Annotated in this window: 40 protein-coding genes and 5 pseudogenes (2 of these 45 running past the window's edge); 28 read left to right on the top strand and 17 right to left on the bottom strand. The window is 69.5% G+C overall.

The genetic code is table 11. From position 1 onward, the window contains the following. The 11 genes from fxlM (BS75_RS32095) to BS75_RS49575 all read left to right on the top strand — a co-directional run. A protein-coding gene (gene fxlM / locus BS75_RS32095; RefSeq protein WP_034090744.1) for a methyltransferase, FxLD system crosses the window boundary here: on the top strand, nt 1-637 show its 3' portion. It extends 614 nt beyond the left edge of the window; 637 of the gene's 1,251 nt are visible here — the last part of the coding sequence; the start codon falls outside the window, past its left edge; the stop codon is at nt 635-637. Nucleotides 638-799: 162 nt separating this feature from the next. Then, nucleotides 800-976 (top strand): FxLD family lanthipeptide, encoded by a 177-nt coding sequence (locus BS75_RS47115; protein WP_081982787.1) that lies wholly within the window; start codon nt 800-802, stop codon nt 974-976. Nucleotides 977-1,053: 77 nt separating this feature from the next. Next, the gene (locus tag BS75_RS32100) at nt 1,054-4,155 is read left to right on the top strand and encodes a lantibiotic dehydratase (RefSeq protein ID WP_331281451.1); all 3,102 of its coding nucleotides are present in this window, start codon (nt 1,054-1,056) and stop codon (nt 4,153-4,155) included. After that, nucleotides 4,152-5,378 carry a lanthionine synthetase C family protein gene (locus BS75_RS32105; RefSeq protein ID WP_034090745.1) on the top strand — a complete coding sequence of 409 codons (1,227 nt, stop codon included), beginning with the start codon at nt 4,152-4,154 and terminating at the stop codon, nt 5,376-5,378. The genes BS75_RS32100 and BS75_RS32105 overlap by 4 nt, the downstream gene beginning before the upstream one ends. A gap of 32 nt (nt 5,379-5,410) precedes the next feature. After that, nucleotides 5,411-7,507: a methyltransferase, FxLD system gene (gene fxlM / locus BS75_RS32110; protein ID WP_034090746.1), complete on the top strand. Its 2,097-nt coding sequence runs from the start codon at nt 5,411-5,413 to the stop codon at nt 7,505-7,507. 4 nt (nt 7,508-7,511) lie between these two features. Beyond that, the gene (locus BS75_RS32115) at nt 7,512-8,591 is read left to right on the top strand and encodes a hypothetical protein (RefSeq protein WP_034090747.1); all 1,080 of its coding nucleotides are present in this window, start codon (nt 7,512-7,514) and stop codon (nt 8,589-8,591) included. 305 nt (nt 8,592-8,896) lie between these two features. Further along, nucleotides 8,897-9,772 carry a site-specific integrase gene (locus BS75_RS49565; RefSeq protein ID WP_197091974.1) on the top strand — a complete coding sequence of 292 codons (876 nt, stop codon included), beginning with the start codon at nt 8,897-8,899 and terminating at the stop codon, nt 9,770-9,772. After that, entirely contained in the window at nt 9,769-10,353 is a 585-nt protein-coding gene (locus BS75_RS49570; protein WP_197091975.1) for a site-specific integrase, read from the top strand. The genes BS75_RS49565 and BS75_RS49570 overlap by 4 nt, the downstream gene beginning before the upstream one ends. Next, nucleotides 10,353-12,299 carry a hypothetical protein gene (locus tag BS75_RS32125; protein WP_152646213.1) on the top strand — a complete coding sequence of 649 codons (1,947 nt, stop codon included), beginning with the start codon at nt 10,353-10,355 and terminating at the stop codon, nt 12,297-12,299. Before BS75_RS49570 ends, BS75_RS32125 begins: the two co-directional genes overlap by 1 nt. Further along, a complete protein-coding gene (locus tag BS75_RS45070; protein ID WP_052069900.1) occupies nt 12,296-14,611 on the top strand; it encodes a hypothetical protein in 2,316 nt (771 codons plus the stop codon). Before BS75_RS32125 ends, BS75_RS45070 begins: the two co-directional genes overlap by 4 nt. Further along, on the top strand, nt 14,611-15,030 hold the full coding sequence (locus BS75_RS49575; RefSeq protein ID WP_063771587.1) for a hypothetical protein: 420 nt from the start codon (nt 14,611-14,613) through the stop codon (nt 15,028-15,030). Before BS75_RS45070 ends, BS75_RS49575 begins: the two co-directional genes overlap by 1 nt. Nucleotides 15,031-15,134: 104 nt before the next feature. Here BS75_RS49575 and BS75_RS32135 read toward each other — a convergent pair whose 3' ends face one another. From BS75_RS32135 to BS75_RS32155, 5 genes are all read right to left on the bottom strand, one after another. Next, nucleotides 15,135-15,650, bottom strand: a complete 516-nt coding sequence (locus BS75_RS32135) for an NUDIX hydrolase (RefSeq protein WP_160312309.1) — start codon at nt 15,648-15,650, stop codon at nt 15,135-15,137. Between the two features lie 403 nt (nt 15,651-16,053). Further along, complete coding sequence (locus tag BS75_RS32140) at nt 16,054-16,710, bottom strand: TetR/AcrR family transcriptional regulator (protein ID WP_034090750.1); 657 nt, start codon at nt 16,708-16,710, stop codon at nt 16,054-16,056. Between the two features lie 40 nt (nt 16,711-16,750). Then, on the bottom strand, nt 16,751-17,266 hold the full coding sequence (locus BS75_RS32145) for a MarR family winged helix-turn-helix transcriptional regulator (protein WP_042440161.1): 516 nt from the start codon (nt 17,264-17,266) through the stop codon (nt 16,751-16,753). A gap of 10 nt (nt 17,267-17,276) precedes the next feature. Then, complete coding sequence (locus BS75_RS32150) at nt 17,277-18,197, bottom strand: SDR family NAD(P)-dependent oxidoreductase (RefSeq protein ID WP_034090751.1); 921 nt, start codon at nt 18,195-18,197, stop codon at nt 17,277-17,279. 459 nt (nt 18,198-18,656) lie between these two features. Next, nucleotides 18,657-19,409 carry an SDR family NAD(P)-dependent oxidoreductase gene (locus tag BS75_RS32155; protein WP_034090752.1) on the bottom strand — a complete coding sequence of 251 codons (753 nt, stop codon included), beginning with the start codon at nt 19,407-19,409 and terminating at the stop codon, nt 18,657-18,659. Nucleotides 19,410-19,497: 88 nt separating this feature from the next. Between BS75_RS32155 and BS75_RS32160 the strand changes: the two genes are divergently transcribed. Continuing rightward, nucleotides 19,498-20,103: a TetR/AcrR family transcriptional regulator gene (locus tag BS75_RS32160; protein WP_034090753.1), complete on the top strand. Its 606-nt coding sequence runs from the start codon at nt 19,498-19,500 to the stop codon at nt 20,101-20,103. A 249-nt stretch (nt 20,104-20,352) separates the two neighbouring features. Here the strand turns inward: BS75_RS32160 and BS75_RS32165 are convergent, their stop codons facing one another. Then, nucleotides 20,353-20,604, bottom strand: coding sequence for a hypothetical protein (locus BS75_RS32165; protein WP_034090754.1), 252 nt, complete (start codon nt 20,602-20,604; stop codon nt 20,353-20,355). A 496-nt stretch (nt 20,605-21,100) separates the two neighbouring features. Then, nucleotides 21,101-23,182 carry an IPT/TIG domain-containing protein gene (locus tag BS75_RS51680; protein ID WP_052069902.1) on the bottom strand — a complete coding sequence of 694 codons (2,082 nt, stop codon included), beginning with the start codon at nt 23,180-23,182 and terminating at the stop codon, nt 21,101-21,103. Between the two features lie 769 nt (nt 23,183-23,951). Here BS75_RS51680 and BS75_RS49580 point away from each other — a divergent pair. Together BS75_RS49580 and BS75_RS32180 are read left to right on the top strand one after the other, a co-directional pair. Beyond that, the gene (locus tag BS75_RS49580) at nt 23,952-26,090 is read left to right on the top strand and encodes a beta-propeller fold lactonase family protein (RefSeq protein WP_063776578.1); all 2,139 of its coding nucleotides are present in this window, start codon (nt 23,952-23,954) and stop codon (nt 26,088-26,090) included. Nucleotides 26,091-26,270: 180 nt separating this feature from the next. Beyond that, a complete protein-coding gene (locus BS75_RS32180) occupies nt 26,271-26,765 on the top strand; it encodes a hypothetical protein (RefSeq protein ID WP_152646212.1) in 495 nt (164 codons plus the stop codon). A gap of 14 nt (nt 26,766-26,779) precedes the next feature. On the opposite strand, the gene BS75_RS32185 is transcribed toward BS75_RS32180, so the two are convergent. After that, a complete protein-coding gene (locus tag BS75_RS32185; RefSeq protein ID WP_152646211.1) occupies nt 26,780-27,580 on the bottom strand; it encodes an IS5 family transposase in 801 nt (266 codons plus the stop codon). Between the two features lie 1,366 nt (nt 27,581-28,946). Between BS75_RS32185 and BS75_RS51685 the strand changes: the two genes are divergently transcribed. From BS75_RS51685 to BS75_RS32200, 3 genes and pseudogenes are all read left to right on the top strand, one after another. Beyond that, nucleotides 28,947-35,963 (top strand): LamG domain-containing protein, encoded by a 7,017-nt coding sequence (locus tag BS75_RS51685; RefSeq protein ID WP_052069910.1) that lies wholly within the window; start codon nt 28,947-28,949, stop codon nt 35,961-35,963. Then, the gene (locus tag BS75_RS32195; protein ID WP_034090756.1) at nt 35,960-36,247 is read left to right on the top strand and encodes a hypothetical protein; all 288 of its coding nucleotides are present in this window, start codon (nt 35,960-35,962) and stop codon (nt 36,245-36,247) included. Before BS75_RS51685 ends, BS75_RS32195 begins: the two co-directional genes overlap by 4 nt. Nucleotides 36,248-36,486: 239 nt before the next feature. Beyond that, nucleotides 36,487-37,212: pseudogene (locus BS75_RS32200) on the top strand (IS5 family transposase); the annotation flags it as partial. Between the two features lie 616 nt (nt 37,213-37,828). Here BS75_RS32200 and BS75_RS32205 read toward each other — a convergent pair. Continuing rightward, nucleotides 37,829-38,245 (bottom strand): nuclear transport factor 2 family protein, encoded by a 417-nt coding sequence (locus BS75_RS32205; RefSeq protein ID WP_034090757.1) that lies wholly within the window; start codon nt 38,243-38,245, stop codon nt 37,829-37,831. A gap of 548 nt (nt 38,246-38,793) precedes the next feature. After that, a complete protein-coding gene (locus tag BS75_RS32210) occupies nt 38,794-39,891 on the bottom strand; it encodes an integrase core domain-containing protein (protein WP_034090758.1) in 1,098 nt (365 codons plus the stop codon). 68 nt (nt 39,892-39,959) lie between these two features. On the opposite strand from BS75_RS32210, the pseudogene BS75_RS50860 reads away from it, so the two are divergent. Next, nucleotides 39,960-40,316, top strand: a pseudogene (locus tag BS75_RS50860) (IS3 family transposase); the annotation flags it as partial. 5 nt (nt 40,317-40,321) lie between these two features. After that, complete coding sequence (locus BS75_RS32215; protein ID WP_408022603.1) at nt 40,322-40,756, top strand: transposase; 435 nt, start codon at nt 40,322-40,324, stop codon at nt 40,754-40,756. Between the two features lie 67 nt (nt 40,757-40,823). Here the strand turns inward: BS75_RS32215 and BS75_RS43590 are convergent. Together BS75_RS43590 and BS75_RS32225 are read right to left on the bottom strand one after the other, a co-directional pair. After that, nucleotides 40,824-41,024, bottom strand: a pseudogene (locus BS75_RS43590) (transposase); the annotation flags it as partial. Between the two features lie 76 nt (nt 41,025-41,100). Continuing rightward, nucleotides 41,101-41,577, bottom strand: coding sequence for a MarR family winged helix-turn-helix transcriptional regulator (locus BS75_RS32225; protein WP_034090726.1), 477 nt, complete (start codon nt 41,575-41,577; stop codon nt 41,101-41,103). Between the two features lie 87 nt (nt 41,578-41,664). Between BS75_RS32225 and BS75_RS32230 the strand changes: the two genes are divergently transcribed. Then, on the top strand, nt 41,665-42,555 hold the full coding sequence (locus BS75_RS32230) for an alpha/beta fold hydrolase (protein ID WP_034090759.1): 891 nt from the start codon (nt 41,665-41,667) through the stop codon (nt 42,553-42,555). Between the two features lie 381 nt (nt 42,556-42,936). After that, nucleotides 42,937-43,779 carry an IS5 family transposase gene (locus tag BS75_RS32240; RefSeq protein WP_034090761.1) on the top strand — a complete coding sequence of 281 codons (843 nt, stop codon included), beginning with the start codon at nt 42,937-42,939 and terminating at the stop codon, nt 43,777-43,779. 66 nt (nt 43,780-43,845) lie between these two features. Here the strand turns inward: BS75_RS32240 and BS75_RS32245 are convergent, their stop codons facing one another. Then, nucleotides 43,846-44,289, bottom strand: coding sequence for a winged helix-turn-helix transcriptional regulator (locus tag BS75_RS32245; protein WP_034090762.1), 444 nt, complete (start codon nt 44,287-44,289; stop codon nt 43,846-43,848). Nucleotides 44,290-44,419: 130 nt separating this feature from the next. Between BS75_RS32245 and BS75_RS32250 the strand changes: the two genes are divergently transcribed. Then, nucleotides 44,420-45,292: an aldo/keto reductase family oxidoreductase gene (locus tag BS75_RS32250; protein WP_034090763.1), complete on the top strand. Its 873-nt coding sequence runs from the start codon at nt 44,420-44,422 to the stop codon at nt 45,290-45,292. Here BS75_RS32250 and BS75_RS52325 read toward each other — a convergent pair. Both BS75_RS52325 and BS75_RS32255 read right to left on the bottom strand, forming a co-directional pair. Continuing rightward, nucleotides 45,266-45,364, bottom strand: a pseudogene (locus BS75_RS52325) (IS5/IS1182 family transposase); the annotation flags it as partial. The gene BS75_RS32250 and the pseudogene BS75_RS52325 overlap by 27 nt on opposite strands. Nucleotides 45,365-45,780: 416 nt before the next feature. After that, nucleotides 45,781-46,632 (bottom strand): helix-turn-helix transcriptional regulator, encoded by an 852-nt coding sequence (locus tag BS75_RS32255; RefSeq protein WP_081983420.1) that lies wholly within the window; start codon nt 46,630-46,632, stop codon nt 45,781-45,783. An 87-nt stretch (nt 46,633-46,719) separates the two neighbouring features. On the opposite strand from BS75_RS32255, the gene BS75_RS32260 reads away from it, so the two are divergent. Then, the gene (locus tag BS75_RS32260) at nt 46,720-47,664 is read left to right on the top strand and encodes an SDR family NAD(P)-dependent oxidoreductase (RefSeq protein ID WP_331281452.1); all 945 of its coding nucleotides are present in this window, start codon (nt 46,720-46,722) and stop codon (nt 47,662-47,664) included. A gap of 43 nt (nt 47,665-47,707) precedes the next feature. On the opposite strand, the gene BS75_RS32265 is transcribed toward BS75_RS32260, so the two are convergent. Further along, nucleotides 47,708-48,487: a hypothetical protein gene (locus tag BS75_RS32265; RefSeq protein ID WP_034090766.1), complete on the bottom strand. Its 780-nt coding sequence runs from the start codon at nt 48,485-48,487 to the stop codon at nt 47,708-47,710. Between BS75_RS32265 and BS75_RS32270 the strand changes: the two genes are divergently transcribed. The 4 genes and pseudogenes from BS75_RS32270 to BS75_RS52330 all read left to right on the top strand — a co-directional run. Continuing rightward, a complete protein-coding gene (locus BS75_RS32270; RefSeq protein ID WP_152646345.1) occupies nt 48,476-49,432 on the top strand; it encodes a hypothetical protein in 957 nt (318 codons plus the stop codon). The genes BS75_RS32265 and BS75_RS32270 overlap by 12 nt on opposite strands. Nucleotides 49,433-50,206: 774 nt before the next feature. Next, a complete protein-coding gene (locus BS75_RS32275; RefSeq protein ID WP_052069911.1) occupies nt 50,207-52,987 on the top strand; it encodes a beta-galactosidase in 2,781 nt (926 codons plus the stop codon). A 258-nt stretch (nt 52,988-53,245) separates the two neighbouring features. Further along, a complete protein-coding gene (locus BS75_RS32280; protein ID WP_160312336.1) occupies nt 53,246-55,615 on the top strand; it encodes a discoidin domain-containing protein in 2,370 nt (789 codons plus the stop codon). Between the two features lie 289 nt (nt 55,616-55,904). Next, nucleotides 55,905-56,038: pseudogene (locus tag BS75_RS52330) on the top strand (L-rhamnose isomerase); the annotation flags it as partial. Nucleotides 56,039-56,069: 31 nt separating this feature from the next. On the opposite strand, the gene BS75_RS32285 reads toward BS75_RS52330, so the two are convergent. Continuing rightward, complete coding sequence (locus tag BS75_RS32285; RefSeq protein WP_034090769.1) at nt 56,070-56,957, bottom strand: helix-turn-helix transcriptional regulator; 888 nt, start codon at nt 56,955-56,957, stop codon at nt 56,070-56,072. 162 nt (nt 56,958-57,119) lie between these two features. Here BS75_RS32285 and BS75_RS32290 point away from each other — a divergent pair, with 162 nt between their 5' ends. After that, nucleotides 57,120-57,671: the 5' end (the start) of an alpha-L-rhamnosidase gene (locus BS75_RS32290; RefSeq protein ID WP_081982798.1), read on the top strand. The gene runs 1,749 nt beyond the window's last position; only the first 552 of its 2,301 coding nucleotides appear in the window; it begins with the start codon at nt 57,120-57,122; its stop codon lies beyond the right edge, outside the window.

The raw sequence follows: 57,671 nt of genomic DNA on the forward strand, positions 1-57,671 counted from the left end.
CCTGTCCCGATCATTCACGTTCGAGCCGCAGGGCGACCACTGGATCACCACCGAACGGCTCCAGTGCGGCTTCGTGAACATGCAGGGCGAGGGCGCGAACCCGCCGCGTCGGATCGAGCTCGGCCAGGACGCCCAACTGGTCATCGACGACGGGCAACCCGCCGACGCCCACACGCTGACCGCCGCTCTGTCCACGGAGGCGCACCAGCTGCCCACCGCAGTACTCCTGGGAGCCGGTGAGGACGCCCTGCCGCACATGGACATGTGGCTCGCCGTCGCACTGGACACCTTCGGCCACTTCGTCCACGTCGGCGACTACGCCAAGCCCAGCACGATGGGATGGACGGTCGGCCTAGGCGACGCCGCCACCTGGGACCAGGACTCCATCGCCTATGTCGCCCTGCACCCGCGGCCCGACCTGGAACGAACGTACGAACTGGTCGCGTGGGGGCACGGACCGAACGGCCGGACCCTGGCCGAGGCGCTGGCCGACGAGGTACGGCTGTGGGACCGTGACCTCCGCACGGGACCGGAGCCGGTGATCCGGGCCTACCGTGCCGGCACCCCGGACGGGAACCTCGCCGCTGGCCGGGTCGTCAACCGCCGGAACACCCGCATGGTCCTGAGCCGGCAGTGAGCGGAGCAACCGCTTGGGGGCTGCCGTCGTGATGATGCTGTGCTTTTTGACCCGCCCCTCCGGCCCTCTGGTCGCCGGACCACGATCCCCCGGCAGCGACGAGTCCGTGGTCGTCGTCGGGCCATGCACAACTCGAGTCCCAACTCTCAGGAGGTACCCGCCATGGCACCCAGCACCGCGACCCTCGAACCGGCCATCCGGACCGGCGCCGCGAGCGACGACTTCGACGACCTGGACGTCAGCGTCGTCGAGGTCCTCGACCCGGCCCACCTGGTCTCGATGACCGACGACAACTGCGGCTCGACCTGCGAGAAGTCGACCTGCATCAGCGCCGTCTGACCTCGGCAGCAGCCGGGCGTCTCCTCCTCACAGAGGGGGCGCCCGGCGGCCCTCGCTCACCAACCCAGGAGGCATCGGTGCGTTCGGCAGGTTCCAGCGCGGCAGGGTTCCGGGCCGCACCCACGGCGCTCATCCGCGTCGCCCAGCACGCCCAGCTCGATGTGCCGCCGCTGCCTGATCTGACGGCGGGCCCGACGTCCGTCGGCGCCCTGGTGGAGTGGCTGCGGCAGGCATGGGCCGAGCGGCAAGTCGCCGACGCCCTCGGCTACGCGAGCCCTTCACTGGAGGCACAGGTCCGATCCTTGTGCGCCAGCCCGGCTCCGGACTGGCGCCGGACCCGTCGCGCGGTCCTGTCCACCGGCCGGTACCTGCTGCGCATGACGGGCCGGGCGACCCCCACCGGCCTCCTCGCCGGGATCGCCCCCGCCCGCTTCGCCGACCGGACGGCGGTGCGCTGGGGCCAGCACCACCGGACTGTCGCCCGAGCGGACGGGGCCTGGCTGTCCGGCGTTATCGACGCTCTGGACCGCGACCACGGGATCCTGGAAGGTCTTGAGGTCGTGGCGAACTCGGTGATCACCATTCGCGACGATCGCGTGATCGTGCCCTACCAGCCGCACGCCACCGATCGAGGAACGGGCGCGGTCGAGGTCTCACTGCGCTACAGCCCTCCCGTACGCACTGCTCTCCAGGCCGCCCAGCACCCGATCCGACTCACGGACCTGAGCACCACGGTCCGTGCCCAGTTCCCCCAGGCAGCCGCCGAGAAGGTCACCGCACTGCTCGCCGAGCTCGTCGCCTGCCGCGTGCTGATCACCAGCCTTCACGCGCCCAGCACCGAGACCGACGCGCTGGGCCACCTCGTGCGAGCCCTGGAAGCGGCGGAGCCGTCACCGGCAGTACCGCTGGAAGAACTACGCGAGATCCATGCCCTGCTGGAACGGCACCACGCTGCCGGGGCCGACAAAGCCCGAGCCCTTCGCGAGGACGCCGCCGGTCGGATGACCCGCCTGGCCCCGTCGCGGCGCAACCCGGTGGCGCTGGACCTGCGGGTCGACGCCGACGTGGCACTGCCGCGCGAGATCGCCCGCGAGAGCGAGCGGGCCGCGCTTCTCCTGGCCAGGCTGACCGCGAACCCCTTCGGGCTGCCGGCATGGTCGGACTACCACCATCGCTTCTATCAGCGCTACGGCGGCGGCCTGGTCCCGCTGCTGGACGTCGTGGCCGACAGCGGCATCGGCTGGCCCGCCGGATACCCCGGCACCGAACCGCTGGAGCGCCGGGGCCACTCCCGCCGCGACGCGAAGCTCCTGGCCCTGGCCCAGGCAGCCGCCCTGGACGGCCGCACCGAAATCGTCCTCGACGGAGCCCTGATCGGAGAACTGGAGCGATACGACCCGACGCAGGCCCGGCTGCCCGCGCACCTGGAGCTGTGCGTCCGCGTGGACGCGAGCACCCCCCTCGCCGTCGACCGGGGGGACTTCCTCCTGACGGTGCTGTCGGTGAGCAGGTCGGCGGGCGTGCTGAGCGGCCGATTCCTCCACCTCCTCGATCGCGAGAACCGCACAGCGATCGTCGAGGACCTCGCCGACCTGCCGGGAAGCGACGAGGACACGCTGAACGCTCAACTGTCCTTCCCACCCCTGGATCCCGCCTCGGCCCACGTGACCCGGTCCGGGCAGCTCCTGCCGACGATCATCAGCATGGCCGAGCACCGCGAGACCTCCGTACCCGGCATCCTGACAGCACGCGACCTTGCGGTGGGATGCGACGGCAACCGGCTCTACCTGGCCGTCCCAGCCCTGGGCCGAAGGGTGGAGGCGTGGGGCCTGCACGCCCTCAACCTGCGCAGGCACACCCCGCCGCTGGCCCGACTGATCACCGAGCTGTCCCACGCCCAGGGCACCCAGATCGCGGACTTCGACTGGGGCGAAGCCAGCGACCTGCCGTTCCTGCCCCGGCTCCGCCACCGCCGCATCGTGCTCTCACCCGCCCGCTGGCGGCTGACCACGGCCGAACTCCCCAGCGCCGACTCACCCTTCGCCCACTGGGACGAGAAGCTGTCGGACTGGCGCGAGCGCCGCCGCTTGCCGGACCGAGTCCACCTCACGGACGGGGACTGGCGGCTTCCGCTGAACCTGGACCTGGCGGGCCACCGCGTCCTGTTACGCGAGCACCTGACCACCCACGGGCAAGCAGCGCTGATCGAAGCACCCGCCGCCGACGCCGCCGGATGGTGCCAGGGGCGGCCCCACGAGGTCGTCGTCCCGCTGGCCATTACCGCCGCCACCGGCTGGCCCCCGCTGCCCTGCCCGACGCCGGCCAGAGTCCTCGACCGCGGACACGGCCACACCCCGGGCGCCTCGCCGGTCCTGCTGGCGAAGCTCGGCGGCGATGTCCAGCGCCAGGACCAGGTGCTGTCCTGGCACCTGCCGACGCTCCTGGCCCACTGGGGGGAGCCGCCGCGCTGGTGGTTCCTGCGCTTCCGCGAGGAACGTGAGCACCAGCTACGGCTCTACGTCGCCCTGCCGACGCCCGCAGCGGAGGACTTCGCCCAGGCCGCGGCCCGGATCAGCGCCTGGGCCGACGACCTGCGCTGCCACGGTCTGCTGCGCGAGGTGTCCTACGGCACCTACTACCCGCAGACCGGCCGCTGGGGCAGCGGCCCCGCGCTCACCGCCGCCGAGCAGGTGCTGGCCGCCGACTCAGCCGTCGTCCTCACCCAGCTCGCCCAACCAGCCCTCGCCGACCGGAAGGCCCTGGTCGCGGTCCACTTCGCCGCGATGGCGCTCGCGTTCACCGGTGACGCCGACAGCGCGATGACGTGGCTGATCGACCACGTCCCCGCAACCGCCCCGTCCGGGGTGCGACGGCAGGCACTCCAGCAGGCCGTGCGCCTAGCAGACCCGAGGGCGGACTTCCGCGCCCTGCGCGAGACAGCGCACGGCGCGGCGATGGTGGACGCCTGGACACCGCGGTCCCAGGCCCTGGCCGACTACCGCTCCCACCTGCCGGGACCGGACACCCAGGGCATCGACCCCGATGCTGCACTCGACTCCCTGCTCCACACCCACTACCTGCGCGCCTACAGCATCGACCCGGCAGACAAGGCCGTGTGCCTCTACCTGGCCCGCGCCGCTGCACTGGCTCACAACGCCCGCACAGGGGGAAGCCGGTGACCCCCGACCAGATTCTCACGGTCGCCGACGGCCTCGCCTCGCCGACCGCCGCCCACCTACCCACCGGCCAGCCGGTGTGGCGCCAGTCCCTGGCGCACGGCGTCCCCGGAATCGCCCTGCTCCACACCGAACTGGCCGCCGCTGGCATCCGCCCCTGGAACCGGGTCCGCAACTGGCTCGCCTATGCGGTCTCCGCCCCGCTCACCTCGGGCACCAGCTCGGGCCTGTTCTACGGCGCGCCTGCCGTGGCCTACGCCCTGGCCGGGACCGCCGCCGTACGGCCGGGCGCCTACCGCAGCGCCCTGGCAGCTCTGGAACCCCTGATCGCCGCCGATGCCCAACGGCGCGCCGCACACGCAAACCACCGCATCGACACCGGGCAGCCCCCGGTGCTGGCGGAGTTCGACACCCTGCGCGGCCTCGCCGGGATCGGCGCCTACCTGCTGCGCCGCGACCCCGGGGGCGAACCACTGCGGGACGTGCTGGGCTACTTCGTCCGCCTGTGCCGTCCCTTGACCGATAGCGGGCAGCTGCTGCCGGGCTGGTGGACGCAGACCGGGCCGTCCGGCCGCCCGGACGACGAGGAGTTCCCCGGCGGCCACGCGAACCTGGGCGTGGCGCACGGGATCGCGGGGCAACTCGCCCTCGCCGGACTCGCGGCGACGCGGGGGATCACGGTGCCCGGACAGGTCGAGGCCATCTCAGCCCTGTGCGAATGGCTGGACTCCTGGCGCCTGGACACCCACGCCGGACCGCGCTGGCCCTACATGATCACCCGAGCGGAGCTGGCGGAACGGCCCGCTGAGGTCGCCAACTCCGGCGCGACCCGGCGGCCCTCGTGGTGCTACGGCACCGCCGGCCTGGCCCGCGCGCAGCAGATCGCGGCCGTGGCCACGGGCGACACCGGCCGCCGCCGCCAGGCCGAAGCGGCGCTCGTCAGCGCACTGGCCGACCCCGGGCAGCGCGCCGCGACCACGGACGCCTCGCTGTGCCACGGGCACGCCGGACTCGCCCGCATCGCCGCCGACGCCGCTGCAGACGCCGACCCGGCGCAGGCGCGACAACTGCGCGATCTCGCCCGCGAACTGCTCGGCGCCGCCGACCCCGAACCCGGCACGGGACCGGGCCTGCTGGAGGGCACCGCCGGGACCGCGCTGGCAGCCCTCGCCTCAACGGACGAACCGCCCCCCACGGGGTGGGACGCCTGCCTGCTGATCACCTGACCGTCCGTTCCACGAGGAGGAGAACCACGCTGATGACCCCCGATACCGACTGGTGCCAGTACATGGTCGAGTTCACCGACCCGGCGACCGCCGAAGGCATCGCCGCCCAGCACCTGGCGCCCGCCCTGGACCGGGCCCAGGCCAAGGGACTCCTCAACACCTGGTGGTACATCCGCAAACACCCCGAGTGGCGGCTGCGCTTCCGCTCCGCCCGGCCCGGCCCGGCCCCGTTCGAGGACCACCTCAACCAACTGGTCGGCCAAGGATTGATCACGGACTGGAAACGCGACGTCATCTACGAGCCCGAGGTCCTCGCGTTCGGCGGACCCGCCGCCATGGACATCGCGCACACCGCCTTCCACCACGACAGCCGCCACCTGCTCGCAAGCGTCGGCGATCGGCCCGCCCTGGGGCGGCGCGAGACCACCGTGTTGCTCTACAGCACACTGCTGCGCGGCGCGGGACTGGACTGGTTCGAGCAGGGCGACACCTGGGCCAAGGTCGCCGATGAACTCCGGCCCGCCGCGAGCGCCCACGCCCTGGACCCCGAGCGGCGCGAGCGTCTGGGCCGGGCGGTGCGCACGCTGATGAAGGCTGACGCCGCCAGCGCACCCGACCTCGTCCTTCCGCAGCCATGGATCGACGACTGGGCCACTGCCGGGCAGCGAGTGTCCTCCCTCGCCCGACAGGGTGAACTCCAGCGCGGGCTACGGGCGGTGCTGGCCCATCACTTCATCTTCCATGCCAACCGCGCCGGGCTCTCCGGGGCCGACCAGGCCACCCTGGTGGACCTGGCGATAGCTACCGTCTTCCACACGCCAGACCCGCCACGTCCAGTCCATACCAACCTAAACACGACTAAGGTCCGCGAAATGACTACTGCTCTCAGCGACACGACCTCCGACTCCGCGTCCGCCGAGGAACTGCGCAACCGGCTCACCGACAGCCTGGCCGAGGCCGGGACCGTGCGAACCGCCTCCGTGGAGGGGGCCCTGCGCATCGTGCCGCGGGAACTCTTCGTCCCCGGCGTGCCCCTGGCGCAGGCGTACGCCGACGACGCCGTCTACACCAAGCGCGACGGAGGCGGCGCCTACATCAGCGCAGCCTCCCAGCCGACCATCGTCGCCATGATGCTGGAGCAGCTCCAGATCCAGCCCGGCCAGCGCATCCTGGAGCTGGGCGCGGGCACCGGCTACAACGCGGCCCTGATGGGCCAGCTCACCGGCCCGGACGGCCACATCACGGCCATCGACGTGGACGAGGACCTCGTCGAGGACGCCCGCAAGCACCTGGCCGCGGCCGGCGTCGGCAACGTGGACGTCGTCCTGGCGGACGGCGCGCTCGGGTACCGCGACAACGCCCCCTACGACCGCACGATCGCCACGGTCGGCGCCCATGAGGTCCCCACCGCGTGGCTGAAGCAACTCGCCCCCTACGGACGCTTGGTGGTCCCGATCCGCCTGGCCGGTGCGGCCTCGCGCAGCGTCGCCTTCGAGTGCGAGGGAGACACCTGGGTCAGCCGCGACAGCCGCATGGCGGTCTTCATGCCGCTGCGCGGCCTGGGCGACGATGCCCGCCAGATCATCGACCTCACCGGCGACGGCGAAGTCACCCTGCAGGCCCACAAGGACAACCGGGCCGGCACCGACCCGGCCACCCTCGCCGGAGTCCTGGACACCGAGCGCAAAGAGGTGTGGACCGGCGTGGTCTTCGCGCCGATGGAGAGCTTCGAATGGCTGGACCTGTGGCTGTGCTGCCGCCTGGCCAACCCCCTCATGCGCATGTCCGTCGAGGCCAACGCGAAGGACAGCGGCCTGGTCGCGCCGATGTTCCCCACGGTGGCGATGGCCACCACCGCGGCGGACGGCAGCCTCGCCTACCTCACCATCCGGGCCGCCGACCCGGCAGCGGACGGCAGCCGTCGCTACGAGGTCGGCGTCATCGGCCACGGACCAGCGGGACAGCAACTCGCCGAGCGCGTCGGCCAGGAGATCAACCTGTGGGACCGCGGCTTCCGCACCCGCACCGTCCGCATCGCCCTGCCCTACAACGCTCCCGCGGCCGAACCCGACGCCGGACGCTTCGTCCTCACCCGCCCCCAGACCCACATCACCGTCACCTGGGAGTAGAACGATGGACCCTCTCGGGCAGATAGCCTCCCGCTTCCCACTCGTCGCCAGGACACGCCCCGCCTGCATCCCACTGGAACAGCGTGTAGCCCACCTATGCGACCTCGCCGAAGCCGCGAGGCGCGACAGCGATCCCGCTGCCGCATGCGCCGTCCACAACCTGGCGGCACTGCTCGCCTCGGACTGCGCCCTGCCCGACCTGGCCCGGCAGTGGTGCCACCGCCAGGCCGACGTGCTCCTGCGCGCCCATCCCCTGGGCGCGCAGGACGCCCGCCACGCCCTCGAACCCCTCGTGAACCTCGCCCGCCTCCACATCCGCGACGGCCAGGGCGAGCGCGCCGCAGACCTGATCGACACGCTGTACGAGGCCGTGTCCACTCGCACCGACACCACCATCGACGGCATCACCGTCCCGGCCTCCCACCTCACCGCCACGGAGGAGGACCACTGTGACGTCCGCGGCTGGCTGTGGGCGGTCATGCTCGCCACCGGAGCCCGCGCCCTCGCCCTGTGCGGACGCTGGGACCAGGCCCGTACCCGCCTGCTCGCCCACCGCGGTATCGGCAACCGCATGCTCGACGGCCGCCAGGTCGACGTCATCGCCCACGCGGTCGCGGGCGACACCCGCGGGGCCCTGACCCTCCTGGAGACCACCGCACCGGGCGAACCCTGGGAGCAGACCGTCACGGCATGCCTGACTCTCCTGTGCCGGAGCGAGGACATGAATCCCCGGCCACTGCTCGATCGCTATCTGGCCCTGGACACCTCGGCCCCGGGCCTCGCCGTGTTCCATGCCCGGTTGGCGCTGGCGATCTTCGACCTCGCCGAGACACGTGATCCGGCAGGCGCCCGCCGGATTGCCACGGCGCTGGCCTCTCTGGCAGCCACGACCCGCGACGGATACGCGGCCCGTGACCTGCTGCAGCATCGCCGCTGTTCCGCCCTGCTCGCCGAGAGCCAGCGCCAAGACCTGAGCGCCTTGGTTGACGCCTGCGCGCTCGGCAGCCGCTCCATTCCCGCGGGCCTGGGAACACAGATCGCCACCGCGCTGGATTCCAGTGAGCGCGTCATCGAGCAGCGCTGAGCCCTGGTGGCCATCCCGAGGCCGTCTCTGGCCGAGCGCACGGCCTCGACAACCGCATGAAGGAGACCCAGTGACCAGCCCAGCGACACCGCTCGCCATCGAACTCACCGCCAGCACCATCCTCTTACGACACAGCGACGGCCTGTGGCAGGCCGGCCTCATCCACCACGACCGACTCGGCGCCATCGTGCCCGCCGGAGGTTATGCCAAGGAACCGTCCATGTCTCAGCTCTACCCCACTGGCCTCGCGCACCATCGACATGATCGGTTAGGTTCACGGCTCCCCAGCTGTATCAAGGAGCCCGGTGGACTACTTCTTTACGTCCCGAGACAAGGTGCGGAGCTACCCCGATGTGGTGGCCCCTCTCGACATGGACGCCGTCGACTACGTCACGCGCGCCCGTGCGGTGAAGGAGGGAACTCCATTCTTCCTCGACGCGGACATGCGCCCCCTGGAACCGCACAGCTCGTTCTTCCAGGAGATGGCCAAGACCAACAAGGCCAAGTCGCTGCGGGACTACGCCTATGACTTCCTCGGCCTGGACGACTTCCTCACCTCCCTGGATCCGCCCGCCGACCTCCTGAGCGCCACCGAGGACGACCTCACGGCCTACCGCGACCACTGCACGAAGTACCGCGACGAACCGATGAGGCCAGCCTCCTGGAGGCGCCACCGAACGACGATCACCAACTTCTACAACTGGGCCGTGGAGACCGGGCTGCTGGAGCGGCGGCCATACCTGCGCAAGGCCAACGGCCGCGACGTGCTGCAGGGCGATGCCGTTCCTGAGCTTGCCGTTCGCTGCCTGACCTACGACCAGTGGTGGTTGCTCGATCGGGTGGGCCTGCGCGGGCTGCTACCGGATGGAAGTGTCGATCCGGCGTTCCGGTCACGCCAGTCGCTGCGCAACAGCTCGGGTTGCAACCTTTCGATCACCACGGGTCTGCGGCTGCGTGAGTTCCGGGCTCTGTTCGACGTGGAGGTCGGGGCACCGCGGCGTGACGCGTCGGCTGCTGAGGTGCAGCTCCAGGCCATCGCGAAGTTCGGCCTGCCTCGGAAGGTGGACGTTCAGCACCCGACGCTGCGCGAGATCGACTGGTATCGGAAGACGGAGCGTGTTGCCGCCGTGCGCGGGGCGGCTGGGAACCTGTGGCGCCGACGCGAGCAGCTTTCATCGTGACGGACATCGATACCCGGCAGATGAAGGTCAGCGGCATTCTGCACGGCCAGCGCAGGTCGTTCGCGATCTCTGCCATGGACGAGCCGACGCGCCGGATCACGGTCTTCGAGGGCGACCATGGCCTCGAAGCGATGGCCCTGTACATCGGCCGCACCGGACTGATGCTGAGCGGTCAGCGGTGGGAGCAGGTCTTCACCGATGCCCAGTTGCGTGCCGAACGCCTGGCGGTCGAGTTCGGGGTCAAGGTGGAGCTGCCCCGGGTCACGCGGATCCACGACCTTCGCCACACCTTCGCGGTCTACATGCTGGAGATGATGACGGAGATCCTGCGCGAGCAGGACGCCGCGGAGTTCGCCCGCAACGGCCGGGTGCCGACCTACGCCGCTGACCACCAGTCCCGCAACGCGTTCCTCACCCTGATGCAGCTGCTTGGACATCGTCGGCCAGAGTCTACGATGAGGTACCTGACGTACAAGAAGAGGACGAACCTGCTGGTCGCTCAGGCCATCGCGGCCTGGAACGACCAGGACCGGACGTTCGCGGACCTCGCCATGCAGCGCTCGTCCGAGTGGAGCGGCTGATGCCGCGCCGAGGAGAACGCCGCACCACCACCAGCCGGCCACCGCGCCCCGCGCCAGCACCGGCGGGGTCCGTCGGGATCCGCGAGGTCATCTACGCCCGCAGCGCCGAGGAGTGCCGCGCAGCCATCGACCCGTCCGCGTTCGCCAGTCCGCTGCTGGCCGCCCAATTGGCCGACACCTGGGTGGATTACCACCGCAAGAACAACCTGAAGACGGTCCACGGCTACGACAGGGCCATCCGCTCCTTCGTCCCTTTCGCCGTCAAGATCATGCGCCAGTGGGGCATCGACCCGGCGCAGGCCCGGCTGGAGGACGAACGGATCGACTTCCCGGAGATCATCTATCGCTGGGAGCAGGACCTTCTCACGAAGTACCCGGAGAATTCCCGGCGTCCCTGGGGCCTGGACCGGTGCTTGATAGCCCTGCTCAGCCACTGGGCGCAGCGCGCACCACGAGTCCCTGAGCGGCTGCGGCGGCGAGCCGAAGCCCCGGCCGGGCTGAGCCGCGTCACCTGCGAGGTGCTGGACGAGTTCACCAATGCCGAGCGACTGCAACTGAAGGGAGCGGCCCAAGCCGCCCTGAGGGGCTTGGAGAAGCGGCTGGCCCACGGCCGCGAGCTCCTCGCGACGGGAGACGACCCGCGCGAGTACGGCTGGCAGGAGCTGCCCAACCTGGTCTGGGCCGCGCGCCACGGCCTGCTGAGCATCGCCGGGCTCCAGGCCCAGTTTCCCTCGCACGTCCGCTACTGGCCGGAGCACCTTCGCGACTTCCTGGCCGACTTCGGCGCGGGCTACCGCGGCGTGGGCGGCCTGCTCCGCGCACTGCACTGGGCGCTGTATCCCCGAGAAGCCGATCTGCACGCGTTCCGGATCCTGCTGCTCTTGGCGATGACCGACTGCACCTCGGACGAGATCCACGCTCTGCGGGTGCCCGACCTGGAGTTCAACGCGGAAGGCGTGCGCGTCGTCCAGGCCAAGTACCGCGCCGACCGGGTCCGCGCGGACTTCCATCCGGCCGGCCAGGAGAAGGGCTTCAGCCCGGTAGTCGGTGAGCTGAACTACCACGGCCGCGGCGAATGGGATGTGCCCGGTCTGCTGCGCCGCCTCGTCGAAGCCGGCGCGATGACCCGAGAGGCGTATGCCACGCAGGAGTGGCTGTTCACAGCGGTCGAGATGCGGCACGGGGTTCGCATGGAGCCTGCGCGGGCCACTTTCATCGACCCCGGCCGCCGGTTGACGCACTGGATCGCTGCCCGCACCGGGCCGGGACGTCCGTTCCCGGACGGGGTGACTCAGCCGCATGACATCCGCCGGATCCGCAAGACCTCGAAGACGACCCGGGTGGTCGCTCTGGGAGGCACGCTCACCGACCTGGCTGGCGATGACCACACGGTCCAGGTCTTCCAGCGCCACTACGCCCACGGCACCACCGCCCACGTGCTGGCCGCAGCGGCGATGAACCGCGCGCAGTCCAAGGTGTTCGACAAGATCAGCGGGCGGCCCACTCTCGTGCTGCCCACCGAACAGGCCAGACTCGGCGAGCCCGAGGTCGCCTCGGCTCTCGGCGTGAGCGCCGAGCAGGGTATCGAACTGCGCGACGGCGTTCTCGACATGGGTGTGAGTAACTGCAAGGACCCGCTCGACTCTCCCCACAGCACCCCTGGCAAGCTCTGCCACGTCGCGCCGGCGATGTGCATGACCTGCCCCAACGCCGTGCTGTTCGTCTCCCAGCTCCCGCAGCAACTGCTGCTGGTCGACCACATCGAGCACATGCGCAACGTCCTCGCCCCGACCACCTGGACCGCGGTCTGGGGCAAGCAGTCCGCCGCCCTCGCGTCGGTCTTCGCAGAGTTGGCCGAGCACATCCCCGCCGCGCGGGCCGCCATCGCCGAACAGGGCGTCAACCTCAGTCTGCCGCTGGGCATGCGAACGGAGTACGACCGATGACCACCCCAGCCCACGAGCACCACCTGGCCTCGGCAACGTTTTCGGACGACGAGCCCGTCTTCGCCAGCCTGCCCGGACAGATCCCCGACAGGGTCGGGCCGACCTTCGCGCGCACCGACGCCTGGCCCGCCACCAACGTGCGGCGGCCGGCCAGCCGCGTCCCCGCGCGCTGGTCGATCCCCCTGCCCGCCGAACCGCGCCAGAACCTGCTGGTTCGGGAAGTCGCGTTCTGCCTGCTCAACCCCACACACTCCGCGCTTCGCCGCGCCGGGATCTTCCTGAAGGCCAATCAGTGGGCGATGGCCTCCGCAGTGGACAAGTCCGGCGTGGTGGCCATCCTCGCGCGATGGGGGGAGGAACAGGGACTCCTGGACGACTTCGGCCGCTGGCGCACCGAGGACTGGCAGGCCTTCATCGACGACCGAGCCGAGATCACCAGCCCCAGCAACGTCCGCCGCTACGTGTCGGTCGTCCGGCACCTGGTGACCTTCGCCCCGGTCCTGACCGGCATCTCCACCTTCAGCGACCCCTGGCCGGGCAAGACCGCCAGCGAGGTAGCCGACAGCCCCTACAGCGACGACCTGTCCACCGTGCCGATCCCGCCCGAGATCTGGTGGCCGCTGCTGCGGGCAGCATGGGCCTACATCGACCGCTTCGCCCCGACGATCCTGGCCCGTCGCGATCTCAAGCAGGCACCACACCCGCAGCAGACGGAGTGGTCCCTCAGAACACCTGATCGGCTGCTGGAGGCATGGCTGGCTGACCCCGAGACTCGCATTCCGGTGACCGGCAGGGCCCGCGGGACCGTCGCCGCGGGCGAGCCCATGTGGAACGAGATTAGCCGCCAAGTGCAGCAGTCACGCCGACCGACGCTCTTCCTCGCACCCGGTGCCGGCCGCGCCCGCCAGGCCCGGATCCTGCACTGGATCGCCGAGACCGGCCGGACCTACGCGTTCGACCGCGCCATCCACCGCCCCTACCGCCCGGACGAGGCCACTGAGCGCCGGCAGCTGCCGGACGCTGGCGACGAGGCACTCAAGCGCTGGCTGGCCGACCCCGCCAACATCATCCCGATGCACCCGGCGGATGCCAACGTGGACTGGGCAGGAAAGCCCAACTGGAACGAGATCAGCAGACTGGTCTACGGAGTCGAGACCGTCTACGGACCGCTGCACTGCCAGCGGTCCGGGATCGAACAGCGGCGAGCGTGGATCGTGGAGGCCGCGCAGGACCCAGCGCGGACCCGGCCCAACGAGGACGGCATGACCATCCGCATGCTGCGTGCCGCCTGCTACGTGTTCGTGGCCGCCCTCACGGCGATGCGCACCAGCGAAATCCAGGAGATCGCGCGGGGCGCCGTCACGCAGCACTACGGCGCCCCCGCGATCAGGTCCCGCAAGGTGAAGCACGACCAGGCCCGCCCGCACCAACACTGGTGGATCATCGAACCCGTCGCCCAGACCCTCGCCGTCGCGGAGCAGATCACCTGGCACGAGACCCGGGTCTTCACCTCGCTGACCCCAGCCCTCGGCCAGGACGGCGGAGGCTACGCGGTCCACACCGACATCGACGACTTCATCGCCACGGTCAACGCCAACCGGCATCACACCGGCCTGGAGGAGATCCCACCGGCCTACGTGCGCCCGCACATGTTCCGCCGCACGATGGCCGTCCTCGCCGCTCAGGAGCCGGACGGCGAGATCGCCCTGGGCATCCAGCTCAAGCACGCCGCAGGCCGGGCCCTGTCCAACCGCCTCACCCTCTCCTACGGCAAGGCCGACACGAGATGGGCCAAGGAGTTCGACAACCAGATGGAACGCTCCGCCGCCAAGAAGCTCGTGGCACTGCTCCAGGACCGCCGCCTGGGCCAGACCATCGCCGTCGGACCGGCAGCGGCTCGGTTCCACGCCAGCCTCGACAAGATCAATAACCTCCTCGCGGACGATCCGGTGCTCCGCGCCCAGATCGCCGACGAACGCCTGCAGGCCACCCTGCTGCAGGGCGAGTTCGCGAACCTGCACCTCGGCACGGTCAACCACTGCCTGTGGAACGCCTCCACCGCCGAGTGCCAGAACCAACTCCCCGCCGACCAGCGCGGCCAGTCCCCACTCCTGGGAGCCTGCCAGCCCGCGCGCTGCCGCAACTCCGTCCTCACCCCGGCCCACGAGAAAGTCTGGCGGATGGAGGAGGCACAGCTGCTCGGCCTCCTGACGACCAAGCTCTCCAAGTACCTGCGCGAGCAGGCCGAGGCCAGGCTCGCCGACGTCCGCAGCACCAACGCCCAGTTCGACAAGATGAAAGCGACCTCCTGATGCCGGTCTCCGCCGCCACCGACACCAAGCTGCGCGAGGCGATGGCCCGCCTCCTGGCCGGCCAGCCCCGCAACAGCGACGGCGCCTTGACCAAGGAGAACCTCGCCCGCGAAGCCGGCGTCAGCCACGCCACCGTCCACCGCGCCGAGCAGGTCCTGGCTGAGTGGAACAGCCACGTCACCACCCCGGTGCTCCGCACCCCCGGCGAAGTCCAACGTGACGAGACGATCGCCGAGCTGAAGAGGCGCCTACGCGAGGCGACCGCCCGGGCGGGAGAACTCCAGGGCAAGCTCGACGCGCTGGCCACGGTGACGGCCAACCTCTACCACGAGAACCGCGGGCTGAAGGCCAAGCTGAGCAAGCAGGCGACGGACCAAGTAGCGGTGCTCTCCGAGCGCCGGGCCCCGCGCGGGCGGTGACGGCCGCCACGAATCCGCGGGGCCGTCACCGGAACGCAGACCGTGGCCACCGTGCACAACACCCGGCGGGGCTCAGCCCCCTGGGGAAGGGCCGACCTGGACGCCTACGGTGTCGACCAGCCGTCCTCGCTGTAGGCGGTGCCTCTGCGGATGGCGCCCAGAGCCTGGGCGGTGTAGTCGACAATGGGTTCGGGCAGGTCGTCCAGCGGGTGCCACTCCCAGCCAGCGCACTTGTCCGGCTCGGCGGTGCGGATCCGCCCGGTCCAGCTGCGCACGCGGAAGAAGACCTGGACTCGGTTGCGGCCGTCGTCCAGGTCGTGGCTGTGGTGGACGTGGACAAGCTCCAGAGCGTCCCGGTCGATGCCGATGCCCAGCTCCTCATCGGCCTCCCGCCGGGCGCAGGCGGCCAGAGACTCCCCGGGCACCGCCTCCACGTGGCCGGCGGGAAGGTGGTACTTCCCCTCGGCGTATGTGGTGTTCAGGCGCTGTCCGAGCAGGACCCTTCCCTCGGAGAGGAGGACCAGGTGCACCCCCACCCCGTTCTCCTGCTCGCCCCGACCCGGTTCCGCTACCGCCGCACCATCCTGTACGGCGGTCTCGCTGCTGCTCTGCTGTGCCACACTCACTCCCCATCATCACCTGAAGCACCGAAGTGGCTACACAGCGTCTCAGTCGCCACCGACAATCGGGCCTCCGATGATCCTGAGGAGCATGCGTCCTACCCGACGACGCGGCTCAGGCGTACGCAGATCTGTTCCTTCTGGGCATTGAGCTCTTGGCATCGGAACACCGCGGTGGCGGAGACTCTGTACTGGCGGACCCAGTACCACAGGGTGCGGGTCCACTCCGGATGGGTGATCTCCCACAGCGCCCAGGCCAGCGCCTGCCGCATCGGCTTGGTGGGCCTGCGTCCGTCGCGGATGCGCTCGCGGACCTCGCTGTTCTGTTTGGTGCCCAGGTACTGGCAGGCGGTGTACAGCTCTTCGTCGGTGAAGGCGGCACCCGCTGGAAGCTCGCCGGCCGCTAGCGGCTGGTGTTCTCGGTCGCGTAGGTACGGATGTGGGTCAGGACGGCGTCGAGGCCGGTGCGCAGGGGGGTGGTGTTGCGGCGGGTCTGGGTGAGGAGGAGTCCGCCCTGGAGTGCGACGAGCAGGGCCAGGGCGAGGGCGTCCGTGTCGGCGTCCGGGCGCAGGTCGCCTCGGGTGCGCATGCGGGCCAGGCCCTCGCGGATCGGGGCCTGCCATCGTTCGAAGCTGTCGACGAGGTCTGCTCGTGCGTGGGGGTCGTTGTCGGCCAGCTCGGCCGCGATGGATCCGATTGAACAGCCGCCGACGCAGTTGCGCTGCTCTTGCAGGTCGACGAGCAGGTCACGCCACCGGTAGAGGTTGTCGAAGCTGTCGAGTTCGTCGAGGACGGGCCTCTGTGCGGCCAGGATGCCGTTGGTCTGGTGGGCGATCACGGCCCGGATCAGGTCGTCCTTGTCGGTGAAGTAGTGGTAGAGCTGCGATGCGCTGACACCCGCTCGTTGCTGGACGTCCTCGATGCCGGTGCGGGCCACGCCGCGGGCGGACACCAGCTCGGCGGCGGCAGAGATGATGCGAGCGCGGGTTGCCAGGCCCTTCGCCGTGAATCTCCGCGCTGTCCTGGGTGTGGGCTCGCGGGCCGCGTCCGCCCGGTCCATGCGGTCCGTCTGGCTTGCAGGTGTCGGCTGGTCCATGGGTTCAGCTGCCGTCCAGAACTGCTGTCATTCGCTCCAGGCTGTGGCGCAATTCGGCGCCCTTGGCGGCGGTGAGGCCGCTGGCTACGGCGATCTGGCGAGGAACCTCCTTGGCGGCTGTCCACAGGGAGCGGCCCTCGGCCGTCAGGCTGACGATCACCGAACGCTCGTCCTGCGGGCTGCGCTCGCGCAGGACCAGGCCGGCGCCCTCCATGCGCTTCAGCAGCGGTGAGAGCGTGCCCGAGTCCAGCGAGAGCAGTTCGCCGAGACTCTTCACGGGCAGATCGCCGTGCTCCCAGAGCACGAGCATGACCAGGTACTGCGGGTAGGTGAGCCCTAGCCCGGCCAGCAGGGGGCGGTAGGTGCGGTCAAAGGCCCGGGCCGTGGCGTGTACGGCGAAGCAGACCTGGAGGTCGAGTCGGAGATCGTCGACGGTTGCGCTGCCGGGCGACCCGTCCGGGCCCTGTTCTGTCTCATCGAGGTCAAGGCGGAGCGTGTCCCCCGGCCGGGCAACCGTCATGCGATTTCCTTTACTTGATGAAGCGGTGGATGGCCTCGTTGGCGTGGTCCTGGAACGAGGGGTTGGCCAGGTCGGGGAAGATGTCGGCCTGGTCGACCAGGGGGCCCTTCAGCTTGTTGCCCGCGCTGGCGTAGAACACGCCGCTGGACAGGGCCGGGTCGGTGACACCGTCGACCAGTCGCTTCGCGCCGACCTCAAGCTTGTGGGAGATCCCCAGGGCGGGCAGGACGTACTTGGACGCCATGCGCAGTGGGAGGGCGATGTCGTTGGAGGCTTGGGTGCCGGTGGTGGCGCCGGGGCTCACGGTGATCAGGCGGCGGTCGGGGTGTTGGCGGGCCAGGTAGGCCATCCATAGGGCTCCGATGTACTTGGCCTGCCCGAAGGCGAGGTTGAAGTCGGTCTTCCCGTCGGCGAAGTACCTGCCGTCGATGACGGTGGCGAGTTCGTCGGCAGAGGTCGAGGCGAAGGAGGGCCGTTGCATCCGCAGCATCGGAAGTCCCCTGGCTGCTTCGCTTCCGGCGAGGACCGCGACCTCGCCGAGCCGCCCTTCGGCCAGGAGCCCTTCGAGGAGGACGGCGTGGCCGAGAACGTTCGTCGCGAAGACGTTGGTGACCCCGTCGGAGGTCAATTCCATCGACTGCGGGCCGATGACGCCGGCGTTCATGACCAGCGCGTCGACGGATCCGTCGACGGCCTCAAGGCCAGCTCGGACCGAGTCCAGATCGGCGACGTCCATGACGACGATGTCGAAGATGCGCCGGCCGGTGGCGGCTTCGAGCTCGGCCTTTGCCGCCCTCGCCCGGTCCTGGTTGCGGCAGGCCAGGTAGATGCGGGCCGTCTCCGGTCGCAAGGCCAGTTGCCGGGCCACGTCCTTGCCGATCCCGACGTTGGCGCCCGTGATCATCACGGTCTTTCCCGGGAGTGTGCTCATCGGGATTCCCTCTCATCTTCGGTGGGGCTGTTCAGGTGGGACGGCTCTTGCTGCGTCGCGGGGCCGGTGCTCCGTTGGCGAGTCACGCGGCTTCATAGTCGAGGGCTCGGCTGCCGCTCCCGCGCGCCCCTGACTTTGGACGTCGGGTTCCGCCCGAAGCGAAGGGGGCTCAGTGCCTGTTTGTGATGCATGTCCGACAAGTTCACTGGTGGCTTGCTGAACAGCCGGCTGAAGGGCTGTACTGGATACTGACGGCCTCTCGACCAAGCTCACCGTGGTGTCCTTGAACCCCGGTCCAGGCATTTGCTGTCATTCCGGACTATCCGACCGTTCGCCGAAGCGTCGTCATGACGGCACAGCGAACGGTCCGTTCATGAGCTTGCGATCACTCCAGTGGCTTGACCTGCGGTTTCGAAGTAGAGAAACAGGCACTCAGGCACTCGGACGCCGCGGCTGGCGTCAGGTCGCTACGCGGCCTCCGTCGACGGGAACGGTGACGCCGTGGATGAAGCTGGCATCGTCGCTGGCCAGGAAGGCGATCGCGGAGGCGAGTTCCTCGGGCTCGGCTACGCGACCTGCTGGTGCGAGGCTTGCGAGGTAGTTGACCATCTCGTCGGGGATGCCTTCGGTCATCGCGGTGCGCGTGGGGCCGGGGGCGACGGCGTTCACGCGTACGCCACGCGGGCCGTATTCGGCGGCCCATGCCTTCGTCAGGAGTTCGAGGGCCGCTCGGCTCGCGCCGTACATCGCCATGCCCGGCTGTCCGAAACTGGCGACCATCGTGCTGACATTGACGATCGAGCCCCATCCGCGCTCGGCCATCGCGGGTGCCAGGGCCGCGACGAGGAAGAACGGGACCTTGACGTTGAGTCCGAAGGTCTCGTCGAACTCTGTTTCAGTCGCGGCATCGCTGGGCCCCAGCAAGGCGACTCCAGCGTTGTTGACGAGGATGTCGACGTGCCCGTCGCCGGCCTCGGTGGCCCATCGCGCCAGGTCCTGCGCGGATTCCAGGCCTCCCAGCGTGGTGAGCCGGAACGACGCCCTTCCACCGCCGGCTTCGATCTCGGCCACGACCCGCTCGGCTCGTTCCGCGTTGCGTCCGACAACCAGGACGTGAGCGCCGCGGGCAGCGAGGGCCAGGGCCGTCGCCTTGCCGATCCCGCTCGTGGACCCGGTGACGAGTGCGGTTCTGTCCTTCAGGTCAGCAGGCATGCGCTGTTTCCTCCTCAAAGTGGGTTACACAACTCAGTCTGATCCGATCGGACTGGGCTGTCAAACTCAGAATCGCTACTATGGGTGCATGGTGAACAAGGCGAACGATCGGCCGCGGCTCACGCCGAAGGGTGAACGCGTCCGGGCGCGGATCGTGGAAGGGGCTGCGGCCCTGATCCACGAGCGCGGGGTAGCGGGTACCACCCTGGAAGACGTCAAGGTGGCAGCGGAGGTCAGCGGTTCGCAGCTCTACCACTACTTCCCCGACAAGAACGAGCTCCTGCAGGCGGTCATCGGCTACCAGGCCGACACCCTCGTCGACCACAACCGACAGGCACTCGGCAGCGACGACGGAGTCGCAGCCTGGCGGAACATGCTGATCGCCGGGGTGACGCACGGCCAGGCCAAGGGCGGCTGCCCACTGGGTTCGCTCGGCGGCCAACTCGCCGAGAGCGACCCCGAGGCCCGAGCCCTCATCGCCGCCGGATTCGAGCAGTGGTCAACCGTCATCAGCGAAGGACTCAGGTCGCTTCATGCCGACGGGAAGCTCGCGCCCGGCATCGACCGGGACGCCCTCGCCACCACCATGCTCGCCACCCTCCAAGGGGGACTTCTCCTCGCCCAGGTACAACGGAGCACGCGCCCCTTCGAAGTCGCGGTCGACACCCTCCTCGCCCTTGCCATCCAGACTTGAGACTAACCATCGGCCTGGGGCCGTCAGTGATACCTGGACAAGTCACCCGTGGGCGTCCCCGCGGCTGCCCCGGCGGCGTCCCTCTCCCGAAGGTGCCGGGGGTGGGGCTCTTTGAATCCGAGATCCTCAGGGGCGACACCGGTCGCGGATGGCCGGTGCAGCGCGGCAGAGGCTGATGCGGCATCGCCGTCGGCGGGCTCGTAGGCGCCACGTTCAGCAGGGGCAGCAGTAGCGAGTCCTGACGGCACCTCACATCGGGGACACGAGGTCCTGGATCGCCAGGATCAAGCAGAGGCCAACCAGGACGATCAACTCCACGGCCAGGACAGCGATCAGTGCGGCGAGGACGCTGACCATGGGGAACAGGATCCGGAAGCGACGGCGTCGGCCCGGGTCTGGGTGGTAGCGGAAGCGTCGGTAGGCGTCGGCGAGACTCCGTGGCGGAAGGTACTCGGGGTGATCGGCGTCCAGCCAAGGATCCAGCAGCTGCGGCTCGGCCACTGCGTCGGCCCCCGCCGTGTCCTGAGCGCTGGCCGGTGCCCGCTGATGGCGCGGTCGGCGCGGAAGCGTCCCCGGCTTCGCCGGCACCCGCGGCATCGCCCACCAGTAGGCCCCACCCCGCAACGCGGGCTGCTGCGACCGGCGCACCAGGCCCACGACGGGGACCAGGTGCGCCGGTGCAGCCTGTCGACGTCGCCCGCCAGAACCACCAGGGGCCCGCGGGGATCGCAGAAAGCAGAGAGCCCGAGCTTCAGTCAGGCGCCCCCAGGGCAGGACCGGGTCCCGACCTACGCCGACTGAAGGCGAGTCGGGCCAGTCCAGTGAACGTTGGGGAGCGGGCCACCGGAGCGTCGCAGGGGACGAGTCTATGAGACGGAATGCAGTGGCCCCGAAAAGTCTCTCGGGTGCCGGGCGTTGGATGCGCCCCGGTCCGGTGCTGGTGGCATCGGACCGGGGCCATCGTGGCTGCTCCGCGATAGGCGGTGCGGGGGTGGTTCTAGAAGGCGAAGTAGGCGGTGTGGGTGCTGCCGTCGGTCAGGGTGAGGGTGAACTGCTGGCAGGTGCCGTGGAAGGAGGCCGGGGTCTTCCAGATGTAGGTGTAGACGCCGAGCAGGGGGCTGTAGGTGAGGGTGCCGGTGGCGGCGGTGCTGCTACCGGTGGGGGCGTGGGTGAGGCAGTTGACGGGCCCGGTGGTGGGCGATCCTGCGGCGATGACGCCCAGGCCCTTGTTGCCGTGCAGGCTGAAGGGGACCGCGACGGCAAGGCCCGCGATCCTGGGGTTCACGAAGGGCGGGTTCAGTACGGGCAGCAGGAAGCCGGTGAAGGTGAACGGGGTGACGTAGGTGTAGCGGTCGCCCGTGCTGGTGGCGGAGGTGCCGCCGGTGGTGGTGGCCTGCACGTCGACGGTTCCCGCTGCCTGGGCGGGGGCGGTGGCGGTGCAGGTGGTGGCGGTGCAGGAGAGCGCGGTGGCCGGGTGGCCGGGGCCGAAGGTCAGGGCGGTGGTGCCGGTCAGGTTGGTGCCGTGGACGGTGACCGTGGTGCCGCCGGCGGTGGTGCCGGTGGCGGGGGTGACCGAGGTGACGGCGGGGGCGGCGACGTAGGTGTACTGGTCGGCGCTGCTGGTGGCGCTGGTGCCGCCGGTGGTGGTGGCCTGCACGTCGACGGTTCCCGCTGCCTGGGCGGGGGCGGTGGCGGTGCAGGTGGTGGCGGTGCAGGAGAGCGCGGTGGCCGGGTGGCCGGGGCCGAAGGTCAGGGCAGTGGTGCCGGCCAGGTCGGTTCCGGTGACCGTCACGGTGGTGCCGCCGGCCGTCGGGCCGCTGGCGGGGCTGACGGCGGTGACTACGGGCGGGGCCAGGTAGGTGTACTGGTCGGCGGCTGTGGTCGCGCTGGTGCCGGCCGGGGTGGTCACGGTGACGTCGAGCGTGCCGGCGCTGTGGGCCGGGATGGTGGCGGTGACGGTCCGGTCGTTGACCACGTGGACGGCGGTGGCCGCGGTGGTGCCGAAGTGGACGGCGCCGGTGCCGGCCAGGCCGGTCCCGGTGATGGTGAGGGTCCCGCCGCCTGCGGGCAGGCCCTGCCCGGGGCTGATCGCGGTCACCCCAAGGGGTGCGGGTGCGATGGTGACGTCGTACGGGGTGGAGCCGGTGGAGATGGTTGCGGTGACGGTGTTGGTGGCGGTGTCGATGACCGAGACGGTATTGCCGCTGATGTTGGTGACGTAGGCGTTGCCGGTGACCGGGTCGACCACGATGCTGCCGGGGGCCGTACCGACGGGGATGGTGGCGGTGATCGTGTTGGTGGCGGTGTCGATGACCGAGACCGTGCTGTTGTTCTGGTTGGTGACGTAGACACGGGTGCCGTCGGGGGTGGCCGACAGCTTGTACGGCCCGGACAGGCCGGGGATGGTGGCGGTGACCGTGTCGGTGGAGGTGTCGATGACCAGGACGGTGTTCTTGTTGTAGTTGGCCACGTAGGCGTGGGTGGCGTCGGGGGTCAGGGCCACCCCGGCGGCTTGCGGGACGATGGGGACGGTGGCGGTGACGGTACTGGTGACGGTGTCGATCACGGACAGCGAGCCGCCGACGAAGTTGGCCACGTACGCCTTGGTGCCGTCGGGGGTGAACGCGATGCTGTTGGGCTGGTTGCTGGTGGTGATGGTGCCGGTGACGGTGTCGGTGGCGGCGCTGATCACGGTGATCCCGCCGATGCCGGGCCCGACGTTGTCGCCCACGTACACCAGCGAGCCGTCCGGGGACACCGCGATGGTCGAGGCGCCCGGTCCGACCGGGATGGTGGCCGTGACCGTGTCCGTGGCGGTGTCGACCACCGAGACGGTATTGGTGCCCTGGCTGGTGACGTACACGGTGGAGGCGTCCGGGGACACGGCAACCGCGGTGGGGAACGTGCCGACGGGGATGGTCGCGACCACGGTGCCGGTGGCGGTGTCGAGGGCGCTGAGCGAGTTGCCGCGCAGGTTCGCGACATAGGCGATCCGGTCCCCAGTGGCGGCGTGCGCCGGGGTGGCCAGGGCGGTCAGGCCGGTCAGGGCAAGGGCCCCGGCGGCGGCCAGCGCGGTCACCCGCGAACCCCTGCGGGCTCTGGGCGCACGGGGTGGGTTGGTCAAGAAGAACATGAAGGTCTCCCCCCTCATCTGCGCACCGAGGCGGCAGGAGACCGGTGGGCCCCCCTGCGACCGCCGCGAGCGCGGTACCGCAACGGCGCCGCCACCCCGGGGCACAGGCGCAGAAGACAGCAGGAAGCAACGACCCGCACGTCAACTCGGCTGCGCAAAAGAGGACTTGGGGCACAAGGGCCGTCTCCACCACCATGGCACACACACAACCTTCACCGGGTGCGAACAACCACATCAACCCGACGAAAAGCCCACCAACAACACCAGATGATCAAAAGGTGCACAGGTGTCGATCGAAAATGCTCAGAAATAGCCGCAGACCGGGCCCGGGGTAGGGATCCCGGATCAGCGAAACCGCGACCGGTGCCGGGCACGGTCCGCACCACCCCGGCGGCACCAGCGCCGTGGTCACGGCCGATCACTTCACCAACGTGCCCCCGATGCCAGGGTCCAGAGGGATGACAGCGGGGCGGCTTTGCGCTAATGATTGTTGTGGACATATCAGGGTTCGCCTGCGGCTGCAGGACGGCCCTGGACCGTCGCAGCCCCGTATCCTGCTCGCGGCGGCGGTCGGACCCGTGGGCGGCACTGCGCGGCGAACCTCGGCCGGGCTGTGTCGCCCAGTGGTCCTCCCGTGCCCAGGTACGACCGTGTCGCTGCGGGTGCCAGGGCCCGCCGGGTCCGACCGGGGCGCGCGGATCCGAGGGGAGATCCGATGACCTCGCAGTATTCGAGTCCGCGTTCCGGCAGCCGGTTACGCCGCCGCCTGGCCGCCATGGCCGGCACGACCGCCCTGGCCGCTGCGGGCCTGGTGGGCCTTGCTGCCCCGGCCGCGCACGCCGCGGGCGCCTCGACCGTCTACGTGGCCAACTTCGGCGCGAACACCGTCTCGGTGGTCAACGCCGGCACGGACACGATCACCGGCAGCATCACCGTCGGCAACAGCCCCGCCGTCATAGCGGTCAACCCGGCCCACACCCTCGCCTATGTCGCCGACTTCGGCGACGGCACCGTCTCGGCGATCAACACGGCGACCAATTCGGTCACCGCGACCATCCCCGTCGGCAGCAGCCCCCTCTCCGTCGCGTTCACCCCGTCCGGAGCCGCCGCGTACGTCACGGACAACGGCGCCAACACGGTCTCGGTCATCAGCACCGCGACCAACACGGTCACCGCGACCATCCCCGTCGGGAGCGCGCCGAACGGGGTGGCGGTGACCCCGTCGGGCACCACCGCCTACGTGTCCAACAACGCCGACAACACGGTCTCGGTCATCAGCACCGCAACCGACACGGTCACCGCGACCATCCCGGTCGGGGCCGCCCCCACCGCCATCGCGGTCAACCCCGCCGGAACCCTGGCCTACGTCGCCGACAACAGCAGCGACAACTCCGTCTCGGTGATCAACACCGCGACGAGCACCGTCACCGCGACCATCGCAGTCGGGGGCGCCCCGAACGGCGTCGCGTTCAACGCCGCCGGCACCCTCGCCTACACCGCCGACTTCGGCGGGAACACCGTCTCGGTGATCAACCCGGCGACCAGCACCGTCACCGCCACCGTCCCGGTCGGCAACGGCCCGGCCGAGGTCGCCGTCGACCCCTCGGGCACCGCCGTCTACGCCACCAACCTCAATGACAACACCGTCTCGGTGATCAACCCCGCGACCAACACCGTCACCGCCACGGCCAGCGGGTTCACCGGCCCGTACGGGACAGCCGTCGTCCCCGCACCGGCCGCCCCGCCCGCGGTGACCGCCGTCAGCCCGGCCCTGGGGGACGTCACCGGGGGCACGAGCGTCACCATCACCGGCACCGGCTTCACCGGCGCCACCGCGGTCAAGTTCGCCACCCTGGCCGCGACCTCGTTCACCGTCGTCAGCGCCACCCAGATCACCGCCACCGCCCCGGCCCGCTCCACGCTCGGCCCGGTCGACGTCACCGTCACCACCCCGGCCGGCACCAGCGCCACCAGCACGGCCGACAAGTACGCCTACGTCAACACGGTCGCCAAGGCCACCGCGGACGGGCGGATCGACGTCGGCGGCCACGACGCGAACATCTCCTTCACCGCCCGCCGCACCACCCTGGGCGGCACCATCAAGGGCAACCTGACCTACAACAACCACGATGCGAACGTCAAGATCAAGCAGGCCACCATCACCACGTTCTACCTGACCGCTCCGAACACCGCCTACGCCGCGGGCACCGCCCAGTGCACCATCGGCGCAACCACCAGCACCTGCCCGTTCAGCATCACCGTCGTCGACAACGGCGACCACGGCGACTGCGCCCCCCACCTGGACACCGTCACCCTGACCTACAACACCACCACCGTCGGCGGCCGACTCGAAGACGGCCAGGTCGAGGTCTCCCCGGAGACCGGCGGCAACGGCCACTCCACCACCCGGACCCTCACCCCCGCCACCGCCCACCAGCTCAAAGCCATCCCGGCCACCGATCCGGTCGTCGACGCGACACCGATCAGCGCCGCCATGGACGGCGGATTCTCCGCATCCCTGCTGGGCGTCAACCTGTCCGGCGCACGCTGCGCCACCTCCGCCCTGGCCTACACCGACGGCACCGCCTACGGCGACACCACCTGCCGACTGCTGGGCCTGCTCGGCATCAACATCGACCTCGACGTCCACCTGACCGGCGCCACCATCGCCACCGGCGGCACCACCGCCACCGTCACCGGAACCGCCACCGTCACCGTCGCCGGCCTCCTGCCGGTGACGCTGCCCGCCACCGAGGTCCTGAACAGCAGCGGCACCACCGGCCTGCAACTCACCATCGGCGGCGTCGCCCTGCCGACCCTGCCGATCGGCACCGGAGCCGTACAGATCGGCTGACCACCGAAACCGGCGAACCAACGGAGCACGGCCACCGCTCAACCATGACCATAGTTCCTGATATTCAACCGAATATGGCCGCTGAGCTGGGAAAATAGCGGGAATTTGGGTGTGTGAACGGTCTTCGGGTGCGGCAGTGATGGAGTGATGGCGGGTCACTCGATGCCCTTGGAGGCGGCCGTGGTTTCGGTGGACAGCTTGCTCGACGAGCACGAGGTAGCGGTCCGTGCGCGGATCGATGGCCTGCGGGAGGAGGCCGTGCGCGTCACGGCGGATCTGGAGGAGGCCGAGCGGGCGCTGGCGCATGTTGCCATTACCCGGGCGACGCTGGGACTGGTGGTCGCGGGGCGGCCCGTCGTGGTCCAGGCCGAGATCCCGGCCACGCAGTCGCCGGCCGGGACGGTAGGGGGTGGGACCGCCTGCGCGGTGAGTCTGCCGCCTTGGCGTGAGGACCTGACGGTGGCCGCGCTTCCCGACCACTACCAGCGGTTGTGGCTGGCCTTGCGGGATGCGGTGGCACCGGTGCGGGCGAGGGAGTTGGCCGTGCTTCTGGGGCTGGAGCCCAGTGCCTCGAAGGTCGAGGGTGTGCGTGCGAAGCTCAAGCGGCTGGTGGACCGCGGCTGGGCGGTGGAGGAGTCGGCCGGGGTGTTCCGGGCCGGCACGGGGTTGCGGTAGGCGGGCCTGGGTGCTCAGCGGGCGAGGCGGCGGGCCATGACGAGCGTCATCGCCCAGTGGACCATGGCCTGGTGGCTGGTCGGCAGGCGTTCGTAGTCGCGCACGCAGCGTCGTCGTCGCACGATCCACGACAGTGTGCGCTCCACCACCCAGCGGCGTGGCAGGACGACGAAGCCCTTCATGTCGTCGGTGCGTTTGACGATCTCCAGCTGTAGCCGCAGCTTCTCCTTCGTCCAGGTGACCAGTCGGCCCGCGTAGCCGCCGTCGGCCCACACGTGGCTGACGCGCGGGCATGCGCGGTGCAGGCGTTCCAGCAGTGGCATCGCGCCGTCGCGGTCCTGGACGTCGGCGGCGGTGGCCACCACGTCGAGCAGCAGGCCCGTGGTGTCCACCGCGATGTGCCGCTTGGTCCCGTTGACCTTCTTGGCCCCGTCGTAACCGCGCCTGTCTGCGCCGACGGTCTCCGCGGCCCGCAGGGACTGTGCGTCGATGACCGCGGCTGTCGGCTCCGGCGGGCGGCCCTGCTTCTCGCGGCAGCGCCGGCGCAGACGGTCGTGCAGCACCTTCAGCAGGCCCTGGTCGCGCCAGCGTCGAAAGAACCGGTAGGCCGCCGCCCAGTGCGGGAAGTCCACCGGCAGCGCGCGCCACTTGGTGCCGTTGTCGTCGACGTAGAGCATCGCGTCGATCATCTCGCGGTGGCAGTAGCCCTCCGGCTGGCCGCCACGGCCCTGCATCCAGGCGGGCAGCGGAAGAGACGGGGCGATCGCCCGCCACTGCGCGTCCGTCAGATCCGTGGGATAGGCCGGCCGACGCATCGCACGATTGCCAGCGTTTCCGTACTGGTGAGCGACACAAGTACACGACAGGACAGCTGAGTTGCGCTCATCGACAGCGGGCGCGTACAAAAGGGGCAACAGGGCCTCCAGCGTGCTCGTTCGGACTCGACATCCTCTGAGCTACGCAGAAGGCCCTGTCTTCATGCGCGGATCCTCCAGTGCGCCCCCGCCACACGCCACATTCGGTTGAATATCAGGCACATAGACCCGAGCCCCGGCCGGACCGTTCACCATGAACGGTCCGGCCGGGCAACCTCGACTCAAGCCTGACCTCCCGAAGGATCAACGCGGGGCTACACCAGCGCGCGAAGACCCCGGGACAAGACCGCGTCCTCGCCCCGCTCCGCACAGCCAAGGACGCCCCCTGCCACCGTGGCAGGGGGCGTCCTGCCACACCCGCCAAAGACCGACGCCTCCCGACCAGGCGGACCAGCAACGGCGCTCAGCGGAGCACCCCACTTCCCTGACCGACGGACGAAGCGGGCTGACGAGCGACCCTGGCCGATTGCCGAGATCCTCATCAAAGGCGAGGCGGTTGGGGGACATGGAACACCTCGGTCAGAGCTACGACGTAGTGCAGGTGGGGCTTCTCGGTCTCCCCATTGGGAGATCCAAGGGCCGCTCTGCAATCGACGGTGCCCGTTCTGGACCGGCATCGCACACCTCTGCCCGCACCGTCAGCGGTCTTGTTTCTGTGCGGCGGCCGAACCCTGCAGCCGCTGCCTCGGGTGTTCCGGAGCTCCGCCGTCGATGCCGATCCCGTCCCGATGCCGGCATAGGTTCACAAGGGGTGGGTTCAACAGCGGCACAAGCCAGTGATCGTGGCGGTCGTGCCTGCCGTCAGGGTTCGCAGCTGGAGCCGATGGCGGTGTTTTGGGAGCGGACTGATAGGTCAGTGCGACGGCGGCCGGGTCGGTCCAGGCTCTGGAGGACGGGGTGTCAAGTCCTCAGGTGGCCAGTCTGTGGACTGGAAGCGGACAACTGCGCGGAGCGCCGACGGACCGAACGGCTGGGGTTGTTGTTCTACTGCGGTGAGGCGGGTGGATATGCCAGGGTAGCGACCGCAGGGTGCACGGTCAGATCCGTTGTTCAACAGGGTAGTTGTCGTGTCTTCGGCCTTCCCGGAGTCGGCCTTTCGGTTCTCGTTCCTGCTCTTCCGTTCGCAGAGTGCTCGGTGTCGAAGTGTGTGGCACGGGTGGTCCTGAGGTGTGGTGCGCTCGTGGATCGCTTGGTGCCGGTGTGCCTGCCGGGGCCGGCGACCACGTGTCTTTCGACGTCCTTGTGGTGGGCGTTCACAGGCGGTCCGCCGTGGGGGCGGGCTCTGCGGTCGAGGAGAGTGTGGCTGATGCAGGACAGAACACTGACGAAGGTCTACCGGGACAAGGCGTACGTGTCGACGACGACGGTGCGTCACGGCGGCACGACGGTGGCGTTCGCGATGGACAACCAGCAGCGGATCTACTACAGCGTGCTGGACCTGGAGTCGGCCCAGGATGTGCGCGGGCCGCTGGATGCGGCGTACTGGAACGCGGATCCGGGCCTGCTGGCGTTCCCCTCGGAGATCGTCGACCCGGGGTCGCCGGCGCCGGTGGCGATGGTGATGCCGACGGTCAAGAAGGGCAGCCGGGTCGAGACGGCGCCGGAGAAGCTGTTCGCGGGTGAGAGCGATCCGTTCCTGTCGAGCACGGCGCGGCTGACCGCGGCGGCGCCGATCCAGGTGGTCTCCGACGGCCGGTACATCCTGGTGTTCCGGCAGTCGATCGGCGCGGACGACCCGAACGCGGTGTTCCAGACGTCGGGGACCGCGCTGTCGGGGGATCCGGCGCGCACCGACTACACGATGACCACCGGGCCGAATCCGGCGAAGATCGCGCCGGTGGACGCCTCACTGCTGGTGGACCGGTTCGTGCTGGTGGGCTCGGTCCTCAAGCCGGTGGTCGAGGTGCGCTACCAGCGCAGCCGCAGCAAGTTCGCCCCGGCCGCCGAGGGCACGGACACGCTGGGCACCCGGGACATGGACGGGAAGCTGTTCTACGAGCCCACGAGCAAGCTCTCGTTCGTGCGGCGGGTCCAGGACGGCGGGTTCGCGGTGCTGCTGCTGCCCACCGCGGTGGACGGGGTCTCGCGCTGGCAGCTGTTCGTGAACAACACGGCCAAGGGGCAGATCGACTCGTTCAGCTGCGAGCAGGGCAAGGACGGGCTGTTCAACATCGCGGGCACCCAGCTGTACACGAGTCCGGACCCCAGGTTCGCGTCCTCGGTGCTGGAGCGGGAGCCGGGGATCGACCCGAACACCAGGCTTCCGCTGGTGCCGGTGCCGGCCTCGACCGACCGGGCGGGCACCGCGCTGCGGTTCTCGGCGGGGCCGCCGTGCGTGCTGAAACTGGTGAACATCAACATGGCGGCCGGGACGGGCGCGTGCACCTTCGAGGCGTGGGTGCGGCCCACCATGCCGTCGGGAACGATCGCGGCCACCTACGACGAGAGCCGCGCGGACGGATTCCACCTGGGGGTGAATGCTTCGGGCCGGCTGTGGATCGGCCAGGGCAGTGGCGGTTGGAGTGTGACCGGCTCGCAGGCGCTGACGATGGGCGTCTACACGCATGTGGCGGCGGTGTTCGACCAGTTGACGGTCACGCTCTTCGTCAACGGCGTGAGCGTGGGAACCGGCGCGGTGCCGGTGGCGGTGGGACCGTCCTGCGTGGACTACCTGGGCAGCCGCAGCGTGGCGGGCCAGGTAGTCGAGCAGTTCGTCGGGGACATCGACGAGGTGCGGCTGTGGAACCGGGCCCGCACGGCGGCGGACTTCGCCGACCGCGGCCGGCGCCTGGTGGGCATAGAACCGGGCCTGGTGACCTATTACCGGTTCGACGAGGGCGCGGGCGGCCTGACCGCGAACCAGTGCGACAACGCTTCGCCCGCGATGCTGAACGGCCCGGTGTGGGTGGCCTCGGACGCGCCGGCGGGGGACGGCCCGGGCCTGTCGCGGGACGTGTTCACCTTCGGCCCCAGCACGGCCGTGCGCCAGGCGGCCGGGCCGCTGGCCGCGACGCTCTACTTCCAGCAGGAGCCCGCCCCCACCGGCTACGGCGCCGCGCCCACACAAGAGAAGCGACAGGCCCGGGTGCTGCTGGCCTGCGCCACAACGGGTCCGGCGCCCACCGGCGGGTCGGCGGACCGCCGCTACGTGGCCACGGTGGACTTCGCGCTGACGCGCGACGGGCGGCTGGCCATGGTACCGACCCTGGTGCCGCTGGCCGAGGTCGGCAAGCCCGCCCCCACCCAGAACCTGGACACGATCACCGCTGCACAGAACCGCGTCACGGCGGCGCAGACCCAACTGGCGACCGACCAGGCGCAGGCCGACCTGTTGCAGCCCACCTTGAACTACATCGCCGACATCGCCCGCTTCAGCTTCCGCGACCAGCAGCGCGCCCTCCTGGTGCGCACCGTGCCGCCGCTGCGGCTGGCCGCCGACCGGCTGGGTTTCGACCAGGCGCAGCTGGCTGCGGCGCAGCAGGCGCTGGCGACGCTGACGGGAGGGATGCAGGGCGGTTCGGAGGTGGTGCTAGCCATGCCCAAGGTCTCCACCGACCGCGAGGGCCTGAGTGTGTACGCGTCGCTGCTGACGTTCGCGTGGACCACAGACGCGCCCTCCTTGCTGGAGAGTTCGACCGGTGACGTGGTGCTGTACTTCCGAGGCGGGAACGGGCAGTTCTTCTCGGCCTACTACGCCGCCGACGTCTCGCGGGCGACGCGGACGATCGCGGTGGGCACCGGTCAGCTGACGCTGCTGGCGCGCGACAGCGCCGCGACACTGGCCGATTTCGCGCTGAGCGTCGCCGACGGCGCCACCGCCGACCTGTGCCAGGTCACGGTCACCGCCGGTGCGGTCACCGAGACGTTCCCCGGCGTCCCGCGCCAGGCCACCGCCTTCGCGCAGGTGCTGAACGGGGTCCGCCCGCCGGGCACCGTCCTGGGCACCGTCGGCTCGGCCCAGGGCCAGATCATCGAACTGGCCGCCGCGCTGACCCAACCCCTGGCCGCGGGCGCGGCGATCTCCGTGGGCGGCCAGGTCCGCACCGTGGCCGCGGCGGTGTCGGCCGGAGCCAACAAGATCACCGTCACTGCGAACGGCGACTTGAGCGGCACGGTCGGCCAGCAGCTGCGGACCGCGTTGTACGACTATGCGACCGCGACCTGCACCACGGTGGGCGCGGTGCTGGACCGGGGCTCGCAGATCGTGGGCGTGAACCTCCTCAACCCGAGTGCGCCGGTGCCCAACGGGGCCGCCGCCGACGGGGCGGGCCCGCTGGTTCCGCGCTGGCACGGCAACTCTCCGGGGCGCGCGCTGTCCTTCGACGGCAAGGCCCAGTACCTCAGCCTGCCGCAGGCCGGCTGGCCGAAGGTCACCTCGCCGGCCGACCTGACGGTGGAGGCGTGGGTGAACCCGTCCATGACCAGCAGCCGGTCCCGGATCTGGCACGCCGCCGTCCCCGGCGCCCCCTACACCCTGGCCCTGGAACCGGGCGCGCCCACCAGCGCCTTTGCCCTGGACGGGAGCAGCTGGGTGGACTGCGGCAGCGGCATCGCCCTGGCCGGGCAGAGCTTCACCATCGAGGTGTGGGCCAGGCGCCTGAACGGCGGCCGCCAGGACACGCTGTTCGGACACGGCGGCCTCACTATGACGGATCCGAACCTGTACCTGGGCTTCAACCAGGCCAACCAGATGCTCTTCGGCTGGTCCGGCGACGAGCTGGCCACCCCGTCGCTGGCCGTGGACCTGGGCTGGCACTGCTGGTCGGCCTCCTTCGACGTGTCCACCGGGATCCGCACCCTGTACTGCGACGGGATCCAGGTCGCCCAGGGCCAGGCGAACGCCCCGTACTCCGGGGCCGGGCGCACCATGCTGGGCGTCGCCGGCTGGGGCGGGGGCTGGGCCGCGGATGCCATCGTGGACGAGTACCGGTTGTGGGGTCGGGTCCGCACTCCGGACGAGATCGCGGCGTTCGTGAACCGTCAGCTCAGCGGGCAGGAGCCCGGACTGCTGGGCTACTGGAGCTTCCCCGGCGCCTCCACCGTGGACCGTTCCGGCAACGGCCACGACGGGATCATGGTCGGGAAGCCCATCCTGACCCAGAGCGCCCAGCGCGGCTTCTCGCTGGCAGCCGGTGTCGGCACGCAGTTCTTCCGCAGCCAGGAGGCGTTCCCCGCAGGCGACTGGTCCCATGTGGCGATGGCGTTCCGCCAGGACTGGGCGATGGCCATGGACGGGGACGGCTACCTGGACGCGGGCGGCCCCGACGGCCTGGACCTGGTCGACGACCTGACCCTGGAGGCGTTCGTCCGGCTCGACACCCTGGGCACCGTCCACGGCCTGATCGGCAAGGGCGCCATCGGTTCGGGCAAGGCGGCCTCAGCCGTGCCCTACAGCTTCTACGTCGAGTCCGACGGCCAGCTCGCGTTCACCTTCGAGTCCGGCGCCGGGGGCAGGGGCCAGCAGCAGGTCTTCCGCTCGGGCAGCGTCCTCAAGGCGGGGGTGTTCACAAAGGTTGCGGTGACCCGCAAGAGCGGCGAGGACAAGTCCGGCACCGTCGGCATCCGCTTCTACATCAACGGCCAGGTCGTGGGCGGCGACCCGCAGACGTACGGCGGGCCCAAACCTGTGGGCAACGACGCCAACTGCGAGATCGGCCGCTACCGGATCAGCACGTCGGCGCTCGGCCTGCGCGGCACCCTGGCCGAGGCGCGGATCTGGAACGTGGCCCGCGACAAGGGCCAGATCGGTGCGCCGGTCACCGCCAAGTCGCAGGGCCTGGTGGCCTGGTGGGGCTTCCACGAGAGCGCCGGCGCGACCACCGCCGACGGCTGCGACTCCTACCCCGCCCAGGTCCGCGGCCCGCTCCGGGTGCGCACGCCCGACCCGGCTGGCAACAGCCTGACCTTCTACCACAGCGGCAACCCCAGCATCGCCGTCCTGGACACCGTCATCGACGATCTCACCGTCATGGGCCCCAACCAGGTCACCGCTGCCGCGAGGACGGACGCCTCCGGCCAGCCCACCGAGGTCCTCACCGGCGCGCTGGACGAACTGCGGGTCTGGCGCACCTGCCGCACCCAGGAACAGCTCCTGGACAACATGTTCACCCGCCTGCGCGGTGAACGCGGCGACCTGATGGCCTACTACCCCTTCGACAACGCCTCCACCGTCCCCGGCGCCACCGTCACCGACGCCGGACTGCAGGGCTGCGACCTGACCCCCTCGGCCACCGCCCCGGGCATCGTCCTGTCCACCGCACCGATCTCCGACGACACCGCCGAGGTCCGCTCCGCGCTGACCGGCACCCTGACCCCCTTCAGCGCCCTGGTCACCGGCACCCCCAGCGCCTCGGAGTACGCCGACCTGCAGCGCGACGCCCACGGCAAGACGATCGGCGTCATGAAGAGGTCCTACACCTCGCTGCGCGGCACCTCCTGGGTGCTGACCACGGGCTTCAAGGTCGGGGACCTGACCACCACCTGGGTCGGGCAGGCCCAGTTCAACCCGCAGCTGGTCGGCTACCTGGAGGGCGCCCCGCCGGTCCCCTCGGAGAACCTGATCGCCGGTACCGCCGACGACTACAGCGGCGCGTCCACGGTCGGCTTCGTGCAGGCCAACACCGTCGCCAACACGATCTCCTCGGACAGCAAGACCAGCGTCGACGCCTCCGCCAAAGCCACCTTCGAGGGCTCGGTGGGCGACGACACGTTCGTCGTCGCCGCCCCGCTCGGCGCGGGCACCGCCAAACCCCTCAGCTCCCTCAAGGCCAGCGCCGGCGGCACCGTCGAGATGAAGTACTCCAACAGCTGGAGCAACGACACCCAGGTCAGCCAGGGCGCCACCACCACCCGCACCAGCTCGGTCACCCTGGCCGGCCACTGGGAGCCCACCGACCCCACCGCCCAGCTCAACCCCACCGCCGGCCGGCGCTGGGCCCCGGCCAACACCGGCTTCGCCATCGTGCAGTCCGACACCGCCGACCAGTACGCGCTGCGCCTGGCCCACAGCGGGGTCCTGGTGGCCTACCGGATGGTGCCCAACCCCGACATCCCCCGGGACTGGAACGTCATCGCGTTCCCGATCAACCCCCGCTACACCAAGCAGGGCACCCTGGACGGCCTGGTCGGCTACAGCGCCCAGGGCACCGCAGCGACCCTGCAGCCCTTTGCCGACCCGTCCTTCCCCAACGCCGGCGACGGCGGCGCCTACAGCTACTACCGGCCCCGCGAGGCGTACGCGATCAAGCGCCGCATCCAGCGCGAGGAGCAGCAGCTCCAGGGCTTCTACGAGTCGGTGTCCACCGACACCCACGCCCCCGACCCGGTGGCTGCGGCGGCCGACCGGGTACTGAAGGGCATGATGGGCGGCACCGGCAGCAGTACCGGCCTGACCTCGGGCGGCAGCGACCCGGCGGCGGGGCGCGCGGCCAACAAGTCCGCCGCGCGGCGCAACATCGTCAACACCTACGTGTGGACCGCGGCCGGCGGGCTGTTCGCCGAGACCACCGCCACCACCGACCAGGTCACCCAGTCCACCGCCGGGGACTACAGCGTCAGCGGCAGCGCGACCTTCCAGACCGGCTTCGAGGTCGAGATCGGCCCCGTCGGCTTCAAGGCCGGCTTCGAGGCCACCCTGGGCGGCGGCTACAGCGTCACGCGCCGCAAGACCAAGGACGCCACCCGCACCTTCAGCCTGGACGTCGTCGCCCAGCCGGGGCACAACCTGCAGAAGTACAACGGCACCGACCCCGTCTTCGACGCCAACAACCAGCCCGTCCTGGTCCCCGGACGCGTCGACGCCTACCGGTTCATGTCCTTCTACCTGGACACCTCCAGCGACAACTACGAGGACTTCTACGGCAAGGTCATCGACCCCCAGTGGATCGAGACCAGCAACGACCCCAATGCCAAGGAACTGGCCAAGGCCCGCCAGAGCGACCGCAAACCCCCCTGCTGGCGCATCCTGCACCGCGTCACCTTCGTCAGCCGCGTCCAGGACACCACCAGCACCACCGCCTCGCTGGGAAGCGCCCTGGGCGCACTGGGCATCACCAGCGACTACCAGCTGATGAAGCAACTCGAACCCCACATGGTCGGCGCCACCAGCAACCTGGCCGACCTCACCACCGCCGCCAAGACCCTCATCGCCACCCAGTTCACCACCCTGACCCCCTACACCGACACCATCACCACCCGCCTCGCCGCCTACTACAACATCCCCACCCCGGCACCCACCCCGACCCTCACCCCCGCGCCGACCCCGACCCTCACCCCCGCGCCGACCCCGGCCCCGGCCCCGCGCCGGCCCCCGCCGGCACGTTGACCGCCAGCGCCAGCACGCTCGCCCACGGGGCAACCATCACCTTCCAGTACGCCACCGCCCCGGCCACCGCCGGCACCAAGAACTGGATCGGCATCTACCCCACCGGAGTGACCCCCGGCACCGGGGAGTCCCTCACCTACCAGTACGCCCCCACCACCAGCGGCAGCCTGACCTTCACCACCACCGCCGGCAGCCTCGCCAACCCCGGCAACTACGCCGCCTGGTACCTCCTCAACGACGCCTACACCGTCCTGGCCGGACCCACCCCCTTCACCGTGACCTGACCACCACCCGCACCACCGCCCACGCCCCACCGCAAGCCCCCCAACGGAACAACGAGGCGGCGGCGTGGGCGGGGCGGTGCTCCGTACAGCGACCCGGCCATAGTGCCCGTTTCTCAACCTGATATCTGGATCTTCGAATGGGTCTACGGTGGTGGTGTGTCCGGGTCTGGCGGGCACCTGCTGACGGGCCGTCTCATCCGCCATCGCCTTGAACGCCACGTCGGGGCGCCGCAGCAGTCCGGTGGTCACGGTGGCCGCGCCGCGAGATCGTCGACGGGATCCGCTACCTGGTCGATAACGGCATAAAGTGGCGCGCTATGCCTGCGGATTTTCCGCCCTGGGGCACGATTTACGGGTTCATGGCCAGGTGGGCGGCCACCGAGGTGATGGGGCTGATCCGCGACCACCTGCGCCGCGAGGTCCGCCTTGCCTCGGGCAGGAACCCCAAAGCGGCGGCGGCCATCATCGACTCCCAGAGCATCAAGGGCGCCGAGACCGTCTCCAAAACCACACGCGGGTTCGATGCGGCGAAGAAAATATCGGGCAGGAAGCGGCACCTGGTGGTCGACACCCGGGGCCTGATGCTGCTGGTCATGGTGACTCCGGCCTCGATGACCGACAGGGACGCGGCCAAGGAGGTCCTGTTCCGATTGAGGATCATGCACCCGGAGATCGCGATCGTCTGGGCCGACTCCGCCTACGCCGGGCAGCTCGTCACCTGGGCCAGGACCTACCTGAACCTCACCATCAAGACCGTCAAACGCCCACCCGGGGCGAAGGGCTTCGTCATCCTGCCGCGCCGGTGGGTGGTCGAGCGTTCGATCTCGTGGATGATGCGGGCCCGCCGGCATTGCCGCGACTACGAGAGGCGCCCGGAGATCAGCGAGAGTCTGATCATCTGGGCGGCCGTGACCCTCATGACCCGCCGCCTCACCCGCACACCCGCCAGTAAGAAACCAACCGCGCAGCCGGGCCCCGCCCTGTTCCAGCCCGCGCCGATCGCCGCTTGAGCGAGCCCACTGACCTGCCGCCCCGGGGGCACCCCCGCTGCTGGCAGCGGCGGGGCAGCCGCCGACCAGCGGCTGCCCCGTCTGGGTACTCCTCACGGCCCCTGGCAGCACCGGCGATGATCCGACGGTGTCGACAGCCAGCGGCCATGGGCCCTGCTTCCGCGCGGCCGGGCCCTCGACTTCGAGGACGTCCTGGGCGACCCTGGCAGCAACGCCGCCGGAAGAGGGCGGCCCGCACCGGACGCCTTCCGGTACGGACCGCCCTGCCGCCGATACCCCCCAGTTCGGCGGCATCGCGCAGCACCGGTGGAGAACCCAATTCCGCACCGGCGCCCCGCGGCCCCACGCTTCCCCAGCACTCAAGGACGTGTGCACGGGGGTGATGCGACCGGCGGTACGCGAGGGTGGCGTGGTGCTGCCTTCCCCTGCCGAGCCGGTGCATTTTCCCACGTCAAGCGCACACGGCCGGGGTCTGGGGCAGCTCCGCCAGCATAGGACGCAGGCACACTTCTGGATAGACCACCCACGAGACCGAGGTGCGGGAAGGCGCCCTGGCTCCGCCGCACGGGGGCTACTTGGGGCCGGCGGGGGTGAGGTAGGTGTCGGTGGCGCTCTGGTCGCCGGTGTACTGGCGGATCTCGCTGATCTTCCCGTCGGTGAAGGTGATGGCGTTCATCCCGCGGGTGTCGAAGGTCGCCGGGGAGCCGGTGGTGCGGTGGGCCTGGATGTGCAGCTCGACCAGGACCTGGTTGCCGGCGGCGGCGATGTTCTCGACGTCGAAGGTGACGTGGTCGGTCTGCTTGCGCACGTTGCGGTAGAAGTCCAGGACGCCCTGCTTGCCGGTGTGCTTGCGGGCGTGCGGGTGCTGGCCGGGCACGTGGACGCTGGCCTGCTCGTGCAGGAACTCTGCCTCGATGTGGGTGAGGTCGCCCTTGTTGAGGGCGGCGAACAGGTCCTGGACCGTCGAGATGTTGGACTGCTCGGACATGAAGTCCTCCTGTGGCGCAGTTTCCGTGCCCGACGGCGGGGTCTGGGCCCATATGGCACGCGGCGGGGCATCCGAAGCTCGCGAGCCGATCACTCAGGCGAATCATTCGGACACCTTGGGTTACAGGGCCATCCTGTTCCCCCGCCCACCGGAATACAAGGGCCGACTCCCCCCTGGTCCGGGCGGCGGACACGACAGCACGCGGCCATCGTCTCCGCACACCGGCCCGCACCACGCGGCGAAGGGGGCCCACTCGCACGATGCCTGCCGGAAAACGAGGTTGACCTGTCGTCAGGTCAACCTCGGCCAACGGAATGGGTGAGCCTGAACCCGACCCTCACCCACGAAGCCGCCCCTCCTTCAATGACGTCACACGGTCAACGGCCCGCCAGTACACGGCCGGGTGCGTTCCCCACAGGCTTCACGCCCCGGGGTTGCGCTGCCGTGGTATCGGCTGCCGTTCGCCGGGAGCCGGATCGGGCATGCGCACCCGTCGCGGAGCCGGGCAGGTCCGGCCCTGCGCCTGCCGACAACCCCATCCGTGCAGTTCAGGCGGCATGTTGGTACTCGTGGATCACGCCGCCGAGTCGGTCGTGTCGGCGTATGTCGAGTCGGGCGATGCGATCGGGATCGGTGATCGGTTCGGGTGCTGTGCGGAGCGGGCTTGCTTGGGCGAGGGCTTGATGGGCCCGGTGGGTGTTGTGGTGGGTTTCGAACTCGTGTAGGGCGTGGCGCAGGTGGTGCTCGTTCCAGATGAGGGTGCGGTCCAGGAGTTCGTGGCGGCAGGTCTGCACCCAGCGTTCCATGATGGAGTTCATCCGGGGAACGCGCACGCCGCTGAGGACGGTGGTGATGCCGGCGTCGGCGAGGACCTGGTCGAACAGGGCGGGGAACTTCGCGTCGTGGTCCCGGATCAGGTATTTGACCTTCGCGCCGGCGTCCTCCAGATCCATTGCGAGGTTCCTGGCTGCCTGGGTGACCCAGGCGGCGGTGGGATGGGCGGTCGTGCCGAGGATGCGTACACGCCGGGTGCCGTGTGCGATGACTGCGAGGATGTACTGGCGCTGGCCGGTGAGGGTGACGGTCTCGATGAAGTCGCAGGCGAGCAGGGCGTCGGCCTGGGAACGCAGGAAGTCGGCCCAGGTGGTCGAGGACCTGTCCGGAGCGGGGTCGATGCCCTCGGCCTTGAGGATCTCCCAGACGGTGGAGGCAGCGATTTTGATGCCGAGCGTGGTGAGTTCGCCGTGGATCCTGCGGTAGCCCCACGAAGGGTTTTCGCGGACGAGCCGGAGGACGAGGGCACGGATGGAGCGTACGGTGCGCGGTCGGCCCGGGCGTTTGGGCCGTGAGGCGTTCGCGTGCCGTCGCCTGAGCAGGTCGCGGTGCCAGCGCAGCAGGGTGTCGGGTCGGACCACGAGGCGGAGCCGGCGCAGGAGGCTGCGGGGGAGTGGCGTGAGGAGTGCGGCGAGGAAGGCCCTGTCCTCGGGAGCAAACCTGACCTTCGCTGCGCCGAGTTGCCGTTCGAGGATGGTGATCTGGTGGCGCAGGGCCAGGATCTCGGCGTCCTTGGCCTTGTCGCTCATGGGCAGCAGCCGCAGAGCGGCGAAGGCGTTGACCGCGGTCAGGTAGGCGAAGCGGAGTAGCACGGACGACCATCATGCCGCGCCGTCATAGAGCGACTGCAATGGGGGTTGACCTGCGCGGATGGCATTCTCGGCAGGCGCAACGTCGCAGACGACCAGGCCACCCCCACTCAAGAACACCCCCGACGTGTGCACCCAAGCGCCCCGGCCGGCCGCGTACCCTGCGCTCGATCCGGGCCCTGGTCCTGCGGCTGGCGCGGGAGAACAGCTCGTGGGGCTACCGCAGAATCCACGGCGAACTCGCTGCCCTGGGCGTCAAGGTAGCCGCCTCCACGGTCTGGGAGATCTTGAGGGAGCACGGCATCGACCCCGCGCCGCAGCGGGAGCGCACCACCTGGGCGGCGTTCCTGCGCTCCCAGGCTGATGCGCTGCTGGCCTGCGACTTCCTGGAGACCCGCACCCTGACCGGTACCCGGATGTACGTATGGCCACCGTGCTGGACTGCTTCAGCCGCAAGGTCGTGGGCTGGTCGATCGCGGACCACATGCGCACCGACCTGGTCGCCGACGCGCTGCGGATGGCGGCCCGGGGCCGCGGCGGTCTGGACGGCGCGGTGTTCCACAGCGACCACGGGGCGCAGTACGGCTCCCGGGCCTTCGCCGAGCTGTGCTCCGACCTGGGCGTCACCCGGTCGATGGGCGCGGTGGGCACCAGCGCGGACAACGCCGCCTGCGAGAGCTTCCACGCCTCCCTCAAACGCGAGACGCTCCAGGGCGCCCACGACTACGGCACCCCCACGACCTGCAGGAACACCGTCTTCGCCTGGCTGACCCGCTACAACACCCGCAGACGCCACTCCACCAACGGCCAGGTCAGCCCCGTCGCCTACGAGCAGCAGCGGTCAGCTACCCTGGCACTCGCCGCATAACCACACAAACCCGTGTCTACCACCCGGGGTGAAGCCCCGTCCGATCCGGGGCACTCGTATCGCGTTGCAGCATCTGGTCGAAGGTTCCGTCTCCGGCCCAGCGCCGGAACCGCGTGTGCAGCGTCCTCCAGGAGCCGTACCGCGCGGGCACGTCCCGCCAGGGCACCCCGGTCCGGAACTTCCACACAATCCCGTTCAGCACCGTCCGGTCATCCAGCCGAGGACGCCCCCTCGTCGGCCTTGGCAGCAGGGGCTCCGCAGATCCCATGCGGCGTCGGTGAGTTCATGACGGCGTATCACTCTGCCATGATCCACCGTATCCAAGATCACTTTGACGACACCGCCTAGCGCAGTTCCTGTCCCGCCGCCCAGCCCGGAGCGTCGAGGTTGATGGGCGAGTCGCCGACGAATTGGGCGAGCTGCGTTTCCAGCTCGGCGAGTTCAGCGGCGCCCAGACGCACTTCCCAGCGGGCCCGCACCTCGTCGAAGATCGCCGTGCTCTCGGTGATCAGCCCGATCCCGTGATCGGTGATCCGGATGTTCTTGCGGCGGCTGTCGGCGGGGTCGGTCTCGGTGGTGACGTACCCGCGTTCGACGAGCGCGGCGATCGTCTTCGCCGCGGCCTGCTTGGTGATGGCGAGTCTGCGGGCCAAGTCCGAGGCGCTGTCGGCGCCGGCTCGGATGGCCCGGATCGCGTACTCGTGCGACGGCCGGGCGTCGGGGTATCCCCGGGTCGCCAGCTCCCGGACCACTTCGTCCACCAGATTGCGATAGCTGCCCAGGAGCAGCAGGGCGAGATCGGCGCCGGATCGTGAGGACATGACCACAGTCTAGATCTTCCCTTGACCTGGACAACCAGGTTGACCAACACTGGAGTCAACCTGATTGTCTATCATGGGAGTCATCGCATGACCAGCTCTTCCGTGACCGCCTCCCCCGCCGTGGCGGGCATCACGCACCACACCGCCGAGGTCAACGGCACCACGTTGCACTACGTCTCGGCGGGCGACACCGGCTCCCCGATCCTGCTGGTGCACGGGTGGCCGGAGTCCTGGTGGGCCTTCCGCGACGTCATCCCGCTGCTCGCCGCCACCCACCGGGTGTTCGCCGTCGACCTGCGCGGCTTCGGCGACTCCGGCATCGCCGACGGCGACCACGACTTGGCCACCATGGCGGAGGACCTGCACCGGCTGGTCGCCCACCTCGGCGTCGGGCCCGTGCACGTGACCTGCCAGGACATCAGCGGCGGGCCGGTCTTCGCGTTCGCGGCCACGCACCCCGGCGACGTCCTCAGCTTCACCGGCGTCGAGACCACCCTTCCGGGGTACGGCTGGGAGATGCTGGCCGACGTGAGGAACGGCGGCTCCTGGCACGTGGGATTCCTGGCCGCCCCGGGAATTGCGGAGCTGTTCCTGGCCGGCCGCGAGCGAGTGATGCTCGATTGGGCCGTCTCGGTGATGACGGTGGTGCCGGGCGGGGTCACCGAGGCCGACCTTGACGAGTTCGCCCGCACCTACGCGCGGCCGGGCGGCTGGCGCGGCACCGAGGGGCTCTACCGTTCCTCCCTGACCGGCGGCAACCGGATGCGGGCACTGGCCGAGTCGCGGCCGCTGACCGTTCCCGTGCTCGCCGTCGACGGCATCAACGCCCCCTTCACCGAGCAGACGATGCGCCAGGTCGCCGGCGACGTCACCGCGGTCACGATCCCGGACGTCGGGCATTTCGTCGCGCAGGAGGCGCCCGCCGCCTTCGCCACCGCGGTCGGCGACTTCGTCGACCGCGTCGACCGGAGCCGCTGAACGGCCGAGTCCCTGCATCGCCACCCCACGTGCCCTCTCCAGCCTGCCGCTGACGCGGCCTCGCGCCGCGGCGGGCCCGCTCGCAACCCCATGTGAATAGCTACGTGATGCGGTGGTCGCGCAACAAGTACAAACGCCTGCGGGGCCGCAGGAAGGCCCATGCCCAGTGGGAGATGGTCGTCAAGCTGAGACCGAGGTTCTTCGAGCACTGGGCCTGGGTGAACTGGGTCCCCATCGTCTGGTGACCAGGACGACAAGAGCCGTGTAAATCGAAAGATTTAGAGCCTGCGCAGATAGGCGGGTGCGGCACCCAGGTAGTGAGGCGAGCACAGGTCTCCGTGATTATTGAGTTGCGACGCTCTGTGATCACTGGGGAGACCTGTGCCCGTTCTTCCAGCATGGCTGACCGACCCGTTGTGGGGCCAATTCGCGGCGCTGCTGCCCGAGCGTCCCGCGGTCGATCCGGCCCACCCGCTGGGCTGCCATCGTCCCCGCATCGGCGACCGGATCGTGTTCGACAAGCTGCTGCAACTGCTGCGGTTCGGCTGCTCCTACCAGGCGATCGCCGACACCACCTGCTCGGCGACCACCATCCGCAACCGCCGCGACGAGTGGATCTCCCTCGGCGTCTTCATGCGGCTCAAGCAGATTGCGCTGGAGTCCTACGACCGGATCGTCGGGCTGGAGCTTGACCGGATCGCCGTCGACGGCTCGATCACCAAGGCCCCCGGCGGCGGCGAGGTCGCTGGACGCTCAGCGGTCGACCGCGGCAAGCAAGGGCTCAAACGCTCGGGCATGACAGATGGTTACGGAATCCCGCTCGGCAGGGTCCTCGCCGGAGCGAACCGCCACGACTCCCCGCTGCTCGCCGCGACTCTGGACCTGCTGGAGGATCTGGGACCGATGCCCGACGACATCACCGTGCACCTGGATGCCGGCTACGACTCGGACAGGACCCGCACCGAACTGACCGCCCGCAACCTGCACGGCCGCATCGCGCACAAGGGCGAGAGGGCGCCGATCCAGGCCAGCGAGCGGTGGCACGTCGAGCGCACGCACGCCTGGCAGAACGCCTTCCACCGAATTGCCCGCTGCTACGAGCGCCGTGCGACTGTCGCCAACGCCTTCTTCGACCTCGCGGACACGATCATCACCGTTCGTAGCCTGATCCGCCGGGCCTGCACCACCCACCGCTGGGACGAGCGCCCGAAGGGACGTCCTTGAGCCCCGCCCATCTGCCCGGCCTCTTACGCGCAGACTGTTCCCGCTGGTCAGCAACCCTGTTGTGGTTCAGGCGACGCGGGTCTCGTAAGTCTGGCGGTTGGCGAGCACATCGTCCATGTGCACCTCGGCCCAGGCCTTGAGGCCCCGCATCATCTCGTACAGCGACAGGCCGAGATCCGTCAGCTCGTAGGAGACCGTGACCGGCACGGTCGGCACTACGGAGCGGGACACCAGGCCGTCGCGCTCCAGGGAGCGCAGCGTCTGGGTGAGCATCTTCTGGCTGACGCCGGCCAGCAGGCGCTGCAACTCCGAGTAGCGCATCACCCGGGGCTCGCCGGCGCAGTCGGCGCCGGGCTCATGCGCGCTGTCGCTGCCGAGCCCGGCCAGGATCAGCGTGACCCACTTGTCGGAGATCCGGTCGAGCAGCTTGCGGCTGGGACAGGCCGCCACGAAGGCGTCGTACTCCACCTTGGCCTGTGCCCTTTGCTGGGCCGCCGTCATCGTCGCCATGGACCGTTCCTCTCACCTGCAGGTGCCCTACGAACTCGGAAGTGCCTACTTCCCGATTAGAAGCTACGTACCAATAGTGGTGCAAGGAGCCGTCAGGCACCATCCCCTGGCTCGACACGAAAGGCACACCATGAGCACCCCCTCCGCCTCGCTGCCCGGCGGCACCTGGAACCTGGGCGACCTGACCGTCACCCGGTTCGGCTACGGCGCCATGCAGCTCGCCGGCCCCTGGGTCATGGGGCCGCCCGCCGACCGCAACGGCGCACTCGCCGTCCTGAGCGAGGCCGTCGGCCTTGGCATCACCCACATCGACACCGCCGACGCCTACGGGCCGCACATCACCAACCAGCTGATCCGCGAAGCCCTGCACCCGTACCCCGACGCGCTGCACATCGTGACCAAGGTCGGCGCGACCCGGGACCAGGAGGGCGGCTGGCCCCCGGCGCGCAAGCCCGAAGAGCTGCGCAGGGCCGTCACCGAGAACCTGGAGAACCTCGGCCTCGACACGCTGGACGTGGTCAACCTCCGGCTCGGCGACGCCCAGGGCCCCGTGACCGGTTCGCTCGCTGAGGCGTTCGAAACACTCGTCGAACTCCAGCAGCAGGGAATGATTCGACACCTCGGCGTGAGCAACGCGACGACGGCACAGGTCGCAGAGGCACGCTCGATCGCGCCGATCGTGTGCGTCCAGAACATGTACAACCTCGCCCACCGCCAAGACGACGAGCTGATCGACGAACTCGCCGAACAGGACATCGCCTACGTGCCCTTCTTCCCCCTCGGCGGCTTCAGCCCGCTGCAATCCTCCGCGCTCACGGCCGTGGCCACCCGGCTGGACGCGGCGCCGATGTCGGTTGCCCTGACCTGGTTGTTGCAGCGGTCGCCGAACATCCTGCTGATCCCCGGCACCTCGTCGGTGGCACACCTGCGAGAGAACGTCGCAGGCGCGGAACTCCAGCTCTCCGACGACGATCTCGCCGAGCTGGACAAGATCGGCCGCTAACCCCACGGCGGGCAGCAGCGCCGCGAATTGGTCCCACAATGGGTCGGTCAGCCATGCTGGAAGAACGGGCACGGGTCTCCCCAGTGATCACAGAGCGTCGCAACTCCTTGATCACGGAGACCTGTGCTCACCTCACTGCCCGAGTGCCCCACCCGCCTATCTGCGCGGGCTCTTACGCACGGTTCTGTGGGAGCCACGGAGGTGCCCGGGGCTACCCGACCCTTTGGAGGGACGGGCCGGGCTGGGACGTCGGTGTCTGGCGCATCGCCCGTGGCCCATGCGGCGGCCCCTCGTTGGAGCGCCGCGGGGTAGGCGTGCCGGCCAGGCCGAAGATCGGCCGAGCGGTCCTCGGTGATCAGCGGCGGGACGACCGGAACCGCCGGAAGGATCACACCTCACATGTGAACTCGCGGCTCGGTGCCGGTGAGGTCGTACCTTGAGAGGAGCTACACCCGAAGGCGCTCGGCTCCGAGAGTGCCGCACGTGCGTCAGGAGCCTGCGAATGTGTCGGCGCCGAGCACGGTCAGCAGGGCAAGCTTGTCGTGGCTCTCCGTACCAGGTGTGGCGGTGAAGATGAGTAGGGACTGCCCCTGGTCGGGGTCGAGCAGTGTCTGGCAGTACAGGTCGATGCGTCCGACCTCGGGGTGGACGAAGCGTTTGGCGTTGCTCCACCGCAGTCCCACTTCGTGGCGGTTCCACAGCTCGGCGAATTCCTCGTTGTGTTGCAGGTCGGCCACGAGCGAGGCGGCCGGCGATCCGGGCCCCTGCGCGGTGGCACTGGCGCGCAGGATGGCGACGTAGACGCGGCTGTGCAGGTGGTGGTCGTCGGGCAGGTACCGGTGGCGGGCGGTGGGGTCGGTGAACCACCGGTAGAGGGCGCTGCGCGCCGGGCCGGTGTGACGCGTCTCGTCGCCGAGCAGCGCCACGGCGGGCGGCGTTTGCTGCAGCGTTTCACCGACCGTGCCCACGATCTGCGCCGGTGTGTCCTGAAGCCGGTCCATGACCCGCAGCAGCCCGGGACTGATGTGCGCTTCGCGTAGTCGCCGTGTCTGGAGGCGGTGCCCGCACAGCAGGAACAGGTGGTCACGTTCGTCGGGGGTCAGGCGCAGGCCCCGGGCGATGGCCGCTGCCATCTGCTGCGACGGCTGGGAACCACTACCGCGTTCCAGCCGGGCCAAATAGTCGGCCGACATGTCGCACAGCTCGGCGACCTCCTCCCGGCGCAGCCCGGTCGTGCGCCGTCGTGCGCCGCGGCGCAACCCGACGTCCTCGGGTTGCAAGGACTCCCGCCGTCCGCGCAGGAAATCAGCCAGACCATCGCCATCCAGTGCCGTGTCCACCATCGGGCTCCCCACGTCGAATGTCGTATACCTCCAGCTCATTGTCCGGCAGGTCAACACGGGGAGCCACGCCCTGCCATTCAGTGGTTGAGCAAGTCCTTCATCCGTCGGCACGGGTCCTCTTCACTGGACGACGTCAGGAATCAGGGAAAAAAGCCTCTGGAGGATTTCACCATGGCCAAATGGACCGCGGACCGGCTGCCGAGCATGACCGGCGTGACGGTGGTGATCACCGGTGCTGGCGGGGGGATCGGGCTGGTGACCGCTCGCGAACTCGCACGGGTCGGCGCCCACGTGGTGCTGGCCGTGCGCAACGTCGACAAGGCGCGCCAGGCAGTGGCCGGTATGCGTGGAGATTTCGATGTCCGGCAACTCGATGTCGCCGACCTGGACTCGGTACGTGCGTTTGCGACGTCGTACACCGGCGACATCGATGTTCTGATCAACAACGCAGGAGTGATGGACATCCCGGCGGCGCGCACCGCGCAGGGCCTGGACGTACAGACCGCGACGAACTATTTCGGGCCGTTCGTGCTCACCAACCTACTGCTGCCCCGGCTGACCGACCGCGTGGTGACGGTCTCCAGCCAACTGCACCGATTCGGCAAGCTGGACCTCGACGACCTCGACTGGCGCACCCGCAAGTACAACGGGCTGGCCGTCTACGAGTCGTCCAAGCTCGCCGGTGTGCTGTTCTCGCTGGAATTGCAGCGCCGCTTGACCGCCTCGGGCAGCCATGTCCGCTCGGTCATCGCTCACCCTGGCGTCGCGCGGACCGGACTGGTCACGCACTCGCCGCTGGGATTCGTCAACCGGCTCCCGTTCCTGGTCCAGGACGTCGAACACGGAGCTCTGCCGCTCATGTACGCAGCCACGCAAGACGTCCCCGCCAACGCCTACGTCGGTCCGGACGGGTTGTTCAGCTTCACGGGCTACCCACTGATCCGCAAGCCCAGCCGGGCCGGCCTGGACCCGGCCGTCGCCAAGAGGCTCTGGCAGGCAACCGCCACTCTCACCGGAACCGGCGTCTGAAACCAGGCACGCTTCCCAGGTCCGACTCCGGGTGTAGCTCCTCTCAAGGTACGACCTCCTGGGCCTGAACACCACCACCTTCACCCCCGAAACCGCGGCGACCACGCCGTTCGCGCTGCGTACCGTCGCAGCCTCCGGCACCACGCCCGCAGGTCACCCCTATGTCTCCGCCGCTGACCTGGACCGGTACGCCGCTGCCGCCTCCGAACGGGCCGGAATCACCGCAGCGACCGTCACCGGGCACCGCGACTGGCCGCAGCTCGCCGCCGTCCTGGTCGCTGCCCACCAGGCCGGCCACGACACCGACCTGCTGCTCGACACTGCCCACGCCCGCACCACCCGCAGCGACAACCTCCTGCACGACCTCGCCACCCAGACCAGCGAACTCGCCGTCCAGCGCGGCATCCCTGCATCCGAGCACCGCGTCCCGGCCGCCCTGCGCCACCAGGCCGCCGCCCACCACGCCCTGGCCGACCACCTCGCCGAACAAGTCCGCGCCGAAGCCGCCTGGCCCGCCCTCACGGCGGCACTGCGCCGTGCCGAGACCGTCGGCCACCGGCCCGACCAACTGCTGCGCCAGGCCGTCGAAGCCCGCCCGATCGACGGCGCGGACAGCGTCAGCCTGCTCCTTGCCTGGCGCCTCAACCGCTACCTCGCCACCGCCCCCACCCCCGGCACCGATCAGCGGACGACCGACCGCCAGGCCGAGCAGTGGCGCACCCTGGCCTGGACCCTCAAGGCCGCCGAGATCAGCGGCAGCGACCTCACCGACGCCTTCGTCAGCTCCAGCGGCACGGGCCAGCTGGACCGGGTGCTCCAGCACGCTCGCGCCCTCCAGGAGGCCAGCGCTGCTGTGCGCCAGGACCTGCCCGGCTGGGTGGCCGCGCCGCAGCACAATGCCGCTATGGACCCGGCCCACCGCACCTACCTGGACGACCGTGCCCAGCTGATCGCCGACCGGATGACCGCCCTGGCCGAGCGCGTCACCACCACCCGCCCTGACTGGAGCCAGAGCCTGGGCGACGCCCCCGCCGACCCGGCCGTCCGCGCCACCTGGACCCGGCATCTGGCCACCATCGCCGCCTACCGCGACCAGTATCAGGTCACCGACAACGACCCCGCCCAGCCCGCCGGTCCCTACGTCGAACAAGGCCGCGCCGGACACACCGCCTACTGGGCAGCCGCTGCCTCCGCCCTCGCCGCCCGCCAACTCACCAGCACCAGCACCGCGCCCACCAGCACAACGCCGACCCCGGACGACACCGCCCGAGGCCAGCTCGCGGCGGACGTCTTCCAGGCCCTCACACCCCAGCAGCAGCAGACCATCATCAACGACATCGCCACCCGCACCGGCGCCACCTGGCTCCAGCACACCCCGGTCACCGACAACGCCGCCCTGCGCTTCGTCACCGTCGTGGACCCGCTGACCACCGTAATGACCGAACGCGGCCACCTCACCCCCGAAAGCCGCATTCCGACCACCACAGCGACCGCGGCCCCGGAAACCACCGAAGCCTCCGCGGCGGGGGCGGAGCCGAGCCTTGCTGAGCGGCGCCGCGCGGGCCGCGCCGCCGAGCGCGCTGCTCACCGTGAACAGGTCCAGGCCCGCAACGGCCGAACTGCCCGGAACTCGACCCCGGTCCGCCGCGCCGACCAGCCGCAGCAGACGGTCTCGCGCCCCGACCGCCGACCCGAGCAGCTGCAGCAGCCCCAGGTCCAGCAGCCTCCGCGCCAGCGTCCGGACCAGCAAGGACCGCGCATCCGGTAGTGCGGAAGCACCGTCGCTGCTGCGACCGTCTGTGCTAGAACAACAGCCACATCCGGGTCGAGTACCTGGATGCACACCGGGGTTCCGGCGTATTCCGGGCCGGTGGCCACCGTCGCTGGGCGGCCAACGGCGAGGGGGCACAGCTGGACAGTCGGCGGCTTGAGCGGCCCCCCGACGCCGGCTGTGTCCCGCGCCTGAAGACGCTTGGGATAGTCAGGCATGTGTGATGGTGCGACTACTCCGACCACTCGGTGTCATCGACGTTTACGACGACTACCCCGGCAATGAATCGCCGGTATTCCCATAGACCGCCCGGGCCGCCCGGGTGCGCGGGCCGGAGCGCTGCCGTCCAGGTCCCCGCCGCGGCCGCTTCGGCGCCCGGTAGCTCGGCATCGCATTGGTCCGGCCAGGTATGTAGGTGTGCTTCGTGCTAACGAGAGGTGAGCCAAAGGCTAAGTGACCTGCAGACACTGGTCGTACATTCGCCCGTACCACCCGTACGAAACCTCAGCGACACACGCCTGAAGTGCCTAGCCGCGCTTGGCGCTCATCGTCCTGTAGCCGCTCCCTGGCGGCTCAGGCATGCCGTTGTGTCTGAAAGGGACCAGAATCATGGCACTTGGGCTATCACGCAGATCCTTCCTGGCGGCGTCCGCGGCAGCGGTCGTCGCCCGAGCGGTGGCAGTGCCGCTCCCCGCCCGGGCAGCAACGGGCACCGTGGTGACAGTCGACGCGAGTGCGCCGGTCGCGGCTCCGGCGACGGGTTCCCTGCAAATGGGAACCAGCGCTGCGGTCACCTCGCCGTCCGGCCAGACGCTGACCGTCAACAGCCAGTACCTGTCATTGAACGGCACGCCCTGGCTGCCGGTCTCAGGCGAGTTCCACTACTCGCGGGTGCCGTCCTCGCAGTGGGAGACCGAGCTGCGGAAGATGAAGGCGGCCGGAGTTCAGATCATCACCAGCTATGTCATCTGGATCCACCACGAGGAAGTCCAGGGCCAGTACCTGTTCACGGGCGACTGCGACGTCCAGCAGTTCGTCACCCTGTGCGGGCAGCTGGGCCTGCGCGTCCTGCTTCGCATCGGACCGTGGGTGCACGCCGAGGTCCGCAACGGAGGCCTCCCCGACTGGGTGCTCACGCAGAGCACACCGCGCAGCAACAACACCGCCTACCTGGGATTCGTCACCTCGTTCTGGACGCAACTGGCCAACCGCGTCAGCAGCCTGGTCTGGAAGGCCGGAGGACCGGTCATCGGGGTGCAGCTGGAGAACGAGTACAGCGGCAGTGCCTCCCACATCGCGACCCTGAAGTCGATGGCCGGCTCGCTGGGACTGGACGTACCCCTCTACACGGTCACTGCCTGGAACGGTGCCAACTACCCCGCGCTCCAGGTGCTGCCGATGTTCGGCGGCTACCAGGACGCTCCGTGGGACACCATCGTGACAGCCTCCGCGCCGAACGAGACCTACTCCTTCCGGTTCTTCAGCCGCGAGAACGGCCAGGACGGCTATCCCGACAAGGCAGACGGCGGGGCCGTCCCGAATCCCCAGTCCCAGTTGAGCTCCTCCTACCCGTTCCTGACCGCGGAGTACGGGTGCGGCACGGCAGCGATGTACCGCCGCCGCATCGCGCTGAACCTGCCCGATGACATCGCTGCGACCATCCCGGTGCAGCTCGGGTCCGGTGTGAACCTCTACGGCCACTACATGTTCCACGGCGGACGCAATCCGCTGGGCAGCACCGAGACGTTGCAGGAGTCGACGGCGAGCAACGGCTTCAACGACCTGCCGATCATCAACTACGACTACCAGTCCGCGCTGGGCCAGTTCGGCGAACAGCGGCCCACCCTGGGCCGGATCAAGCTCTACCACTACTTCCTCAACGCCTTCGGCTCCGACCTGGCCCCCATGAGCTACCGGCAGCCGTCCGCGATCGCAGGCGGCTCCGCCGACTTGAGCAGTCTGCGCTGGTCGGCACGGTCCGACGGCAGCAGCGGCTTCGTCTTCGTGAACAACTATGTACGCCAGTACGCCATGGCCAGCCATCCCGGGATTCAGTTCCAGGTGCAGTTCGCCGACGAGACGGTCACGTTTCCGAGCAGCGGGGTGACCATCGACGACGGGGCGTACTTCATCTGGCCGGTCAACTTCGCCCTCGCCGACGCCCGCCTGTCCTACGCCAGCGCCCAGCCCGTCACCTCGCTGACCGCGTTCGGCCGCCAGGTGTACGTGTTCGTCGCCCAGAACGGGATCACCCCCGAGTTCGCGTTCACGGGCAGCACCGTGAGCCGTGTCCAGGCGAGTACCGGCCAGGTGGGCACCGACAGCGCAGGGCGTACCGTGGTCACGGGCCTGACCCCGGGAACCGACATCGCCATGCAGGTCACCACCGCGTCCGGTACCAAGGTTGACGTGCTCGTACTGACCCAGGCACAGGCCGACCAGCTGTGGCGCCTGACCGTCAACGGCACCGACGTGCTCCTGCTGACGTCCCACCAGTTCAACGCCACGGCATCCGGGTTCACCTTCACCTCCCCGGGCATGCCGCAGTTCGAGTTCGGCACCTACCCCGACCTCACCGTCACCGCCCCAGGCGCCAGCACGTTCGCACCGGCGGGCACCGATGGCGTCTTCACCCGATACACCGGCACGGTCGCGGCCCAGCAGATCATAGTGTCCTCCACCCAGACCCGCACGCCGGGGCTCGCCCCGGCCGTGCTGAAGGGGGGTCAGGCCAAGGGCGCCTTGGAACCGACCGAGGCCGTGATCAGCGCCACGCAGGGCGAGTGGAGCCTGGCGGTGCCCTGGTCCCAGGTGACCGGTGCCACGGACGCCTACCTGACCGTCACCTACGCGGGCGACCTGGCCCGGATCTACTCCGGAGACCTCCTGCTCGACGACCACTTCTACAATGGGCAGCCCTGGTCCGTCAGCCTTAGTCAACTGGCCCAGCAGGCGGACCTGACCGCGCCACTGACCTTGGCCATCATGCCGCTGCGCTCGGACGCGCCCATCTACCTGCAGTCAGGCGCGGCCCCCGCGTACGACAGCAACGGGCAGGCATGCGCCTTGAACGGCCTGGCGGCGGCGCCTCTGTACGAGCTGGACGTGACGGCCGCGGTGCCGACGTTCCCAGTCAACGGCGTGTACGAGCTGATCTGCGGCGCCGGCGGCGAGGTCCTGGACAACGGCAGCTCCACGGCCAAAGGCGCCCCCGTCATGCAGTGGGCCGCGAACGGCGGCAAACAGCAGCACTGGACGCTCACCAACATCGAGGCCGGCTACTACTCCCTGGTCTGCGCGTACAGCGGCATGGCCCTGGACAACAACAACTCGACGACCAGCGGTAGCGCGGTGGTGCAGCACACCAACAACGGACTGCCCGCGCAGCACTGGACCATCGTCGACCTCGGCAACGGCTCCAGTCAGCTGATCAGCCGCGTCAGCGGTATGGCCCTGGACAACGGCGGCACCTCCGGGAACGGGGCCGCGATAGTGCAGAAGCTACCCGCAGCCGTGGCGGCGCAGCAGTGGAAACTCGTGAAGGTCGGCTGACTTTCCCGCCGAACACAGGAAGCTCCGGAGATTACAGCCCGCTGAACTTCCCGACCCTCATCAGATCGCGTTCTTCTTTTGTGCTAGCCAAGGAGCGTTCAGGGCTAATCCTCTCCTGTATCGCCGCAGTAGTTTCTGCCGCTGAAAGCGCAGCAGCAACGGCACCGCAGCACGGGTCCGCCTGTTCATCATCTTGCCCACCGCAAACATCCCGGAAAGGTATGTCAAAGCATGACTCGGAGAAGCATCGCCTCCCTGGTGAGCCGACTGCTCGCCCTCGTAATAGCCGCGTCCGGATTGGTCGTCGGCACGTCCGTCGCAGCCCACGCCGATTCAACGACCTACACGATTGCCACCCAGGCCGACTTCACCGCGGCCAGCGCGCGTACCTATCAGCCGGGCGACCAGATCCTGCTCGAACGAGGAGTCTCGTTCAGCGGCAGCCTCGTCCTCCAGGGATCCGGCACCACAGCCGCACCCATCACGATCGACGCGACCGGCACCGGGGCCGCGCCGGCCATCACCGCTGTCGGCGCTACCTCGGCGATCCAGCTCATCGGCGTCTCGAACTACGTCGTACAGAATCTTGACATCAGTGCCCCGTCCGGCGCGGGGATCGAAGTCCAATTGGCCGCGAGTCCGACTTCCGGTGTGTCCGGGATAACGATCCGCCACAACGTGTTCCACAACATCCAGAACACCGTGGACAACACTCGCCAGCTCTCGCCTGAATACAATGCGGTGGAGAACAAGGCGGCCGTCATGATCGGCACCTGGCACAACATATACGCCGACATGACGAACTACGCCATCTCCGACGTGACCGTGGACAGCAACGAGTTCTACGGCGTGCACAACGGGGTCTACGTCGGCGGCAATGAATCCCAAGCCTACGGAAGCTACTCCGACAAGCCACGCAACAGCAATATCACGACCGAGAACAACTACTTCCACGACATCATCGGTGAAGGCACCGTCTATCTGGGCACGGTCAACAGCCTCATCACTGACAACTCGTACATCAATGTCTCGCACGACCCAGGGACGCACGTCGCGCCGGTGTGGATGGTGGGCAGCTCGTACATCACCATCCAGCGCAACAAGATCGTCGATGCGGTCCCGAGCGACGGCATGGCCGTGGACTTCGACTGGCGAACGGACAACTCGGTCTACCAGTACAACTACTCCGAGCGAAACGGCGAGTTCGCCTATCCCTGCAGCGTGTACGACAACTACAACAACGTCATCCGCTACAACATCTCCTATGACGATGTCACCCCCAGTGAAAACTGCTACGACTCCAACGGAGGTGAGATCAACCTCCAGGTCTACAACAACACACTGGTGAACTTCGCCGGATGGAACCTGCACGCCGTCAACGCGACCTTCACGAACAACATCATCGATTACGCCAGCACCAGCGACACCATTGCGGTCACCGGAAGCGCGACGTTCAGTCACAACCTGTACGTCAACCACACGGGCACCGAGACAGGCGCGGTGAACGTCACTGACCCGCTGTTCGTTCACCCCGGAGTCGACCCGCAGGGTTTCAAGCTGCAGAGCACCTCGCCGGCCATCGGCGCCGGAGCCGTGGTAGCCGATAACGGCTCGGTCGACTACTTCGGTGACGCGGTGCCCTCCACCTCGGCTCCGGACATCGGCGCGTCCCAGTACTCCGCGGCCGACGCGCCCGCGAGCTCGGAGTGGAACCTGGCCGAAGGTGCGACCATCACCGCGTCGAGCGCGGTCACCGGCAGCAGTTGGACCACCGATGCCCTGAACAACGGCCAGACGCACAGCTACGCCCCCTACGGGCCCAACCACCTCGGCTACGCGTCCTCCAGCAGCCTGACGACCAACCACACCGAGTGGGTCACCGTCGACTTCGGCTCCCAGCGCACCTTCAACAAGGTGGTGCTCTACCCACGCACCGACAACGGGACCACCGGCACCGACTTCCCCAGCGCCTTCCAGATCCAGGTCTGGAACGGGGCGAGCTGGGTCACCCGGGTCAGCAAGACCGGCTACCTCCTGGACGATCTGGGTGGCCAGGAGTTCACCTGGGGCCGCGACGACTACACGAACAAGATCCGGATCAACGCCACCACCCTGACCAACGGCGCCGGCGACTACCGGCTGGAACTCGCCGGCCTCCAGGTCTTCGACGACAGCAACCTCGCCGCGGGCACCTCGGGAGCGACCGTCCAAACCTCCAGCTCCGCCTACGGCAGCGGCTGGCTCCCGGCCGACCTCGTGGACGGATTCACCGCTTCGGTCGGCGGAGAACTGGGCTGGTCCTCGGCGACCGGTATCACCACTCAGCACAGCGAGTGGGCGGAAATCGACCTCCCCGGCATCCAGACGTTCAGCCAGGTGATCATCTATCCCCGAAACGACGCGGGAGAGGTCGGCGCGGGCTTCCCGACCAGCTTCGAGATCCAGGTGTGGGACGGGACTTACTGGGAAACGCGCGTGACCGAGACGGATTATCCGACACCAACCACTGCGCAGACCTTCACTTGGGGACACAGCGACACCACCGACAAGATCCGCATCGTCGGCACCGCGCTTTCACAGGTGGGCACCGACTATGTCATGCAGCTCGCTGAGGTCCAAGTCTCCTAAACGAATCGCCGCGACCGCCGGTATTTCCGGCGGTCGCGGGTCGTGGATCCATCCGCTCTACGCCACGCGAGAACTGGAGCAGCAAGCTCTCGAAGCGGTCCAACCACGTGTTCAGGGACGCTCGAACCGCCGGGCTCAGGTGCCAGCGCGACACCGATCACGCTCGACTCCTACGCGACCACTGCCAACCACGACCGTCCGATCGTCAACGGTGGCTCCGGCGTCGGCGCCTTCGTGCTGTCGAACCAGCAGGACTGGACGGTGCAGAACCTGGAGTCGCCGTCGGCGATCGGGTACGCGTTTCAAGGTGCTCGCCCATCAGGCCGTGGTGCGAGATCCCTTCGAAAAGCTGGACGACACCGCGCAGGTGCACGCGGCGACGGTATCGCGCCGAGGCTGTCGCTGCGCACTCCGCAGGACAAAGAGGCCGCAGTCCCTGGGGGCCTGCTACGCCTCAGTCCCGGATGCCGCGGAGCCGGTAGGTGCTGGGGCTGAGGCCGTAGTGTGCTTTGAAGCGCCGGGCGAAGTAGTTCTGGTCGGCGCAGCCGACAGCCTCGCTGACCTGCGCCACCGACTGGTCGGTGCGTCCCAGCAGGACGGCGGCTGTCTCCATGCGGTAGTGCGCCAGGTAGGCCATGGGCGGCAGTCCTGTGGCGGACTTGAAGACCCGTCCGAGATAGTTCGGGGCGAGGTGCAACTGCTCCGCGAGCTCGGCCAGCGACCAGTCGTGCGCGATTCGCGATTCGAACAGCCGGATGGCCCGCACCACGGCCGGATGGGTGGGCTCCTGCGCAGTGGACAGGCTGTCGCCGTCCTGGCCGACGCCGCGCGCCAGGTGCCCTAGAACGAGGGCCAGCCGGCCGACGATGTCGGCGCGGTGCGAGCCGGACGGCACGGCTCGCAGGTCCTCCAGGGCGTCCAGATGCACCACGCAGCTCGCGAGGTCGGTGTGGTCCAGGCGCAACTGCAGCACGCCGCCCTGTCCGGGGGCGTAGGGGCCGTCCCAGAGCAACTGGCTGAGCAGGGAGTCCTCACGTGTCCAGGCCAGCTCCCGGTGGAGCAGCTCGACGCCGAAGCAGCAGTTCACCACCTGGAGGTCGGAGCACTCCTCAAGGGCGTGCCATGCGCCTGGGCGCAGGACCATGATGTCGCCGATGGCCAGCTCATGACGGCCGAGCTGTGACAGGTGGACGCCCTCGCCGCCGATCACGAACATGACCTCGATGAAGCTATGGGTGTGCACCGGGTGAAGCCGGGCGTGCACATGGTGGCCCGCGCCGGCCAGCACGTCGTCGGTGAAATAGATCAGCCCGTTCTCAAGTGCCACGGGGAGTTCAGTCATGCGGGAGACGGTAGCCCGCAGGGCGGCCGTTGCAAAGAGTGCGGGCGAACCTATGGCCCGTTGCACCTCAGAGCCTCGTTCCGGATCGCAGGGTGTATTTCGTGCTAGCGGTGGTTGGACACGGGCTAACCCCTGCTGCTGTCCGACGCGCATCATCGCTGCGTGCCAGAGAATGAAACACCACGGAAACGAACAGCGGCCAGTACGCGAAACTGGGCCGCCCACTGGATCGGTAACCCAGCCTGGGAGCAGGCGGTTGCGGCCGGAGGGCCGGGCGCAGCCGCACTGCCGGTATTCGCTGCGGACTTCGGGCTCGACTTCCCGCTGCGCAGCGCGAAGCTGAGGTTGACCGCGCTGGGCGTGTACGACGCCACCGTGAACGGGCTGCCGGTCGGCGCAGCTGTCCTGGAGCCGCCGCACACCGACTACCGGACCCGGCTCGTGTACGCGACGTACGACATCACCGGTCTGCTCCACCAAGGGGAGAACACGCTGTCCGTCGAAGTCGGCCCGGGTATGGCGCATGTGCCGCCAACGCCTGGCCGGTACCAGAAACTGGTGCGCTCCGACGGGCCGCCGCGGCTGCTCGCGGAACTGGAGATCAGCCACACGGACGGCACCGCGAGCACGATCGCGACCGGCGCGTCCTGGCGCACGGCGCTCGGGCGCACCACGTTCTCCGGCTGGTACGGCGGCGAGGACCACGACGCAGGC

The organism is Streptacidiphilus albus JL83 (genome assembly GCF_000744705.1).
Taxonomy (GTDB): Bacteria; Actinomycetota; Actinomycetes; order Streptomycetales; family Streptomycetaceae; genus Streptacidiphilus; species Streptacidiphilus albus.

Excerpts from the sequence above, each read along its gene's own strand:
- BS75_RS47115 (WP_081982787.1), top strand. The coding sequence starts at position 800 with ATGGCACCCAGCACCGCGACCCTCGAACCGGCCATCCGGACCGGCGCC.
- fxlM (WP_034090746.1), top strand. The coding sequence starts at position 5,411 with ATGACCCCCGATACCGACTGGTGCCAGTACATGGTCGAGTTCACCGAC.
- BS75_RS32115 (WP_034090747.1), top strand. The coding sequence starts at position 7,512 with ATGGACCCTCTCGGGCAGATAGCCTCCCGCTTCCCACTCGTCGCCAGG.
- BS75_RS32125 (WP_152646213.1), top strand. The coding sequence starts at position 10,353 with ATGCCGCGCCGAGGAGAACGCCGCACCACCACCAGCCGGCCACCGCGC.
- BS75_RS45070 (WP_052069900.1), top strand. The coding sequence starts at position 12,296 with ATGACCACCCCAGCCCACGAGCACCACCTGGCCTCGGCAACGTTTTCG.
- BS75_RS49575 (WP_063771587.1), top strand. The coding sequence starts at position 14,611 with ATGCCGGTCTCCGCCGCCACCGACACCAAGCTGCGCGAGGCGATGGCC.
- BS75_RS32140 (WP_034090750.1), bottom strand. The coding sequence starts at position 16,710 with ATGGACCGGGCGGACGCGGCCCGCGAGCCCACACCCAGGACAGCGCGG.
- BS75_RS32145 (WP_042440161.1), bottom strand. The coding sequence starts at position 17,266 with ATGACGGTTGCCCGGCCGGGGGACACGCTCCGCCTTGACCTCGATGAG.
- BS75_RS32150 (WP_034090751.1), bottom strand. The coding sequence starts at position 18,197 with ATGAGCACACTCCCGGGAAAGACCGTGATGATCACGGGCGCCAACGTC.
- BS75_RS32155 (WP_034090752.1), bottom strand. The coding sequence starts at position 19,409 with ATGCCTGCTGACCTGAAGGACAGAACCGCACTCGTCACCGGGTCCACG.
- BS75_RS32160 (WP_034090753.1), top strand. The coding sequence starts at position 19,498 with ATGGTGAACAAGGCGAACGATCGGCCGCGGCTCACGCCGAAGGGTGAA.
- BS75_RS49580 (WP_063776578.1), top strand. The coding sequence starts at position 23,952 with ATGACCTCGCAGTATTCGAGTCCGCGTTCCGGCAGCCGGTTACGCCGC.
- BS75_RS32185 (WP_152646211.1), bottom strand. The coding sequence starts at position 27,580 with ATGCGTCGGCCGGCCTATCCCACGGATCTGACGGACGCGCAGTGGCGG.
- BS75_RS51685 (WP_052069910.1), top strand. The coding sequence starts at position 28,947 with ATGCAGGACAGAACACTGACGAAGGTCTACCGGGACAAGGCGTACGTG.
- BS75_RS32205 (WP_034090757.1), bottom strand. The coding sequence starts at position 38,245 with ATGTCCGAGCAGTCCAACATCTCGACGGTCCAGGACCTGTTCGCCGCC.
- BS75_RS32225 (WP_034090726.1), bottom strand. The coding sequence starts at position 41,577 with ATGTCCTCACGATCCGGCGCCGATCTCGCCCTGCTGCTCCTGGGCAGC.
- BS75_RS32230 (WP_034090759.1), top strand. The coding sequence starts at position 41,665 with ATGACCAGCTCTTCCGTGACCGCCTCCCCCGCCGTGGCGGGCATCACG.
- BS75_RS32245 (WP_034090762.1), bottom strand. The coding sequence starts at position 44,289 with ATGGCGACGATGACGGCGGCCCAGCAAAGGGCACAGGCCAAGGTGGAG.
- BS75_RS32250 (WP_034090763.1), top strand. The coding sequence starts at position 44,420 with ATGAGCACCCCCTCCGCCTCGCTGCCCGGCGGCACCTGGAACCTGGGC.
- BS75_RS32275 (WP_052069911.1), top strand. The coding sequence starts at position 50,207 with ATGGGAACCAGCGCTGCGGTCACCTCGCCGTCCGGCCAGACGCTGACC.
- BS75_RS32285 (WP_034090769.1), bottom strand. The coding sequence starts at position 56,957 with ATGACTGAACTCCCCGTGGCACTTGAGAACGGGCTGATCTATTTCACC.